The sequence below is a fragment of the Nonomuraea sp. NPDC005983 genome, assembly GCF_040614375.1.
Lineage (GTDB): Bacteria > Actinomycetota > Actinomycetes > Streptosporangiales > Streptosporangiaceae > Nonomuraea.
In genome coordinates, this window is sequence record NZ_JBEXUP010000001.1 from 112017 (window position 1) to 167325 (window position 55309).

General features: G+C 70.4%; 57 protein-coding genes (1 of these 57 running past the window's edge). 26 read left to right on the forward strand and 31 right to left on the reverse strand.

Annotated elements, in window-relative coordinates; all coding sequences use genetic code 11:
* A protein-coding gene (locus ABZ297_RS00520) for a transglycosylase domain-containing protein (protein ID WP_355337109.1) crosses the window boundary here: on the reverse strand, positions 1 to 341 show its beginning. The gene continues 1846 nt to the left of window position 1, outside the view; 341 of the gene's 2187 nt are visible here — the first part of the coding sequence; it begins with the start codon at positions 339 to 341; its stop codon lies off the left edge, out of view.
* 279 nt (positions 342 to 620) lie between these two features.
* Here ABZ297_RS00520 and ABZ297_RS00525 point away from each other — a divergent pair, with 279 nt between their 5' ends.
* Complete coding sequence (locus ABZ297_RS00525; RefSeq protein ID WP_148036282.1) at positions 621 to 917, forward strand: WhiB family transcriptional regulator; 297 nt, start codon at positions 621 to 623, stop codon at positions 915 to 917.
* A gap of 44 nt (positions 918 to 961) precedes the next feature.
* Here ABZ297_RS00525 and ABZ297_RS00530 read toward each other — a convergent pair whose 3' ends face one another.
* Positions 962 to 2095, reverse strand: a complete 1134-nt coding sequence (locus tag ABZ297_RS00530; RefSeq protein WP_355337111.1) for an ArsA family ATPase — start codon at positions 2093 to 2095, stop codon at positions 962 to 964.
* Positions 2092 to 3093, reverse strand: a complete 1002-nt coding sequence (locus ABZ297_RS00535) for an ArsA-related P-loop ATPase (RefSeq protein WP_355337113.1) — start codon at positions 3091 to 3093, stop codon at positions 2092 to 2094. The genes ABZ297_RS00530 and ABZ297_RS00535 overlap by 4 nt, the downstream gene beginning before the upstream one ends.
* Positions 3094 to 3220: 127 nt before the next feature.
* On the opposite strand from ABZ297_RS00535, the gene ABZ297_RS00540 reads away from it, so the two are divergent.
* Genes ABZ297_RS00540 through ABZ297_RS00555 form a run of 4 tightly spaced genes read left to right on the forward strand, consistent with a single transcriptional unit; the run spans position 3221 to position 5481 of the window.
* Positions 3221 to 3376 carry a hypothetical protein gene (locus ABZ297_RS00540; protein ID WP_165959776.1) on the forward strand — a complete coding sequence of 52 codons (156 nt, stop codon included), beginning with the start codon at positions 3221 to 3223 and terminating at the stop codon, positions 3374 to 3376.
* Entirely contained in the window at positions 3373 to 3831 is a 459-nt protein-coding gene (locus tag ABZ297_RS00545) for a RidA family protein (protein WP_355337115.1), read from the forward strand. Before ABZ297_RS00540 ends, ABZ297_RS00545 begins: the two co-directional genes overlap by 4 nt.
* 49 nt (positions 3832 to 3880) lie before the next feature.
* Positions 3881 to 4693 (forward strand): NUDIX hydrolase, encoded by an 813-nt coding sequence (locus ABZ297_RS00550; protein ID WP_355337117.1) that lies wholly within the window; start codon positions 3881 to 3883, stop codon positions 4691 to 4693.
* A complete protein-coding gene (locus ABZ297_RS00555; RefSeq protein ID WP_355337119.1) occupies positions 4690 to 5481 on the forward strand; it encodes an MBL fold metallo-hydrolase in 792 nt (263 codons plus the stop codon). Before ABZ297_RS00550 ends, ABZ297_RS00555 begins: the two co-directional genes overlap by 4 nt.
* Here ABZ297_RS00555 and ABZ297_RS00560 read toward each other — a convergent pair.
* Entirely contained in the window at positions 5463 to 6143 is a 681-nt protein-coding gene (locus ABZ297_RS00560; protein ID WP_350804576.1) for a Crp/Fnr family transcriptional regulator, read from the reverse strand. The two genes, ABZ297_RS00555 and ABZ297_RS00560, sit on opposite strands and share 19 nt — an antisense overlap.
* A 75-nt stretch (positions 6144 to 6218) precedes the next feature.
* On the opposite strand from ABZ297_RS00560, the gene nth reads away from it, so the two are divergent.
* Together nth and ABZ297_RS00570 are read left to right on the forward strand one after the other, a co-directional pair.
* A complete protein-coding gene (nth, locus tag ABZ297_RS00565) occupies positions 6219 to 6920 on the forward strand; it encodes an endonuclease III (RefSeq protein WP_355337122.1) in 702 nt (233 codons plus the stop codon).
* Positions 6921 to 6959: 39 nt separating this feature from the next.
* Positions 6960 to 7607, forward strand: coding sequence for a CoA pyrophosphatase (locus tag ABZ297_RS00570; protein WP_355337124.1), 648 nt, complete (start codon positions 6960 to 6962; stop codon positions 7605 to 7607).
* Here the strand turns inward: ABZ297_RS00570 and ABZ297_RS00575 are convergent.
* Complete coding sequence (locus ABZ297_RS00575) at positions 7584 to 8102, reverse strand: HEAT repeat domain-containing protein (RefSeq protein WP_355337126.1); 519 nt, start codon at positions 8100 to 8102, stop codon at positions 7584 to 7586. The two genes, ABZ297_RS00570 and ABZ297_RS00575, sit on opposite strands and share 24 nt — an antisense overlap.
* Before the next feature lie 81 nt (positions 8103 to 8183).
* Between ABZ297_RS00575 and ABZ297_RS00580 the strand changes: the two genes are divergently transcribed.
* Positions 8184 to 9374 carry a MarP family serine protease gene (locus tag ABZ297_RS00580; protein WP_355337128.1) on the forward strand — a complete coding sequence of 397 codons (1191 nt, stop codon included), beginning with the start codon at positions 8184 to 8186 and terminating at the stop codon, positions 9372 to 9374.
* Here ABZ297_RS00580 and ABZ297_RS00585 read toward each other — a convergent pair.
* The 4 genes from ABZ297_RS00585 to nhaA are packed head-to-tail and all read right to left on the reverse strand — an operon-like array spanning position 9371 to position 12416.
* On the reverse strand, positions 9371 to 9811 hold the full coding sequence (locus tag ABZ297_RS00585; protein WP_355337130.1) for a DUF309 domain-containing protein: 441 nt from the start codon (positions 9809 to 9811) through the stop codon (positions 9371 to 9373). The two genes, ABZ297_RS00580 and ABZ297_RS00585, sit on opposite strands and share 4 nt — an antisense overlap.
* Positions 9808 to 10722 (reverse strand): alpha/beta hydrolase, encoded by a 915-nt coding sequence (locus ABZ297_RS00590; protein WP_355337132.1) that lies wholly within the window; start codon positions 10720 to 10722, stop codon positions 9808 to 9810. The genes ABZ297_RS00585 and ABZ297_RS00590 overlap by 4 nt, the downstream gene beginning before the upstream one ends.
* The gene (locus ABZ297_RS00595) at positions 10712 to 11158 is read right to left on the reverse strand and encodes a phage holin family protein (protein WP_355337134.1); all 447 of its coding nucleotides are present in this window, start codon (positions 11156 to 11158) and stop codon (positions 10712 to 10714) included. The genes ABZ297_RS00590 and ABZ297_RS00595 overlap by 11 nt, the downstream gene beginning before the upstream one ends.
* A gap of 31 nt (positions 11159 to 11189) precedes the next feature.
* A complete protein-coding gene (gene nhaA, locus ABZ297_RS00600; protein WP_355337136.1) occupies positions 11190 to 12416 on the reverse strand; it encodes a Na+/H+ antiporter NhaA in 1227 nt (408 codons plus the stop codon).
* A 107-nt stretch (positions 12417 to 12523) separates the two neighbouring features.
* Between nhaA and ABZ297_RS00605 the strand changes: the two genes are divergently transcribed.
* Positions 12524 to 13396: a GNAT family N-acetyltransferase gene (locus tag ABZ297_RS00605; protein ID WP_355337138.1), complete on the forward strand. Its 873-nt coding sequence runs from the start codon at positions 12524 to 12526 to the stop codon at positions 13394 to 13396.
* Positions 13397 to 13436: 40 nt separating this feature from the next.
* Here the strand turns inward: ABZ297_RS00605 and acs are convergent, their stop codons facing one another.
* Positions 13437 to 15410 carry an acetate--CoA ligase gene (acs, locus tag ABZ297_RS00610; protein ID WP_355337140.1) on the reverse strand — a complete coding sequence of 658 codons (1974 nt, stop codon included), beginning with the start codon at positions 15408 to 15410 and terminating at the stop codon, positions 13437 to 13439.
* A gap of 1041 nt (positions 15411 to 16451) precedes the next feature.
* On the opposite strand from acs, the gene ABZ297_RS00615 reads away from it, so the two are divergent.
* Together ABZ297_RS00615 and ABZ297_RS00620 are read left to right on the forward strand one after the other, a co-directional pair.
* Positions 16452 to 17237, forward strand: coding sequence for an oxidoreductase (locus ABZ297_RS00615; RefSeq protein WP_355337142.1), 786 nt, complete (start codon positions 16452 to 16454; stop codon positions 17235 to 17237).
* A gap of 1441 nt (positions 17238 to 18678) precedes the next feature.
* Positions 18679 to 18885 carry a hypothetical protein gene (locus ABZ297_RS00620; protein WP_355337144.1) on the forward strand — a complete coding sequence of 69 codons (207 nt, stop codon included), beginning with the start codon at positions 18679 to 18681 and terminating at the stop codon, positions 18883 to 18885.
* A 580-nt stretch (positions 18886 to 19465) separates the two neighbouring features.
* Here ABZ297_RS00620 and ABZ297_RS00625 read toward each other — a convergent pair.
* The 3 genes from ABZ297_RS00625 to ABZ297_RS00635 form a co-directional block, all read right to left on the reverse strand.
* The gene (locus ABZ297_RS00625) at positions 19466 to 20755 is read right to left on the reverse strand and encodes a DUF6596 domain-containing protein (protein ID WP_355337146.1); all 1290 of its coding nucleotides are present in this window, start codon (positions 20753 to 20755) and stop codon (positions 19466 to 19468) included.
* Positions 20756 to 20819: 64 nt separating this feature from the next.
* A complete protein-coding gene (locus ABZ297_RS00630) occupies positions 20820 to 21104 on the reverse strand; it encodes a hypothetical protein (RefSeq protein WP_355337148.1) in 285 nt (94 codons plus the stop codon).
* A 49-nt stretch (positions 21105 to 21153) separates the two neighbouring features.
* Positions 21154 to 21552 (reverse strand): VOC family protein, encoded by a 399-nt coding sequence (locus ABZ297_RS00635; RefSeq protein WP_355337150.1) that lies wholly within the window; start codon positions 21550 to 21552, stop codon positions 21154 to 21156.
* 332 nt (positions 21553 to 21884) lie between these two features.
* Here ABZ297_RS00635 and ABZ297_RS00640 point away from each other — a divergent pair, with 332 nt between their 5' ends.
* Positions 21885 to 22733, forward strand: coding sequence for a class I SAM-dependent methyltransferase (locus ABZ297_RS00640; RefSeq protein WP_355337152.1), 849 nt, complete (start codon positions 21885 to 21887; stop codon positions 22731 to 22733).
* A 24-nt stretch (positions 22734 to 22757) separates the two neighbouring features.
* Here ABZ297_RS00640 and ABZ297_RS00645 read toward each other — a convergent pair whose 3' ends face one another.
* The 4 genes from ABZ297_RS00645 to ABZ297_RS00660 form a co-directional block, all read right to left on the reverse strand.
* Entirely contained in the window at positions 22758 to 23135 is a 378-nt protein-coding gene (locus tag ABZ297_RS00645) for an Rv3654c family TadE-like protein (protein ID WP_355337154.1), read from the reverse strand.
* Positions 23136 to 23498: 363 nt separating this feature from the next.
* The gene (locus ABZ297_RS00650; RefSeq protein ID WP_355337156.1) at positions 23499 to 23897 is read right to left on the reverse strand and encodes a TadE family type IV pilus minor pilin; all 399 of its coding nucleotides are present in this window, start codon (positions 23895 to 23897) and stop codon (positions 23499 to 23501) included.
* A gap of 169 nt (positions 23898 to 24066) precedes the next feature.
* Positions 24067 to 24333 carry a DUF4244 domain-containing protein gene (locus ABZ297_RS00655; protein WP_355337158.1) on the reverse strand — a complete coding sequence of 89 codons (267 nt, stop codon included), beginning with the start codon at positions 24331 to 24333 and terminating at the stop codon, positions 24067 to 24069.
* Between the two features lie 213 nt (positions 24334 to 24546).
* Entirely contained in the window at positions 24547 to 25068 is a 522-nt protein-coding gene (locus ABZ297_RS00660; RefSeq protein ID WP_355337160.1) for a type II secretion system F family protein, read from the reverse strand.
* Positions 25069 to 25099: 31 nt separating this feature from the next.
* Here ABZ297_RS00660 and ABZ297_RS00665 point away from each other — a divergent pair, with 31 nt between their 5' ends.
* Positions 25100 to 25276 carry a hypothetical protein gene (locus ABZ297_RS00665; protein WP_355337162.1) on the forward strand — a complete coding sequence of 59 codons (177 nt, stop codon included), beginning with the start codon at positions 25100 to 25102 and terminating at the stop codon, positions 25274 to 25276.
* A 279-nt stretch (positions 25277 to 25555) separates the two neighbouring features.
* On the opposite strand, the gene ABZ297_RS00670 is transcribed toward ABZ297_RS00665, so the two are convergent.
* From ABZ297_RS00670 to ssd, 3 genes are all read right to left on the reverse strand, one after another.
* Positions 25556 to 26266, reverse strand: a complete 711-nt coding sequence (locus ABZ297_RS00670) for a type II secretion system F family protein (protein WP_355337164.1) — start codon at positions 26264 to 26266, stop codon at positions 25556 to 25558.
* On the reverse strand, positions 26263 to 27423 hold the full coding sequence (locus ABZ297_RS00675; protein WP_355337166.1) for a TadA family conjugal transfer-associated ATPase: 1161 nt from the start codon (positions 27421 to 27423) through the stop codon (positions 26263 to 26265). The genes ABZ297_RS00670 and ABZ297_RS00675 overlap by 4 nt, the downstream gene beginning before the upstream one ends.
* Positions 27424 to 27631: 208 nt before the next feature.
* Positions 27632 to 28729 carry a septum site-determining protein Ssd gene (gene ssd / locus ABZ297_RS00680; protein WP_355337168.1) on the reverse strand — a complete coding sequence of 366 codons (1098 nt, stop codon included), beginning with the start codon at positions 28727 to 28729 and terminating at the stop codon, positions 27632 to 27634.
* Between the two features lie 417 nt (positions 28730 to 29146).
* On the opposite strand from ssd, the gene ABZ297_RS00685 reads away from it, so the two are divergent.
* Positions 29147 to 30613 carry a hypothetical protein gene (locus ABZ297_RS00685; RefSeq protein WP_355337170.1) on the forward strand — a complete coding sequence of 489 codons (1467 nt, stop codon included), beginning with the start codon at positions 29147 to 29149 and terminating at the stop codon, positions 30611 to 30613.
* Between the two features lie 19 nt (positions 30614 to 30632).
* Here ABZ297_RS00685 and ABZ297_RS00690 read toward each other — a convergent pair whose 3' ends face one another.
* Positions 30633 to 32879 (reverse strand): DEAD/DEAH box helicase, encoded by a 2247-nt coding sequence (locus tag ABZ297_RS00690; RefSeq protein WP_355337172.1) that lies wholly within the window; start codon positions 32877 to 32879, stop codon positions 30633 to 30635.
* Between the two features lie 292 nt (positions 32880 to 33171).
* Between ABZ297_RS00690 and ABZ297_RS00695 the strand changes: the two genes are divergently transcribed.
* The 5 genes from ABZ297_RS00695 (at position 33172) to ABZ297_RS00715 (ending at position 39409) form a co-directional block, all read left to right on the forward strand.
* Entirely contained in the window at positions 33172 to 33522 is a 351-nt protein-coding gene (locus ABZ297_RS00695; RefSeq protein ID WP_020542579.1) for an STAS domain-containing protein, read from the forward strand.
* A 2-nt stretch (positions 33523 to 33524) separates the two neighbouring features.
* Entirely contained in the window at positions 33525 to 33950 is a 426-nt protein-coding gene (locus ABZ297_RS00700; protein WP_355337174.1) for an ATP-binding protein, read from the forward strand.
* Between the two features lie 365 nt (positions 33951 to 34315).
* The gene (locus ABZ297_RS00705; RefSeq protein WP_355337176.1) at positions 34316 to 36631 is read left to right on the forward strand and encodes a sodium-translocating pyrophosphatase; all 2316 of its coding nucleotides are present in this window, start codon (positions 34316 to 34318) and stop codon (positions 36629 to 36631) included.
* 224 nt (positions 36632 to 36855) lie between these two features.
* Entirely contained in the window at positions 36856 to 37323 is a 468-nt protein-coding gene (locus ABZ297_RS00710; protein WP_355337178.1) for a histidine phosphatase family protein, read from the forward strand.
* Positions 37324 to 37339: 16 nt separating this feature from the next.
* Entirely contained in the window at positions 37340 to 39409 is a 2070-nt protein-coding gene (locus ABZ297_RS00715) for an FUSC family protein (protein WP_355337180.1), read from the forward strand.
* A gap of 44 nt (positions 39410 to 39453) precedes the next feature.
* Here ABZ297_RS00715 and serB read toward each other — a convergent pair whose 3' ends face one another.
* Genes serB through ABZ297_RS00730 form a run of 3 tightly spaced genes read right to left on the reverse strand, consistent with a single transcriptional unit; the run spans position 39454 to position 42386 of the window.
* Positions 39454 to 40671 (reverse strand): phosphoserine phosphatase SerB, encoded by a 1218-nt coding sequence (gene serB, locus ABZ297_RS00720; RefSeq protein WP_355337182.1) that lies wholly within the window; start codon positions 40669 to 40671, stop codon positions 39454 to 39456.
* Positions 40672 to 40716: 45 nt separating this feature from the next.
* Complete coding sequence (locus ABZ297_RS00725; protein WP_355337184.1) at positions 40717 to 41733, reverse strand: S-adenosylmethionine:tRNA ribosyltransferase-isomerase; 1017 nt, start codon at positions 41731 to 41733, stop codon at positions 40717 to 40719.
* Positions 41730 to 42386: an SDR family oxidoreductase gene (locus ABZ297_RS00730; RefSeq protein WP_355337186.1), complete on the reverse strand. Its 657-nt coding sequence runs from the start codon at positions 42384 to 42386 to the stop codon at positions 41730 to 41732. Before ABZ297_RS00730 ends, ABZ297_RS00725 begins: the two co-directional genes overlap by 4 nt.
* A 93-nt stretch (positions 42387 to 42479) precedes the next feature.
* Here ABZ297_RS00730 and ABZ297_RS00735 point away from each other — a divergent pair, with 93 nt between their 5' ends.
* Positions 42480 to 43595 carry a GAF domain-containing sensor histidine kinase gene (locus ABZ297_RS00735; protein ID WP_355337188.1) on the forward strand — a complete coding sequence of 372 codons (1116 nt, stop codon included), beginning with the start codon at positions 42480 to 42482 and terminating at the stop codon, positions 43593 to 43595.
* On the forward strand, positions 43592 to 44215 hold the full coding sequence (locus tag ABZ297_RS00740; protein WP_355337190.1) for a response regulator transcription factor: 624 nt from the start codon (positions 43592 to 43594) through the stop codon (positions 44213 to 44215). The genes ABZ297_RS00735 and ABZ297_RS00740 overlap by 4 nt, the downstream gene beginning before the upstream one ends.
* Before the next feature lie 69 nt (positions 44216 to 44284).
* Here the strand turns inward: ABZ297_RS00740 and ABZ297_RS00745 are convergent, their stop codons facing one another.
* Positions 44285 to 45004: a hypothetical protein gene (locus ABZ297_RS00745; RefSeq protein WP_355337192.1), complete on the reverse strand. Its 720-nt coding sequence runs from the start codon at positions 45002 to 45004 to the stop codon at positions 44285 to 44287.
* 70 nt (positions 45005 to 45074) lie between these two features.
* On the opposite strand from ABZ297_RS00745, the gene ABZ297_RS00750 reads away from it, so the two are divergent.
* The 4 genes from ABZ297_RS00750 to ABZ297_RS00765 all read left to right on the forward strand — a co-directional run bounded on the left by ABZ297_RS00750 (position 45075) and on the right by ABZ297_RS00765 (position 47977).
* Complete coding sequence (locus ABZ297_RS00750) at positions 45075 to 45863, forward strand: ABC transporter ATP-binding protein (RefSeq protein WP_355337194.1); 789 nt, start codon at positions 45075 to 45077, stop codon at positions 45861 to 45863.
* A gap of 78 nt (positions 45864 to 45941) precedes the next feature.
* A complete protein-coding gene (locus tag ABZ297_RS00755) occupies positions 45942 to 46862 on the forward strand; it encodes an SPFH domain-containing protein (protein WP_355337196.1) in 921 nt (306 codons plus the stop codon).
* A gap of 110 nt (positions 46863 to 46972) precedes the next feature.
* The gene (locus ABZ297_RS00760) at positions 46973 to 47728 is read left to right on the forward strand and encodes a sulfite exporter TauE/SafE family protein (protein WP_355337198.1); all 756 of its coding nucleotides are present in this window, start codon (positions 46973 to 46975) and stop codon (positions 47726 to 47728) included.
* A 30-nt stretch (positions 47729 to 47758) separates the two neighbouring features.
* A complete protein-coding gene (locus tag ABZ297_RS00765) occupies positions 47759 to 47977 on the forward strand; it encodes a hypothetical protein (RefSeq protein WP_350804521.1) in 219 nt (72 codons plus the stop codon).
* Positions 47978 to 48021: 44 nt separating this feature from the next.
* Here the strand turns inward: ABZ297_RS00765 and ABZ297_RS00770 are convergent, their stop codons facing one another.
* From ABZ297_RS00770 to ABZ297_RS00795, 6 genes are all read right to left on the reverse strand, one after another.
* Positions 48022 to 48861 carry an NAD(P)H-binding protein gene (locus ABZ297_RS00770; RefSeq protein WP_355337200.1) on the reverse strand — a complete coding sequence of 280 codons (840 nt, stop codon included), beginning with the start codon at positions 48859 to 48861 and terminating at the stop codon, positions 48022 to 48024.
* Positions 48862 to 49037: 176 nt separating this feature from the next.
* Complete coding sequence (locus ABZ297_RS00775; protein WP_355337202.1) at positions 49038 to 49859, reverse strand: Rieske 2Fe-2S domain-containing protein; 822 nt, start codon at positions 49857 to 49859, stop codon at positions 49038 to 49040.
* A gap of 120 nt (positions 49860 to 49979) precedes the next feature.
* Positions 49980 to 50591 carry an HD domain-containing protein gene (locus ABZ297_RS00780; protein WP_355337204.1) on the reverse strand — a complete coding sequence of 204 codons (612 nt, stop codon included), beginning with the start codon at positions 50589 to 50591 and terminating at the stop codon, positions 49980 to 49982.
* Between the two features lies 1 nt (position 50592).
* Entirely contained in the window at positions 50593 to 52779 is a 2187-nt protein-coding gene (locus ABZ297_RS00785; protein ID WP_355337206.1) for a molybdopterin-dependent oxidoreductase, read from the reverse strand.
* A 101-nt stretch (positions 52780 to 52880) separates the two neighbouring features.
* Positions 52881 to 53528: a hypothetical protein gene (locus ABZ297_RS00790; protein ID WP_355337208.1), complete on the reverse strand. Its 648-nt coding sequence runs from the start codon at positions 53526 to 53528 to the stop codon at positions 52881 to 52883.
* A gap of 1 nt (position 53529) precedes the next feature.
* Entirely contained in the window at positions 53530 to 53745 is a 216-nt protein-coding gene (locus tag ABZ297_RS00795) for a hypothetical protein (RefSeq protein WP_355337211.1), read from the reverse strand.
* A gap of 678 nt (positions 53746 to 54423) precedes the next feature.
* On the opposite strand from ABZ297_RS00795, the gene ABZ297_RS00800 reads away from it, so the two are divergent.
* Complete coding sequence (locus ABZ297_RS00800; RefSeq protein ID WP_355337213.1) at positions 54424 to 55287, forward strand: helix-turn-helix transcriptional regulator; 864 nt, start codon at positions 54424 to 54426, stop codon at positions 55285 to 55287.
* The last annotated feature ends 22 nt before the right edge of the window (positions 55288 to 55309 follow it).

Genomic DNA, 55309 nt, shown 5'->3' on the forward strand with positions numbered 1-55309 from the left:
TTGGCCATGGCGCGCACGGTGCCTTCGACGTCGATCGGGCCGTGCTGGTAGAAGCGGAAGTCCTCGATCGAGATCAGCGCCGTCTGCATGATGGGGGCGACCTTGTCGAGGGTCACCGACTGGCGGTTCTCGAAGAAGAACTGGGCGATCTGCTTGCCGTTCGCGTCCTGCAGGATGGTGCGCTCGGGTAGCGGAGGCTCGTCGAGGTCCTCCGGCTTGAGATTGATCTCTTCCATCGCGGTCTTGGCGGTGACGCCCGCGCCGCCCACGGCGGGCAACGCGATGGCCGCCGTCAGCACGCCGGCGGCGGCGCCGGCGACGACCAGCCGCACGACGCTCACGAACGGAGAGGAACGATCTTTACCCTGAGCTTGCACAGAACCAAGAGTACGTCGAAAGAGTGACCTTATCGGTAGGCAGGCACCATTTCGCCTTGACTGGCGGGGGTGACTAGTCATTCCCGGTCAAGAGTCCGCCGAGAAATTGGTCCTCTGGGGTCTGTCGGCCCGAACGGGTAGTTGCGTACGTTCTCCTCTGCGGCAACTGAATACGGAGGCTCGGCGCCCGCGCCCGTCGGCCCCAAATGACGACTGACCACCTAAGGGGAGTGGGGTCGAAAAATGTGGATCACGGATTGGACCTCCCGTGCCGCCTGTCGAGGTGCGGACCCGGACGCTCTGTTCGTCCAGGGGGCCGCGCAGAACAGGGCGAAGCTGATCTGCCGAGGATGCCCGGTCCGTACCGAATGCCTCGCCGATGCGCTGGACAACCGCATCGAGTTCGGCGTCTGGGGCGGCATGACGGAACGGGAACGCCGGGCTCTGCTACGGCGGCGGCCAGACGTGGACTCGTGGCGTGAGCTGCTCGAGTCCGCCAAGGAAGAGTACGAACGAACCAACGAGCTGATCGCGGGCTGACCAGGTCCCGACACGTACGGCCGGCCTTGTCGCCGGCCGTACTGTCATGCGCTCGCCAGGAGCTCTCCGATCCTGCGGAGCCCCGTCAGGTCGTGGACGTCCTCCGGCATGGCCCGCACCCGGGTGACCGGGACGGTGGGGTGAGCCGAGAGGAAGTGCTCCTGCTCGCGGTGCTCGCGGGCGGCGAGCTGCATCCTGCCGGTGTGCAACCGCAGCACGGCGGAGGTCAGCTCGTGCTCGCCCCGAGCCTCCAGGTCCTCGGCCGCGGCGGCGCTGCGGGCGGCTGAGAGCGCCGGCGCGGGCGACTCGTGCACCCGGTTGACCACCAGCCCGGCCAGCGGCATGCGCTCCTCGGCGAGCCGCTCGACGAAGTAGGACGCTTCGCGCATCGCGTCGCGCTCGGGCGCGGCCACCACCACGAAGGCCGTGCCCGGCGCCTGCAGCAGCTGGTAGGTCATCTCGGCGCGCTGCCTGAAGCCGCCGAACACCGCGTCGAGCGCCGACACGAACGTCTGCAGGTCCTTGATCACCTGTGCGCCCAGCAGCTTGGTCATCGCACCTGCGACGAGCCCGAACCCGGCGTTGAGCAACCGGAACGCGCTCCGCCCTCCTACCTTGGCAGGGGCGGTGAGCAGGCGGATGAACCGGCCGTCGAGGAAGCGTCCGAGGCGTTCCGGGGCGTCCAGGAAGTCGAGGGCGGAGCGCGACGGCGGGGTGTCGACGATGATCAGGTCCCACTCGTCGGAGCGGCGCAGCTGGCCCAGCTTCTCCATCGCCATGTACTCCTGCGTGCCGGCGAAGCTGGACGACAGCGACTGGTAGAAGGGGTTCGACAGGATCTGGCGGGCCCGCTCGGGGTCGGCGTGCGCCTCGATGATCTCGTCGAAGGTCCGCTTCATATCGAGCATCATCGCGAACAGCTGCCCGCCGTTCCCGTTCCCGTTGTCGCTGACCAGCCGGGGCGTGTTGTCGAGCTCGGTGAGCCCCATCGACTGGGCCAGGCGGCGGGCCGGGTCGACGGTGAGGACGACCGCGCACCTGCCGCGCTCGGCGGCGCGCAGCCCCAGCGCGGCGGCGGTGGTGGTCTTGCCAACGCCGCCGGCGCCGCAGCACACGACGATCCTGGTGCCGGGGTCGTCGAGGATCGCGTCGACGTCGAGGACGGCGGGCTTCTTCACGCTGCTCCCTGGTTGCGGATGCTCTCTGCCAGTTCGTACAGCCCTGCGAGGTCGACGCCGTCGGCCAGGAGCGGCAGCTCGTAGCGGGGCAGCGAGGCCGCCTCCAGCGACTCGCGCTCCGCGCGTTCGAGCGCGGTGCGGTGCGCGTGCTCGACGACCTCCTCTGCCAGCGACTCTGCCACCGCGGACGCGTCGTCGTTGTCGGCCAGCCCGGCGGCCTTGAGGCCGAGAGCGAGCTCCCCGACGTCGAATCGACCTTTGACAGCGGTGTCAAGTACGGCCTGGGGGAGGAGTGATTCGCGCACCATATTGATGAAAATCCCACCAGGAGGCAGCCCGGCCGAACGCAATTCGGCGACGCCGTCGAGCGTCTCCTGGACCGGCATCTCCTCCAGCATGGTCACGAAGTGCACTGCTGTTTCCGGAGATTTCACCACGCCGTGGACCAAGTCGGAGTGATTCTTGATCGGGCCGACCTTGGCCAGCCCTGCCACCTCCTGGGTGACGTTCAGGAAGCGCGTGATGCGGCCGGTCGGCGGCGCGTCGAGCACGACCGCGTCGTAGACCCGCTTGCCGTTCCTGCCGCGCCTGCGCACCGCCTCGGTGGTCTTCCCGGTGACGAGCACGTCGCGAAAGCCGGGGGCGACGGTGGTGGCGAAGTCGACGATGCCCATCTTGGTCAGCGCGCGACCCGCCCGGCGCATCCCGTAGAACATCTCCATGTACTCGAGCATGGCCTCTTCGGGGTCGATGGCCAGCGCGTACACGTCGCCGCCGTCGAGGGCCACGGCGATGCGGCGCTCCTCGTACGGCAGCGGTGGCCTGTCGAAGATCTGCGCGATGCCCTGCCGGCCTTCGACTTCGACGAGGAGTACCTTACGGCCGCCCGAGGCGAGCGCGAGAGCGAGGGCGGCGGCGACCGTCGTCTTGCCGGTGCCGCCCTTGCCGGTGACGACGTGGAGTCGCACGCCGTCCCAATCCGTGTCCCGAGAGTCCACGTTTCGAGGCTACCGAACGGTCATTTGCCGTTAGCCGACAACCACCCTTTGAGATTGCTCACACTATGGTGTGCCGCGTTCAGCGGTGCACCACAGGCTGCGGGTCTGAGCGCCTACGCTTGCCCTCATGAAGAAATGGGAGTATCTCACGGCCCCCGTGCTGATCCACAACACCAAGATGATCCTCGACAACTTCGGTGCTGACGGCTGGGAGCTGGTCCAGATCCTGCAGGGTGCCACGCCCGAGCAGCTTGTCGCCTACTTCAAGAGGGAGAAGCAGTGACCCCCGACGAGAGGCTCGCGGAGCTCGACCTGACCCTGCCCGAGGTGGTGGCGCCGCTCGCGGCCTACGTGCCGGCGGTCCGCACCGGCGACCTCGTCTACACCTCGGGCCAGGTGCCGATGGTCGAGGGCAAGCTGGCGCAGTCCGGCAAGCTCGGCGCGGGCGTGAGCCTGGAGGAGGGCGCCGCACTGGCCCGGATCTGCGCGCTGAACGCGCTGGCGGCGCTGAAGTCCGAGGTCGGCGACCTGGCCAGGGTCAAGCGCATCGTCAAGGTCGTGGTCTTCGTGGCCAGCGACCCGGCCTTCACCCAGCAGCCGCAGGTCGCCAACGGCGCCAGCGAGCTGCTCGCCGACGTGCTGGGCGACGCGGGCAGGCACGCGCGCAGCGCGGTCGGTGTGGCCGTGCTCCCGCTGGACGCTCCGGTGGAAGTGGAGCTGATCGCGGAGGTCTTCTGAGAGTCCGGATATGTCACCATGACCGAGTGATGTTCTAGAAGGAGGTCATGTGGCTGGTCTTCCGCTCCCAGAAGAATTCGCCGAACGCGCGCGGGACATCCTTTCCGGACGCGTCGAGCCGGTCCCCGCGCGGGACGCCGCCACGGTGGTGGTCCTGCGCGGGGGGCGCCGGGGCCCCGAGGTGTACCTGCTCAGGCGGAAAGCCACGATGGCCTTCGCGGCCGGCGCGTACGTCTTCCCCGGTGGCTCGGTCGATCCGCGCGACACCGACCAGGCCGTGGCCTGGGCCGGGCCGTCCCCGAAGGAGTGGGGCGAGGTCTTCGGCGCCGAGGAGAGGGGCGCGCGGGGGCTGGTCTGCGCCGCCGTGCGTGAGACGTTCGAGGAGTCGGGCGTCCTCCTGGCGGGGCCTGGGCCCGGCTCGGTGGTGGCCGACACCACCGGCGACGAGTGGGAGGCCGACCGCCTCGCGCTCATCGACAGGAGCCTGTCCTTCGCCGACTTCCTCGCCAGGCGCGGCCTGGTGCTCCGCTCCGACCTGCTCAAGCCCTGGGCCCACTGGATCACCCCGGAGATCGAGCCGCGGCGCTTCGACACCCGCTTCTTCGTCGCCGTGCTGCCCGAGGGCCAGCGCACCCGCGACGTCGGCGGCGAGGCCGACCAGGTGACCTGGAAGCGTCCGGTGGCGGCGCTCGACCTGGCACGCCGGAAGGAGATCTTCCTGATGCCGCCGACCCACCGCACGTTGACCGAGCTGTCCGCCTTCGACACCGTCGAGGACGTGCTGGCGGCTCCACGGGAGATCGTCACGATCCTTCCGAGGGCCGTGGAGATCGACGGCCAGATGCGGCTGCTGACGTCATGAGCGGCCTGCACATCCCCCTCGACACGCCCGACGGCTCCCGTACGGAGCACGCCGAGAACCTGCTTGCACCCAACCCGTCGCCCATGACCCTCGACGGCACCAACACCTGGGTCATCGGCGGCCCGGACGAGGTGGTCGTCGTCGACCCGGGGCCCGACGACGAGGCGCACCTGCGCCGGGTGCGGGAGCACCTGGGCGAGCGCAGGGTCGGCGAGATCCTGCTCACCCACGGGCACCTCGACCACAGCGGCGGCGCCAGGCGCTTCGCGGCTCTGGTCGACGCACCGGTGCGGGCCCTCGACCCGCGCCACCGGCTCGGTGACGAGGGGCTCGCCGACGGCGACGTGGTCACCGCCGGTGGCGTGGAGATCCACGTGTACGGCACGCCGGGGCACTCGTTCGACTCGCTCTGCTTCTGGCTGCCGTCGGACCGGGCGATGCTGACCGGCGACACCGTTCTCGGCAGGGGCACCACGATCATCGCCGACGACGGCGGCCTGGCCGACTACCTGCGCAGCCTCGACCGGCTCAGGGCGGCGGCGGAGAGCCTGGAGGCGCGGGCGCTGCTGCCGGGCCACGGCCCGGTGCTCCCCGACCCGATCGGGGCGCTCGACGGCTACATCGCGCACAGGCGGCAGCGGCTCGACCAGATCAGGGCGGCGCTGGCGCAAGGAGCGCGAACCCCGCGAGAGATCGTCCGCGCCGTCTACGCGGACGTGGACGAGGCGCTCTGGCCCGCCGCCGAGATGTCGGTGCGGGCGCAGCTCGACTACCTGGAGCGGTTGTAGAGCCGGTCGATGTCGAGAATGACCACGGCCTTGGCCTCGATGCGCAGCCAGCCGCGCTGGGCGAAGTCGGCCAGTGCCTTGTTCACCGTCTCGCGCGAGGCGCCGACGAGCTGGGCCAGCTCCTCCTGGGTGAGGTCGTGGTGGACGCGAAGGCCGTCCTCGGTCTTGGCGCCGAACCGCTCGGCGAGGTCGAGGAGCTGCTTGGCGACCCGTCCGGGTACGTCGGTGAACACCAGGTCGGCGAGCACGTCGTTGGTGCGGCGGAGCCGCTGCGCGAGCGCCCGCAGCAGGTGCAGCGCCACCTCGGGGCGGCCGGTCAGCCACGGGCGCAGGTCGTCGTGGCCCAGCCCGGCCAGCCGCACGTCGGTCAGCGCGGTGGCCGTGGCCGTGCGCGGCCTGGGGTCGAACAGGGACAGCTCGCCGAACATCTCGCTCGGGCCGAGCACGCTGAGCAGGTTCTCCCTGCCGTCGGGTGAGGTGCGCGAGAGCTTGATCTTGCCTTCGAGCACGACGTAGAGTCGGTCGCCAGTCTCGTTCTCGTGGAAGAGCGTCTGTCCCTTGGACAGCTGCACCTCGGTGATGCTCGTGCGCAGCGCGGCTGCGCTCTCGCGGTCGAGCGCGGCGAACAGGGGGGCCTTGCCCAGCACGTCGTCGGTGTTCACTGTGCCTCCTTGCCTGCCATTGTGACGCACCCCACTGCATAGGTCCCAAGTGGCCCTTGCGCATAGGCTATGGGGATGCCAACTGAGTCCCGGCTCGCCCTGGTGCGTCGTGCCCGCCGGATGAACCGGATCCTGGCGGAAACCTACCCTGACGCGCACTGCGAGCTCGACTTCGGTAACCCGCTCGAGCTGCTGGTCGCGACGATCCTCTCGGCGCAGTGTACGGACAAACGCGTCAACCTCGTCACTCCCACCCTATTCGCGAAATACCCTTCGATAGCCGACTATGCGGCGGCGAATCCCGCGGACATCGAGGAGATCATCCGCTCCACCGGCTTCTTCCGGGCCAAGACCAACAGCATCATCGGCATGGCCCAGGCCGTCCGCGACCGTCACAGGGGCGTGGTGCCGAAGAGGCTGAAGGACCTGGTCGAGCTGCCCGGCGTGGGCCGCAAGACGGCCAACGTGGTGCTCGGCAACGCCTTCGGCGTCCCGGGCCTGACCGTCGACACCCACTTCCAGCGGCTCGTCCGGCGCTTCGGCTGGACCGACGAGACCGACCCGGTCAAGATCGAGCACCTCGTGGGCGAGCTGATCCCCAAACGCGAGTGGACCGTCTTCTCCCACCGGGTGATCTGGCACGGCCGCCGCATCTGCAACGCGCGCAGGCCCGCCTGCGGCGCCTGCCCGCTCGCCGCGCTGTGCCCCTCGTACGGCACCGGCCCCACGGACGCCGACGAGGCCGCCAAGCTCGTCAAGTCCGGCCCGTTCTCGTAACCGGGGAAGTCTCCGGATGTCCCGCGTGTTGGAGGATGCGTGACCGAAGTCCCCCGCTGGCTAGAGAATCTGGCGGCGCAGGCCATACACACCGTTGTCCCCGCTGGTCTGCGACCGCCCGCGCAAGGCGGACGCGAGGCGGCGGTGCTGCTGCTGTTCGGAGAGGGGCCGCTCGGGCCCGACGTGCTGCTCATCCAGCGCAGCACCCGCGGGCGCAGGCACGCGGGGCAGCCCGCATTCCCCGGCGGCGGCGTCGATCCCGGCGACGGCGGGCCGGTGCAGGCGGCGCTCCGCGAGGCGCAGGAGGAGACCGGGCTCGACCCCAGCGGCGTGAGCGTGCTGTGCACCATGCCCGAGCTTTACGTCTGGCACAGCCACAACCGGGTCATCCCGGTCGTCGGCTGGTGGCGCACGCCGTCCGCGGTGCACGCCGCCTCACCCGACGAGGTCGACTCCGTGGAGCGGGTGCCGATCGCCGAGCTGGTCGACCCGGACAACCGGCTCAACCTGCGCCACCCCAGCGGCTTCGCCGGGCCCGCCTTCCAGGTGCGCGGCATGCTGGTGTGGGGGTTCACCGCGATGGTGCTGGACTCCGTGCTGCGCTCGAGCGGCCTGGAGCGGCCCTGGAACCTCGAACGGATCGAGGACCTACCACCCGACGTGCTAAACCTTTCTGGCCGTGGCTAGCGCCACGCCGAGGGAGGCCCATCCGGCCACGTCCGCGTCGCTGTCGGAGGCGAGCCTGCGCAGCGTGGCCAGCCCGGCCGGGTCGGGCGGGCTGCCCAGCACGTGCTGGAGCGCGTAGGCCGCGCCGTAGCGCACCCTGGCGTCCTCGTGCCCGGCCAGGTCGATCACGGACGGCAGCGAGCGCGGATCAGCCAGATGGCCGAAGGCGATCAGCACCGAGTAGAGCACCATCGCGTCGCTCTCGCTGGCCGCGAGGTAGCGCAGCACCGGCAGCGTGCGGTCGACGAACATCCCGAGCATGCCCAGGATGTCCACGCCCAGCAGGCGTTCGCCGACGCTCTCCGCGGCGCACAGGCGACGGGCCTCGATGAACGACTCCAGATCGCCCCGCCTCTGCAGCACGGAGATCGCGTGCCAGCGGACCGGCCCGTCAGGATCGGGATCGCCGAGAGCAGCCTCGATGAGTTCGCGGACTGTTCCCCCGATCGGCGACATGCCAGCCAAGGTAGCCACGTGGTGACGCCGTACTGGCGCAAGACGTGCACACTTGACCCTCTTGCTGGTTACCTTTGAAACGTGCGCGGTGATCTGCTTGACCTCATATTGATCGGCCTCGTGATCGCCTTCGGCGTCTCGGGTTACCGGCAGGGCTTCATCATCGGGGTCATGAGTTTCGTCGGATTCGTCGGCGGAGCCGTGCTCGGCGTCTTCATCGCGCCCCCCATCTCCAAGGCCGTCGTCGACGGCGACACCCCGCAGGCGCTGCTCGCCATCGTGATCGTCTTCCTGGCCGCCACGATCGGGCAGTTCGCGTCCTCCACGATCGGCGCCGTCGTGCGCAGCCACGTCACCTGGGAGCCCGCCAAGGTGGCCGACGCGGTCGGCGGCACGTTCGCCAGCGCGCTGTCGGTGCTCGTGATCGCCTGGCTGATCGGGTCGCTGGTCGTCTCGACGTCCTTCCCGCCGCTGGTCGAGCAGGTCAAGGGCTCCTTGTTGCTGACCACCGTCGACGAGGCGGTCCCGCAGTCGGCACGGAACTGGCAGCAGCCGTTCAAGAAGTTCATCGACCGCTCGGAGTTCCCGCCCGTCTTCGACGCCATCGGCGCCGGGGAGCTCGTGGACGTGCCGCCCGCGCCGCGCGGCATCCTGCAGGGCGCCCGGCTCAAACGGGCGCAGAAGGCCATCGTCAAGGTGCAGGGCAACGCCGAGAGCTGCAACAAGCACATCGAGGGCACCGGCTTCGTCTACGCGGAAGACCGGATCATGACCAACGCGCACGTGGTCGCGGGAGTCACCCGCGACCTGCAGGTCATCGACCTCGACAACAACCGTCACGCCGCCACCGTCGTGCGCTACAACCCCGAGCGCGACATCGCCATCCTGTACGTCCCGGGCCTCGGCCTGCCCCAGCTCACCTTCGACAACACCGCGGAGAAGGGCGACAACGCGATCATCGCCGGGTTCCCCAAGGGGCAGGGCTTCACCCCCGAGCCGGCCCGCATCCGCAGCGAGCTCAAGGCTGAGGGGCCCGACATCTACCGCAGCTCCAACGTCACCCGGCAGGTCTACGCGATCCGCGGCAAGGTGCTGCCCGGCAACTCGGGCGGCCCGCTGCTCACCGTCGACGGGCGGGTCTACGGCGTGATCTTCGCCGCCGCGGTCAGTCAGGAGGAGACCGGGTACGTGCTGACCGCCGACGAGGTCAGGCCCGACGCCGACCAGGGCCGGACCGACACCACCCCGGCCAGCACCCAGGCGTGCGACTAGCCCGGCAGCGCGTCCAGGATCAGCGTGATCGCCTGCTCGGGGTCGCTGTCGGCGGCCAGCCCCGAGGCCGCCCTGCCCACCGGGCCGTACGGGCCGTCGCCCGGCACGCGGGCCGCGCCCCGGCCGAACAGGGTCAGCGCGCCGCGTCCGTTGCCGCGTTGCAGGTGGGTGAGGCCGACACAGATCTGCGCGAGGCCCTGCCACAGCTCGCGCTCCTCGTCGGGCGCGCACTTCCAGCGGCCCTCGAACACCTCGTGCGCGTTGAACGGCAGCCCCTCGCTCAGGAACCGCCGCGCGTCGGCCAGCGCCCGCTCCGAGGTGGGCGCGTAGTCGTCGGGAACCCGCGGCACGCCCTGCGCGCCATGGGGGAGCGGCCTGCCGTACGCGTCGCGCGGCCTGGCGCTGCGCGGGCGGCCCTCGGGATCGCGGTCTCTCATCGGTCAGGCTCCGGATCCGACAGCCAGCCCAGCAACTCCGCGTCGAACTCGACGGGCGTCTCCTCGTGCGGGAAGTGCCCGGCCCCCTCGAACAGCCGCCACCGGTACGGCGCGGCGACGTACCTGCCGGACCCCTGCGCGGTGCGCGGCAGGATCCAGGGGTCGAGCGCGCCGTGCAGCTGCAGCGTGGGCACCTCGATCTCGGTGCGCATGGTCCGGGCGTAACGCAGGCCGTCGGGCCGGAACTGGGAGCGGCCGAACCAGCGGTGGTACTCCAGCGCGGAGTGGGCCACGGCCGGGATCATGAACGCCTCCCGGTACGTCCGCGCCGTCTCCTGGTCGGGCCACGCCGGGCCCGACCACTCGTCCAGCAGCCTGCCCACCATCGCGCCGCCGTCGCGGACCAGTCTGCGCTCGGGCAGGATCGGCAGCTGGAAGCCGAACCCGTGACCGCTCGCCCTGAGCTGGCCGAACGTCAGCAGCGAGCTGCGCAGCCGCAGCGGATGCGGGGCCGACACGGTGACCAGCCGTGTCACGCACTTGCTGTCGAGGACCGCCATCGTCCAGGCGAGCAGCCCGCCCCAGTCGTGGCCGACCACCACCGCCCCGGTCTCGCCCAGCGCGCGGATCAGGCCCGTCGCGTCGCCCGCCAGCGTCGGCAGGTCGTAGCCGCGCGGCGGTTTGTCGCTGCCGCCGTACCCGCGCAGGTCCACCGCGACCGCGCGGTAGCCCGCGGCGGCCAGCGACTCCAGCTGGCGCCGCCAGCACCACCAGAACTGCGGGAACCCGTGCAGCAGCAGCACCAGCGGGCCCTGGCCCACCTCGACCACGTGGAAGCGGGTGCCGCCCGCGTGCACCGCGCGGTGCCGCCAGGGGCCCTCGATCTGGACGACCGTCTCGTCAGGTGCCATCGCGGCTCACCGGCTCCCGATGCGCCCCCAGCTCGCCCGCCGTCGGCCGGTCGCCCTCAGGCGTGGCGATCTCCTTGAGGCCCTTGAGCGACCTCGCCGTACGCTTCATCCCTGCCAGCCCCTTCAGCCTGCGGACCCCGACGAACACCAGCAGCCCGGCCGCCAGCAGGTAGAAGACGGTCACGATGAGGAAGGCTGCCCAGTTCGGCAGCCACTGGGCCAGCGCGTAGGCGATCGTGAACGAGGCCAGGATCAGGCACAGGTGCGCCATGAACGCGGCGGCGGCGAACAGGCCGCCCGCCGTGCCGACCCGCTTGGCGTCGAACCTGAACTCGGCCTTGGCCAGCTCGATCTCCGAGCGGACCAGGGTCGAGATGTGGTCGCTCGCCTGGGCGACGAGCGAGCCCAGGGATTCTTCCTCGGGAGTCTGCGGCATGAACGTCTCCTATCGGGGCCTGGTGGCCCTGTCAAACATCATCCTGCGCAATGCGACGCTTGCGTACCCGTATGTGCAGGAGTACCGCTGCCAAGACCGACGCGACCAGGCTCGCCGCGAGGATCCCTACCGTGATGGCCTCGACGCGCTCCTGATCGGCGCTGTAGGCCAGGTTGCCGATCAACAGTGACACCGTGAACCCGATCCCGGCCAGCAGCGACACCGCCGCCATGTCCCGCCAGTGCAGCTCCTCCGAGAGCCTGGCCAGGCCCAGCCGCACCGACAGCCAGGCGCCGCCGAACACGCCGAGGAACTTGCCGAGCACGAGCCCCGTCACCACTCCCAGAACTACCCGATCAGAGAAGATAGCGCCGAGGCTGGACCCGTCCAGCTTCACCCCTGCGGAAAGGAACGCGAACACCGGCACCGCCAGGCCCGCCGAGACCGGCCTGAGGTGGTGGTCCGCGGCCTCCGAAGGGGAGCGCCGCTCCTCGCCCGCGGGCCGGACCCTGGTGAGCAGGCCGAGCGCCACGCCCGCCACCGTGGCGTGCACGCCGCTCAGCTCCACCAGGTACCAGGCGCCCACCGCGAGCGGCAGCAGCAGCCACAGCGCGGTGACGTGCCTGCGCTGCAGGTAGCCGTACGCCCCGATGAGGACCGCGCCGCCCAGCAGGGCCGCGACGTCGAGGTGCTCGGTGTAGAAGAGGGCGATGATCGTGATCGCGCCGAGGTCGTCCACCACCGCGCAGGTCAGCAGGAACGCGCGCAGCGCGGCGGGCATCGCGCTGGCGGTCACGGCCAGCACGGCGAGGGCGAAGGCGATGTCGGTGGCCGTCGGGATCGCCCACCCGCGCCCCGCGTCCTGCGCGCCCCACGACACCAGGACGTAGACGACCGCGGGGACGACCATGCCCGACAGGGAGGCGACGATGGGCAGCGCGGCCTTGCGCAGGTGCGCCAGCTCGCCGTGGACGAACTCCTCCTTGACCTCCAGCCCCGCCACGAAGAAGAAGATCGTCAGCAGGCCGTTCTGGGCCCATCTGAACAGCTCCATGTCCAGGTGCAGCCACTCCGGGCCGATCCTGGTCTCGCGCAGCGCGGTGTAACCGGCGAGGTCGACGTTGGCCCAGACGAGGGCGGCTCCCGTGGCGGCCAGCATGACGACGCCGCCGATCGTCTCGGTCCGCAGGGCTTCTGCCAGCGTGGCGGCGTAGCGGGCGGTAGGCCGGAAAGGCCACATTTCAGTGGCTCTGCGCAACAATGCTCCCTAGGTGGCTGACGGAGGGAAACGCCTCCCCTCCCGCCGACCCGACTTCCCGGCACACCAGCCCCAACTCTACCCAAACCGCCCTCATGGAGCTGTCCTTGTCGATCCACATCACCCCGCTGACCGACCCTGCCCGGAGCGCGTCCAGCCACCGCGTGGCCTGGCTCGCGTCCGGCCCTGACGGCGCTCCCGCTGGAGCGGCCTTCCTGCGCCTGTTCACCGCCGAGGGCCAGGTCCACCTGGCCGAGCTGACGCTGAACGTGCACCCGGCCGAGCGGCGCAGCGGCGTCGGCTCCGAGTTGCTGGCGCGGGCGGTGGAGCGGGCCAGGCAGGAGGGGCGGCGGTCCGTGCTCGCCGAGGCGGAGGTCGGCACGCCTGGCGACCGGTTCCTGGCGGCCAGCGGGTTCAGGAAGGTGCTCGGCCTGACGTTCGCCAGGCTCGACCTGGCGCAGGCCGACGTCGACGCGGTCGCCGACGAGCCGCACCCCGGCTACCGGCTGCACTCCTGGGACGGCACCGTGCCGGACGAGCTGGCCGGCACCTTCACCGCGTCCCGCCGGGCCATGGACGACATGCCGATGGACGACACCGACTACGGCGTCGTGGTCTGGGACGTCGAACGGGTCAGGGCCGCCGCCAAGGCCGTCGAGGATCGTGGCGAACTGCTCCACACGGTGGTCGCCATCGACGAGTCCGACGGCTCGATCGCCGGGTTCACCGAGCTGGTCGTCCCCGGCGACGGCAAGGGCGACGGCCAGCACTACGGCACGGGCGTGCTGCCGGAGCACCGCGGCCACGGGCTGGCCAGGTGGATGAAGGCCGCGCTCATCCGGCAGACCCGCGAGCGCCACCCGGACCTGGGCGGGCTGCTGGCAGACACCGCCGACGGCAACACCCACATGCGGGCCGTCAACGACTCGCTCGGCTACCTGCCCACCCACCGGACGGTCCAGTACCAGCTGGACCTGTAGCCGCACGCCCCCAGGGGACATGCGGCCACATCGGCCGCGGTCAGTCCTCCGACTTGGCGTTGGGGAGCTTCTCCGAGATCAGGTTCATCACCGTGCTGTCGGCCAGCGTGGTGACGTCGCCGATGCTGCGGTTCTCCGCGACGTCACGGAGGAGACGCCGCATGATCTTGCCGGAGCGGGTCTTCGGCAGCTCGGGGACCACCAGGATCTGACGCGGCTTGGCGATCGGCCCGAGCGTCTTGGCGACGTGAGTGCGCAGCTCGGAGCCGATGTCCTCGCTCTCTTCCGCGCTGCCGCGCAGGATGACGAACGACACGATGGCCTGGCCCGTCACCGGGTCGGTGGCGCCCACGACCGCGGCCTCGGCGACCTTGGGGTGGCTGACCAGCGCGCTCTCCACCTCGGTGGTGGAGATGTTGTGGCCCGAGACGAGCATGACGTCGTCGACGCGGCCGAGCAGCCACAGGTCGCCGTCCTCGTCCCTCTTGGCGCCGTCGCCGGGGAAGTACATGCCCTCGAAGCGCGACCAGTACGTGTCGATGTAACGCTGGTCGTCGCCCCAGATCGTCCGCAGCATGGACGGCCACGGCTCGCGCACGACCAGGAAGCCGCCGCCTCCGTCGGGGACGCTGTTGCCCAGGTCGTCGACCACGTCGGCGCTGATGCCCGGCAGGGGACGCATGGCCGCGCCCGGCTTGGCCGAGGTGACGCCGGGCAGCGGGCTGATCATGATGGCGCCGGTCTCGGTCTGCCACCAGGTGTCGACCACGGGGCAGCGGTTCTGGCCGATGTGCTCGCGGTACCAGACGTACGCCTCGGGGTTGATGGGCTCACCCACGGAGCCGAGGACGCGCAGGCTGGACATGTCGTACTTGGCGGGGATGTCGTCGCCCCACTTCATGAACGTCCGGATCGCCGTCGGAGCGGTGTACAGGATCGTGATCTTGTACTTCTGCACGATCTCCCAGAACCGGCCCCGGTGCGGGGTGTCGGGAGTGCCCTCGTAGATCACGCTCGTCGCGCCGTTGGCCAGCGGGCCGTACACGATGTACGAGTGCCCGGTCACCCAGCCGATGTCGGCCGTGCACCAGTAGATGTCGGACTCCGGCTTCAGGTCGAAGACCGCGTGGTGCGTCCAGGCCGTCTGGGTCAGGTAGCCGCCGGTCGTGTGCAGGATGCCCTTCGGCCTGCCGGTGGTGCCGCTGGTGTAGAGGATGTACAGCGGGTCCTCGGCGTCGTGCGGCACCGGGGTGTGCTGGTCGCTCTGACGGTCGACCAGGTCGTGCCACCAGATGTCCTTGTCACCGGCGGCCATGTCCTGGCCGGTACGACGGACGACCAGAACATGCTCCACCTGCGGGCACTCGGCGACCGCCTCGTCCACCGTCGGCTTCAGCGCCGACGGAGCCCCGCGCCGGTACCCTCCGTCGGCCGTGATGACCAGCTTGGCGTCGGCGTCGTCGATCCGGCTCTTCAACGCGCTGGCCGAGAACCCGCCGAACACCACCGAGTGAATCGCCCCGATACGAGCACAGGCGAGCATCGCGATCGGCAGCTCCGGGATCATCGGCATGTAGATCGCCACCCGGTCGCCCTTGCTCACCCCCAGCTCCTGCAGGGCGTTGGCGGCCTTGCTGACCTCCCGCTGCAGGTCGGCGTAGGTCAAGGTACGCGTGTCGCCCTCGGGCTCGCCCTCCCAGTGGTAGGCGACCTTGTCGCCACGTCCCGCCTCGACGTGCCGGTCGACACAGTTGTAGGCGACGTTGAGCTCGCCCCCCACGAACCACTTGGCGAACGGGGCGTTCCACTCCAACGTGGTGTCCCACCGCTTGGCCCAGGTCAGACGGTCGGCAGCACGCTCCCAGAATGCGAGCCGGTCAGCCGCCGCCTCGTCGTAGGCGGCGGCGGTCACGTTCGCGGCCGCTGCCAGATCGGCCGGTGGTGCGAACCGGCGGTTCTCCTGCAGCAGGTTGGACAGCGCCTGGGTTTCGGTGCCAGGGGTCTCCGGGGCCACTTCGTGCTCCTTCTATGGCCAGGTTGGATAGGTCGTGTCCCACTTCACCAGGTCACGGTGTCCGCACACAAGAGGTCTAGACAGGTCTGTACCGTGGGTGTTCGCGGGGCTCCGCTTATCAGATCGCATGACAACCGCTATTGAATTGTTGTCATCCTGAAATCTGAAAAATGTGGAACGGGCCAATTGGGGCCCTTGCGAGCCCGCCTGGCGCCGCAATATGGGCCCCCCTCACATCTGGGCCCACCCCGCGCCGTCGCTCCCTTTTCCCGCGCCTGCCGACCGTCCCGTCCCACGTGCCGCCGACCGCCAGGCGACCGCTCTCCGTGACCTACGCCGCGCGTCCCCGAGCATCTGACGCTCGTGAGTCGGTCGGACTGGCTACCCCCAGGTGACCGCTGTGGGTGACCAGAGTCACTCGCGCGCGAACGCCCGCGCGTCCCAAGTACTCACGCAAATCGCGCCACACCCCCACATCCGACCGCACGTCCCGCCCCCGTACCTCCAAACCCGCCACACGACCGCACCCTCACGAGGCCGCACCTGCGCACCCCACACGACAGAACCTCCAACCCCACGACCGCGCCTTGGCGCTCTCGCCCCTCCACGCGACCGCATGCCCACGCAACTGCACCCCCACCCCCACATCACCGCACTCATCGAGCCAAGCCACTCCCTTCTGCCTCCGCCGTTCCGAGCCTGCTCGCGAGCCGATCTACCGCCGTCCGCCGCTGTCGCTGCCGCCGTCCGCTGCCGCTGTCCGCTGTCGTGCGGTCCGGCCTCTCGTGAACTGGACATCCCACCCACCTGGACATCAGCACGCCGATCCACGTCCTGGCCCCCGGACAGGCGGGCAGACCAACGCCCGCACCGCGCGAAGACCAGGGCCGGCGCTCGGCACCATGAGAGGTGCCGCCTCACCAACCAGGGCCGGCGCTCGGCACCGTGAGAGGTACCGCCTCACCAGCAGCACCAACAGACCAACAGCCGGGAATCGCCCACCTCGAACGCGGAGACGACCTCCACCGCAGGTAGAGTCGAATGTTTGTGAGTGACCCATTGGCCGTCCTCGGGCAACTTCCCGGCGTCCCCGAGGCGGTGGAAGAGGCGCGGCAGGCCGTCGACAGGCTGTACCGCCACCGCGTCCTGCGTCGCGCCAGCCCCGCGGTTTCCACCGAGTCGTCGCTGCGTGGCGCGCGCGCCTCGGCGTCCCTTGAGGGAGTGGACGTCTCCCTCGACGCCCTGCGCCGGGACGAAGTCCACGATCCACTCGTTCAGGGAGCTTTGCGGGTATCTGCCGAGATGGGACGCCTGGGCGCAACCTGGCGCAAGGCCCCTCGCCAGGTGCTCGCCCGGCTGCACACCGTCGCCGCCGCCGGACTGGCTGATCAGGCGGACGTCGGACGTCCCCGGTCCGGCGATGCGACTGCCGACCCGCTCGACCTGGGGCCCGCTCCCGGCGCCGCCGAGGCCGCCGCCCGAATGGAGAACCTGCTCGACCTGCTGGGAAGCCCGACGAAGGCCCCGGCGATCGTGCTGGCCGCCATCGTCCATGCCGAGCTCGCCGTGCTCCGCCCGTTCGGGACGGCCGACGGGATCGTCGCCCGCTCGGCAGAACGGCTCACCCTGGTCGAGTACGGGCTGGACCCCAAGTCGCTGGCTGTCGTCGAGGTAGGACATCTGGAACTTCCGTACGCCGACGCACTCCGCGCCTATCTGACTGGAACGCCCGAAGGGGTCGCGGAGTGGATACGACACTGCGCTGCGGCGGTAAGCCTCGGCGTCCGCGAGACCACCGCGATCTGCGAAGCACTCCAACGCGGCTGACAGAAAGCCGACGGCCAGCCGCCTGCCCACACGACTCAACGCCGTACTACCAACCCCAGCACGACTCAACGCCGTACAACCAACCCCAGGACGCCCGCTGGACGGTGCTTCCAGCGCTACGTGCATCGGGTCGCCCCCAGTGCGACCAGCGCAGCTCAAGAAGAGCTACGGCACTCAAGGTGACCTGGCCGGCTATCGCCGACCTGGGCGGCTTCAGGGGACCCGTTGGGGTCACGTTCCTTCGCCAAACCCGCCGTACCGCTGATCCGCGACGTGGAAGCACCGCTCGGCATGCAACGCCTCCGCCAAGCCGACGCACCTCAACGCCGCCCGAACGCCCCGGCCCATCCCCACCGGCCACCAACCGCCGACCATCCACCCGGCTCATCTCTCTCCCCCCGGCCATCCCGCGCTCATCTGGCACGGCTGATCCGCCACGGGCTCATCCGCCCCTGGCGGATCTGCCGTGGGGGCATCCGCCACCGGCCATCGGCCCTTGTCCGTCACCGGCCGTCTCTGGCTCATCCGCCCCCGGTGCACCTGCCGTGGCGGCATCCGCCACCGGCCATCGGCCTTCATCCGTCATCAGCCGTCTCTGGCTTATGCGCCCCTGGCTCATCCGTCACAGGTTCGTCCGCCGCGGGGCTCATCGCCACGGGCTCGTCGGCCACCTGCCACCGGCTCACCTGCCACCCGCCACCTGTCACTCGCCACCGGCCGTCCACGATGCGGGCCATCCAGGACTGGGCCGTCCACCGCCAGCGTCACTCCGTCGATCTGCCTCTGGGGAGGCGTGCCGTCAACGCCTTCGCAACACACGAAGGCATCCTGGACACCAGCGACCTATGTAGCTCAAGGCCAGGTGCGCCCACGATGGCAACCCGGGCGACCCCAGGGATCTGTACAGCTCAAGGGGGCCTGCAGCTGTGACGGCGAGTGCCTGCATCTGTGAAGGCGATCTGGGCGGCGGCCAAGGAGAGCTGGCTGGTCAAGGCAGCTCGGACAGCTGCGGCGACCACGGGCTAAAGATCACTTAGAAGCCCGACATGGCCAGAGTTGACCTCGCGGTGACTTTTTGGTGGCTTCGCGAGCTCCGCTGGGCCTGAGTGGCCCATGCGCCTCAGGGGGCTTCGACGGCCTGGCCTGGGGTTTCGGACATAGCTGACGGCGTCTCGTGTGAGACGCCGTCTGCCGGTGCGTCACACCGGGTTACCAAGCGTGCACCTCTATTCGTCGGACCGGGTCAAGCCCGTCTCGACGCGCCTCCCGCGGCTGGTCGCGCGTGGGTGCCCGGCTGACGCACCCGGACAAGTCGTCCGTAACCCCTTTGTACGTCGGATCCACCCTGATGGGAACCCCTGATAGCAAGACCTTTACCCGGGTCCGGCGATCGGGCCGGGGCATATCGTCACGCCTCGGCCGTCGGCTCGGTTATCAATCCGTGACGATCACGCAGAGTGATCGGCTTTATGTGATCGTTATCGGTGCAGCGAAAAAAATTGGCGAAAATGCGAGATTGCTCCTCGACGAAACTCGAGTTGATCGGGCAGCATACGGGGGTATCACCAGAAACTGGAGTGACTGTGCATGGCATCGCTTTGCAACTCCCTTGCCAGGATCTGGTGAAGTGATGAAAGCTTTCTTCTGAAACGGGACCGGCTCTACCCCCCCGGAGCCGGACCGATCAGGCGACCCCCGCTCTCCCCCCCGGCGGGGGTCGCCGCTTTTCCGTCTCACGCCCACCACCATCCGCCAGGCGGACCCGCCGTCGAGGTCTCCGGCCGGAAAGCTGGACCCGCGCGTTGTCCGGCCCCAAGCGGGCTCCGCCCGTTGCGCCGCCCACCGCCCGCTGCTCGCGTCCGCCACCGCCCGCCGCTGCCCGCTGCCCGCTGCCCGCTGCTCGCGTCCGCCGTCGCCCGCCGCCGTCGGCTGCGCCGCACGACCGCCCGTCGGCAGTGCCGCACGGCCGTCCGTCGGCAGTGCCGCACGACCGCGCAGCCGGCCGCCCGCCGGCCGCCAGAGGCCAGCGCTCTGCGGGCGGCATGGTGACGCCCAGATCTGACGACCGCGCTCGTCGCAGGCAGCTTCCGAAGGCGAACCGCGATCACGCGGCGTGTCCTGTCGCCTGATGAGCGCCTGGTGCTGGCAGCGGTGAGCGCTGGTGCGTCCCACTGCTCATGAGCTGCGTCAGTCCGCCGACCGCTGGATCGGTTCGGGAGGTCGGAGCGTCAGCTCCAGTTCAGTCGTTCCTCCAGCAGCGCCTGCTGGGCCGGGTTGGCGGTCAGCTCCAGCGCCCGCTCATCGGCCTGCCGGGCCTCCTTGAGGCGTCCCACGTCACGCAGCAGTTCGGCACGGGTGGCGTAGAACAGCGGGTACCGCTCGAGCGCCTGGCTCAACTCCTTCAGCTCGGCCAACGCTGCCTCCGCCCCATGGACGTACCGAAGCGCGATCGCCCGGTGCAGACGGGGGACCGGGGATGGTGACAGGTGCAGCAGCATGTCGTACAAGACCACGATCTGCTGCCAGTCGGTGTCGGCGAACCGCTTCGCCTCGGCGTGACAGGCGACGATCGCGGCCTGCACCTGGTACGGACCAGGTCGCCGGTAGGTGCGCGCCGTCCGTGTCAGCAATGCGGTCGCATCATCGATGGCGGCGTGGTCCCACAACGTACGGTCCTGGTCGGCCAGCAGCACCAGATGGCCGTCGGCGTCGAAGCGGGCCGCGCCGCGCGCTCGGTGCAGCCGGATCAACGCCAGCAGGCCGGCCACCTCGGGCTCCTTGGGCATCAGGGTGGCCAGCAACGCGGCCAGCCACTCGGAGTCCTCGACCAGGTTGCGGGCCTGCGCACGCTCGGCCGTGCTGGACAGGTAGCCCTCGTTGAACAGCAGGTAGATGACCACCAGTACCTGCCCCAGCCGCTCGGGAAGGGCTTCATCGGACGGAATCCGGTACGGGATGCCGGCTTCGGCGATCTTCCGCTTGGCGCGGGTCAGCCGCTGCGCCACGGTCGATTCAGGCACCACGAACGCTGCGGCGACCTGCCCGCTGCTCAACCCGCACACCACCCGCAAGGTCAGCGCGATCTGCGCAGCGCGCGACAGTGCCGGATGGCAGCATGTGAAGATCAGCCGCAGCCGGTCATCCGGCGCCGGAGGGGCCGACCAGGTCAGCTGGGCCAGCTTGGCCCGGTAGTTCGACTCCCGCCGCAGCACGTCCAGCCCCCGCCGCCGGGCCACAGTGAACAACCAGGCATCCGGCCGGTCCGGCACGCCCTCGACCGGCCAGCGTCGCAGCGCCGTCTCGACCGCGTCCTGCACCAGGTCCTCGGCGGCGGAGAAGTCTCCCAGCAGCGTCACCAGGGACGCGGCCAGTAGGCCCGCGTGCTCGCGCACCACGCCGGCCAGCGTCTCCCGGCTTACTTGTTCGCCCTTGAGGTTGGTCGTGAGGCGGGGCGGATCTTCGTGGTCGGGTGGGCGGGCCGTGTCGGCCGGGGTCTCCCGGCTCACTTGCTCGCCCATGGGATCGGTCATGAGACGGGACGGATCTCAACGATCGGGCAGGCGGGCCACGAGCGGGCCAGCATCAGCGCCTCGTCAAGGTCTGCCACCTCGACCTCGGCGAAACCGCTGACCACCTCCTTGCCCTCCACGAACGTCCGTCGGTGATGACCGGTTCCCCGCCGCCTTGAAGCCGCACCGTGGTCGCGGTGTGGACCGGGGCCAGGTGCGCGTGATGGGTGATCTTGTCGGCGTTCGCGGCGAACCAGCGGCCCACCGCCTCATACGCCGCATCCCGCTCCAGCTCGCCCATCGCCTCCAGTTCCTTGGCGAATTCCTCCGTCTCGGCGAACATCAGCACGTACTTCATGCCTGGCCTCCTCCTTGATGGCGTGTGCGCGGTCGAAAGCCGACTGATGTCAGCTTGCCGGGAGCGCGGCGTACAGGTCGACGCCGTTGCCGGCCGGGTCCAGCACTGTGGCGTAACGCATGCCCCAGAACGCGTCGAAAGGCGCTTTGAGCCCGCGATAGCCGGCCTCGACCAGCTCCGTGTACTTGGCGCTCACCTCGTCCGGGACGGGGAACTCAAAGCACAGCAGGGTGCGCGGCCCGCCGGTCGGGGCGGTCCATCCGGGCAGGAACGGCGTGCGGAACGGCTCGGTGTCCAGCATCAGGTGCAGCCCACCGGGCAGGTCGCACCCGGCGTGCTCGGGCATGTTGGGGTCGAGCTTGAAATCCAGCCCCAGCCGGGCGTAGAAGGCGATCGTCGCGTCCATGTCGGACACCACGATGTCGATCGTGTTCATCGTCGGATTCATGACCCGCTCCATCTCTGAATCTGTTGCTACTTCCGTCGGCCGGCGTCCGCCGAGTCTGGCCCCCGGGTGATCCCTGCCCACTCGACGAGCTCCACGCGGGGACAGGCCCGCCGTTGGCCCTCACCAGTAAGACGATCCGCGGATCCGCCGATACGACACCTCCGGCAAGGATGTGTGATCCGACTCCTGGCCGGTTGGTCAGGCGGGAGTGTCAGCTGATCGACGGCCAGTTCGCTGGGAAGGGCGTTCTCACACGCGCTCGACTGCCTATCGCCGGGTCCGCCGGTACTGCCACCGTGCGGTGGGCGCTTTTGGATCTACACTTCGAGGGTGTGACTGCATCCCAGCGCGGTGGCCGCTTCTACGACGTGCCCGAGGCGCGGCAGCAGTATCTCCGTCGCCGGCACAGTGGGGTGACGAGCCCGAATCACGTGATGGAGGAGCCGGCGCTGCTGGAGGCGTTGGGTCCTTGCGTCGGTTTGAGAGTTCTTGATCTTGGTTGCGGTGATGCCGCGATCGGCAGGATCCTGCTGGACGGTGGCTGCCGTGGCTATCTGGGGCTGGATGGGTCGGTTGCCATGGTCGAAGAGGCCAGGGCGATGCTGCGGGGGACCTCTGGTCGGGTCGAACGCATGGACATGGAGGAGTTCGCCGTCGCGCGGAACTCCTTCTGCCGGGAGGCATCGCCCGCTGCGCCTGGCTCGTTGGACACAGAGGTGATCTTCAGCGCGTCCGGCTCGTTCGATCCAAAGATGATCTTTGCTGCGTCGGGTGCGTTCGACCTGGTCGTTTCTCGTCTGGCTCTGCACTATGTGGATGACGTCGAGGCGGTGCTCGCGGCCTGCCATGCCTGTCTCGCGCCGGGTGGGCGAGTGGTGTTCACGGTCGTTCACCCCGTCTTGACCTCGCACGACGCCGGGACGCAGGCCGCACGTACCAACTGGGTTGTCGATGACTACTTCGTCCAAGGGCCGCGACAGCGGAACTGGCTCGGCGGGACTGTCACCTGGTTCCACCGGACGATCGAGGACTACGTGCGTGTGCTGCGGAACACTGGTTTCAGCCTCACTTCCCTTCGTGAGTGTGCTCCCCGGGAGGACCGGTTCAACGGAGACCAGGCCGAGCTGGAACGACGTCGTCGGGTGCCGCTCTTCCTGCTGGTGGCCGGAGCGCGCACCTGACGGACCTGGTGGGACCGGATCCATCTACTCGCCGGCCCCGGATGGGCTTGACTGCGACGGGCCTGCGCGCGATCTCCCCGTGAGGGTTCGGGTGCCCACCGCTGGCAGCGTGATCGGTAGCGAGGTCTGCACGTCGGCGATTTCATTACTGATCGTGCACCGCACCAGCTTGACGCCGTTCCTTGCGGCCAGATCTGCTGCTCTGAGACAAGCGCCGTCCGGGTCGATGACAGCGAGCCTGGCTGCCGCCAAGGCGCTCAGGTCGGCGGCGTCGTTTACCCGATGGCGGGCGACACGAACTGATCCGACCGTGGTGAAGGCCATGGCGACTGCCATCAAGAGCCCCATGAGCGCCACGCCCCAGAGCGTCGCGGAACCGCGATCTCCGCGCTGAGCAGGCATGTTCCTCCGATCCCGTGGGGTGAGTGGCTGGATTCGGTTCTCGTCATGTGAGCCGGGACTTTCTCGCTTGATGGGCTGAGGCCGGGCTTTGCGTGCCGGGCCGAGGCCGGCTCTCGCGAGACTGGCCGAAGGCACCCGATCCCGTTAGAGGTCACTGTCGTGCTGCACTCGGTCACGCGGTCTGCTCAGGTTGGGGCGCTGTCGTGCTGTGCCCTGTCAGGGGCTGATGCTCGGTCACCGTCGGGGTGTTGTTGAGGAGGCCGGCGGGCCGGGCCTGATCGCAGTCTGTGGATCCAGGCTGCGATCAGACTGGACTGGAGTTGATCTGATTGGCCCTTGAAACATCACTTCGGTGAGGTCTCATCACTGAGGTGCTGAGGTGTCATTCTCCGTAGCGGCGGTGGCGGAGGCTGTAACCCGTACGGCAGGGAGAGAGGCTCCCCACGCTGGGCGGACGTCCAGAGAGATTTCGACTGTGGTGCTGTCTGGGGTTCGGCTCACGTCTACATGCGCTTCCGGGCGGGTGGCGGAGTGGACCAGGGCGCGTACCTGGTCTAGTGGCTCACCTCTGGCTGCGGCTCGTGCCGCTGTGCGGGCCGCGTCGACGCATTCGAGTTGCGCCCCGACGGCCTGGATCGCCCACAGCGCTGCGGCTAGGACGATCATGAGTGCGGGCAGCACCGCGGCGGTTTCCGCTGTTATCGAACCTCGTGATGGCGACTGCTTCGTGGTTTTGGCGGGTGTTGTCGGGCTTGGGCTCATCGGAGGGCGTCGCTGGGTGGTGACCCGGCTGGTTCGGATTCGGCAGGTCGAGGCCCGGCTCGAAGTTCGGCCGGTTCAGGGGCGGCGGGTTGGCGTTTGGCCGGCCGAGGTTCGGCAGATCGACGTTCAGAGGGTGGATGTCCGGTTATCGATGGCATGGGGTGTCGGCTCATCCGGTGGTCTTGAGGGCTTGGTCGATGAGCTTTGTGAGCATCTCCGAGACTTCTGGGCTGCTGACGACCTTGAAGAGCAGCGCTGCGAACGCGCAGGCGGCGATCGTGCCGACTGCGTACTCGGCTGTGGACATGCCGCGGTCGCGAAGTGGCCCTGCGATGAGAGCTCGTCTCGTCGACCACCAGTGGCGGGCCTGTGGAGCTGCCACTATGGCGGCTGGCGTGGTTTCCGTGGGGGTGCCTTCGGTTACGGAATCGCGCATCGTTCCTCCAGAGGGTGTGGCCGGCTATGCCCCGGCGTTGGGTCCAAGAGTTGCTCAGCCGGCCATCTGGGCATCGAGCCGAACGAGGTTCTGTGGATAAGGGGAAGCCCTCGTAGGAGCGCTGTGGATAGGCGTGTGGAAGCGACGCTGTGCAGGGTGGAGAGGGCGCTGAGTGAGGCGCGGGGGCTTGTGGTCGCTCTTGCGGATGGGCGGCTACGGCAGGGTGATGGTCGAGGCCAGGCCTGCGACTACGGGGACGATGCCGAGCAGGACGAATGCCGGAAGGAAGCACAGGCCCAGTGGTGCCACCGCTTTGACGCCGACGCTTCTGGCTGAGGCGATCGAGGCTGCTCTGGCGGACTCCCGGGCGTCGTCGGCCAGACGGGACAGCACGTCCGCGACGGGAGCGCCTGTCTGGGCCGCTCTGCTCATCGCTCGCGACAGCTGACCCGTCGCCGGATTCCTCGCGAGGAAGGCCCACGTGGGTTCGGGGTCGGCGCCGAGGCGTAGTTGGGCGCTCACCCACGACAGGCGTTCGCCGAGTGGACCGCCGATCGCTGTCGCGGCGATGTCGGTGGCCGAGCTGACGGGCCTTCCGGCGATCAGGCAGGCGGCCATGAGGTCGGCTGCGAACGGCAGGTCGGCGGCGATCTGTTCGCGGTCTCGGGAGATGGCAGGGTCCTCTCGTCTGTGCAGGACCACGCCGACGAGGACGGCGACGGTGACGCCGGCCACGAGTCCGGTGCCGCCCCCGACCAGGAGGCCGATGACGAGCCCTGTGCAGGCGGAGGTGGCGATTGTGCGGCGGTCGAGTCGTCGCCGTGGCGCGCCGGACGTGGTGAGCCAGCTCGGCGTCGTGTGGCGGTCGGGCGAGCTGGAATTGCCCGGGTGGACCAGGGGCGCGGTTCCGGGGCGGGTCGGCGGGTGCGGCGATCTGGGATGAGCGGGTGGAGCTCCAGGGTGACTTGGCGAGCCGGAGCGTGGTTGCGGGCCGATCCAGCTTCGGATGGATGGCTCTTGGGCATCCGAAGGAGGGGCGGCGCCGGTGGGCCTGAGACGTGACAGGCGTTCCGCGGGGGTGGCCGGAGATATCCACAGCCAGGTGGCTAGGGCGGTCGCGAAGGCGCACAGAAATCCGAACATCGTGGGGATCTCCCTGGCTGTGGGGACTGGGGTTTGTTTGTGGCGGTTGGGCTGGAGTGATGGGGGGGTGGCCTGATGGTCAGGAGCCCTCGGCGCGTTGGGCCATCTTGTGTGTCCACCAGAGGCCGCAGGCGTCCAGGGTGATGCCGGCCACGAGGCAGCCGAGGCCCGGGAGGGTGCCGAACAGGAAGCCCACGGGGTGCATGCCCAGGGCTCCGGCCATGAGGAGGCCGAGGGCCGGTAGGGCGGCCAGCATTCTGGCTGTGGTGCGGGGGCCCGCCAGTTGAGCTGCTACGTCCTGGCGGTGGGTCTGGGTGGTGCGGAGCGTGCCGGCCACCCGTTCCACCAGCGCGGACAGGCCGGCCCCTACCGTCACGCTGACTTCCCAGCAGGCCGCCAGGCGGCGCAGGCCTTCGCCACCTTGTGGAGGTGCCAGGGCGAGGAGGGCCGCTGACACGTCGCCGCCGTCTCGTGCCGCCGCGATGAGCGGACGGAGTGCCTCGGAGGTGGGGAAGTCCACGGCTGCCACTGCCCTGGCCACGGCCTCTCCAGGGGTGCGGCCGGCGGTCAGTTCTGCCGACAGTGCTTGGCAGAGCTCTATCGACGCCCGGCGCCATGCGTCGGCGAGGCGGGTGCGGCTCGGACGGACCAGCAGCCGTCGCATCGACCGCCAGTCGAAGGTCTTCTCGGGGGAGAGGAGCCTCATCAGGCGCGTGGTCGCGAGGTCGGGCCCTGTCCACAGCCACGCTGCCAGGGCTGTGGAAAACATGGCCAGCAGTGCTGCCGTCATGATGACGTCCTCTTCGCCAGGAGTTCGTAGCCGGGGCCGATAGCCGAGCGGCCTGCCTGGTCGAAGGTGAGAGCGGGGACGGTTTGGACGTACCCCTGCGCGGTTCTGGAGAACAGCGAGACCTCCGAGATGCGCCGACGGCCGTCGACGCGGTCGCGTGTGAGGTGGATGACCGCGTCCAGGGCGGCGGCGAGCTGGCTGTGGACGGCGTCCCTGCTCAGCCCCGCCGCGCAGCCCAGCGCCTCGAGCCTGGGCGGCACGTCGGCCGCCGTGTTCGCGTGCAAGGTGCCGCAGCCGCCCTCGTGGCCGGTGTTGAGGGCGGCCAGCAGGTCCACCACCTCGGCTCCTCGGACCTCGCCGACCACCACGCGGTCGGGACGCATCCGCAGCGCCTGCCGGACCAGGTCGCGCAGCCCCACGCCGCCCGCGCCCTCCAGGTTGGCGGGTCTCGACTCCAGGCGGACCACGTGCGGGTGGAGCGGGCGGAGCTCGGCTGAGTCCTCCACCAGGAGGAGGCGCTCCCCGGGGTCGGCGAGGGACAGCAATGCGGCGAGGACGGTCGTCTTGCCAGTGCCTGTGCCGCCGGTCACCAGGAACGCCAGCCTGGCCGTCACCATCGCCGTCAGCAGCGGGACCGCTGGAGGCAGGATCGTGCCCGCCGCCACCAGGTCGGTCAGGGTGAAGGTGCGGCGTGGCGGGAGCCGGAGCGACACGCAGGTGCCGCCTGAGGCGATCGGCGGCAGGACGGCGTGCAGGCGTACGCCTCCCGCGAGCCGGGCGTCCACGTACGGTGAGGCGTCGTCGAGACGTCTCCCGGCACTGGCCGCCAGGCGTTGGGCCAGTTTGCGTACCGCCGTTTCGTCGGGGAAGGTCACCGGCGCGCGTCGAAGCCCGCGGCCGTCGTCGATCCAGACTTCGCGGGGGCCGTTGACGAGGACGTCCGTGACGTCGGGCCGCGCCAGCAGCGGCTCCAGCGGGCCTGCTCCGATCAGGTCCGCGCAGAGGGCTCGGGCGACCGCGAGGATCTCGGCGTCGCCGTACACCGATCGTTCGGCGCGTAGCGCGACGGCCACCTGCGCGGCGCTGGGCTCCACGCCGGCCCGCGCCAGGCGCACCCGTACCGCCTCCACCAGCTCGGGGGACACTGGCGCGTTCATGGGGCCGCCTGGGGAAGCCGGATGCGTGTCGCGTCGGCGAGCCGAGGTGATGGCCCTGCGGGCGTGGGCCATGGGAAGGCGTTTGCTGTGGGCCTCGTGGGGGCGGGCGCTGGTGCGGGGTTGGTGGTGCTCATGGTGAATTCCTCTCTGGCGGGTGGTCGGCGGTGAAGCACGAAGGCTCACGGGTGCCCGTGGGACTGCCCCTCGTTCAGGGGGGAGGACAAGAGCGGAGTAGGGATGCGCAGAGGGTGCCGAGGGCGGTGCGGGGGCCGAGCTTGGGGAGTTCGCCGCGGTTGAGCGTGGCTGTGAGACGTGGTTGGTCGGGGAGGAGGCCTGCCGGGGGGATGCCGAGCGCGGAGGCGGCCACGTCCGACTGGAGGACTCCGGGGCGCAGGACGGCGCGGACGTCGGACGTGTGGTGGTTCAGCTCCGTCAGAACCTGGGAGGCGGCCAGCACGCCGCGGACGTCTGCCGTCGCCACCAGGAGGGTCGTGCTCGACCTGCTCAGGGCCTCTGCCGCGGCGGCGTCGAGGTGACGTGGCAGGTCGACCACCACCAGGTCGAAGCCGCGGTGGCCTGCCTCCAGGACCGAGCGCATCGCCTGGGCGGGTATGGGGCGCACCTCGCCGCGATGGAACGAGAGCACCGACAGTTCGCCGAAGGACGGCAGGGCGCGGTGGAGGGCCGTGGAGCTGACCCGGCCTTCGCGGGCCACGAGGTCTCGCCAGCGCGCTCCCGGGGCCTCCTCGTGGCCGAGCAGCGCGTCGATGCCGCCGCCCAGCGGGTCGGCGTCGACCAGCAGCGTGCGGAGGCCGTCGCCGGACGCGCGTAGGGCCAGGCACGCAGACAGGACGCTCGCGCCCGCCCCGCCCCGCCCGCCGACGACGCTGATGATCGCGCCGGAGCGCGGCTCCGGCTCCATCGCGTCGGCGAACTCCTCCACCAGGCGGCGCTCGCCGCCTGGCAGGTCGACCACGGCCTGCGCGCCCACGGCGACGCAGCGCCGCCAGGTGTCGGGCTCCGGGGTGCGGGTCACCAGCAGCACCCGGTCTCGCGCGGGTGGCGAGAAGGTGGCCACCTCGTCGGCCAGGTCGCCGCCGACCACCACCATGGGGGCGAGGTTCCACAACGGGCGGGCGTGGGCGGGGGTGTGGGCCACGTCGAGGTGGGCCCCGGCCGCCGCGGCGATGCGGACGAGGTCGTCGAGCAGTTCGTGGTCGTCGGTGATGACCAGCGGCCGGTTCATCCGGGTGCCTCCCTTGGCTTGGGGGAGGGCCAGCCTGATCCGTGTGGGCGTGCTTGCCACGTGCCGAATCAGATTCTGTGGATGGAGCTCCGCCCCGGCTCTCAGCCTGTGGACGGAGCACATGTGCTGATGGCCAGGCAGGGGGATGGCGGTCGAGCGGTACGCGAGACGGCTCGCAGGGTGGGACGGGGGATGAGCGCTACGCCGCTGGGGTTGACGGGGAAGGGGTTGCTTGGCCCGCAAAATGGGTCAAAATGCAAATCTCGCCAATAAGTGAACCCTGTGCCCTATGAGGCAATGTCGCGATCGAATCACGACTTCTTAGACGGAGTGTCCAAGAGTTAGATATCTCACATAAGGTCGCGCTTACCCTCGCTCCATGCCGTCCGCGACAGAGTTCTTGGGCCGCCGAGAAGGAGTCGCCAAGGCCCGGGGCGTAACGCACTTCCGGTTATCACCGCGATGGAGGGAAGCGCCGTGACGGTGATTGGCAGAGTGGTGGCCGCGACGGCGATCGTGGCGACGTCCGTCGCGCTCGCCGGGCCCGCGTGGGCGGCGGACACCTCCGGACAGATCACCTCCCCCTCCGACGGCGAGGTCGTATCCACCGGGTCCGTGCAGATCTCCGCGCGTACCGGGATCGTGCAACTCGACATGGGCCTGTACGTGGAGGGCCCCTCGACCGCGAAGCAGAAGATCGCCGGAGGCGGCGCCAACCAGACGCTGTCGGGCACGTTCGACGCCGGCAACGCCCCCAACGGGACCTTCACCGTCACCCTCAAGGGCGAGCTCACCAGCTCCACCTACGACACCAGGTCGTTCAAGCTCAGACGTCCCGCCTCGCCGCCGAGCGGCGTGTCGGCGGCGCTGCGGGGCGCGGAGAAGGTCGAGGTGACCTGGAGCAAGGGCGCCGAGCCCGACCTCCAGTCGTACGAGGTGTCCACCAGCCAGTCGGGGATCGTGGGCAGGATGCCGGTCGACAGCGCCTGCTCGGGTTCGTCCTGCAAGGCGGTGCTCGCCGTGCCCGCCAGGGCGGCCGGCCAGCGGGTGGGGTTCACGGTCAAGGCGTTCAGGGGCGACGGCGACGGCGGCTCGATCGAGTCGGGCAGCTCCGGCGCCGTGTACGTGACGGTCCCCGCCCCGCCGACGGCCACGCCGAAGAAGACCCCCGCCGACACCCCGCGGACGCCGAAGAAGGGCGTCGAGACCCTGCCGACGCTCAAGAGGCGGACCCAGCCGACGGTCACGCCCACCCACAAGCGGGAGACCATCACCAAGCTGCCCGCCATGCCCGATACCGATCCGAAGGGCAACCTGCCGATCCCGACCGCAGGCCCCACGACCGACGGCGTATCGCCCGAAGGGGCGAAGGAGCAGGTGACGTCCCAGGCGTCGGCGTCGCCGCTGGGTGACGTGGGACAGTACGGCGTCTACATCGCGGGCGGGCTCCTGTTGCTGCTGCTGGCCGCGCACGCCGGCGCGTGGGCCCGCAGGCGGTCGTTGGCGGCCGCTTCGGGAGGCCCGGCGCCTGTCTCCGCGCCCGCGGCGGCGCAGCGGGGCGACGACAGCGTCCCGCCGACCGCGACGGCGCCGCGCCGTCCCGCGGTGGTCCTGGCGGTCGCCAGGACCCGGCCGAAGGCCGAGCAACCGGAGGCCGGTCCCGAGCGTCCACGCCACCTCGGCCAGGACGCCGGACACGCCCCCAAGGAGCCTGTCCGGATCGCGCTGCCGAGTTCGGCGGTGACCGTGCTGGCCGAGCCGTCCGTCACCCCGCCGGCCGTGCGCATCGAGGACCGCTGGGACGACTATCTCCCGCCCTCCCCCAGGGCGATGGAGGACAGCGGCTTCTGGGAGCGTCCGCTGCCGGGCGAGGCGGAGTTCTGGGCCGCGGACGACGAGGAGAGCGCCGTCGCGGGCCGTCTTCATCGCGGCGGTGACAGCTAGACCTGTCCGAATTGCTGGGTCAGGCGTCGAGAAGGATGTCAAGAAGGCGGATGGCGCCGCGCTTGTCCAAGGGCTCGTTGCCGTTGCCGCACTTCGGTGACTGGATGCACGACGGGCAGCCGCGCTCGCACTCGCAGGACGCGATGGCCTCCCGGGTGGCCGTCAGCCAGTCGGACGCCCTGGCGTAGCCGCGTTCCGCGAAGCCCGCGCCGCCCTCGTGGCCGTCGTACACGAACACGGTGAGCAGGCCCGTGTCGGCGTGCAGCTCGGTGGAGACGCCACCGATGTCCCATCTGTCGCAGGTGGCGAAGAGCGGGAGCAGGCCGATCGAGGCGTGCTCGGCGGCGTGCGCGGCCCCGCCGAGGTCGAAGCCCTCCTCGGCCAGGGCGGCCACCTGGGAGGCCGGCAGGGTCCACCAGACGGCTCGGGTGCGCAGGGTGCGCGGGGGCAGGTCCAGCGGCTCGTCGCCGAGCATCTCGCCCGACTGGACGCGCCGCTTGAGGTACGAGACCACCTGCCGGGTGACCTCGACCTCGCCGAAGTGCAGCCTGCCGGGGCCCAGGTCGTGCGACCTCGACGAGGCGAGGACCGAGATGTCCGTCACGTCCCTGGCGAAGGTCGTGTAATCGGGCTCGGCGTTCGACACCAGGGCGACCCCGGCATCCAGGTCGAGCAGTTCGACCAGGAACGTCTCGCCCTGGTGCAGGTAGACCGCGCCGGTGTGGACGGTGGTGTGCGCGGACGGCTCGTCGACGCTGCCCAGGAGGCGGCCCGTGCCGGACTCGACCACCTGGATCGGCGCGCCCCCGCCGCCCCTGATGTCGGCCAGGTCGGTCGCGCGCTCGCGCCTCGTCCAGAACCAGCCCGCGGGACGTCTGCGCAGCAGCCCGTCGGCCACGAGGGCGTCGAGGACGGTCTCGGCGGTGTCGCCGAACACCGGCAGGTCGGCCTCCGTCAGGGGGATCTCGGCGGCGGCCGCGCACAGGTGGGGGCCGAGGACGTACGGGTTGCCGGGGTCCAGCACGATCGCCTCCACCGGTCGGCCGAACAGGGCCTGGGGGTGGTGGACGAGGTACGTGTCGAGAGGGTCGTCCCTCGCGATGAGGACGGCGAGCGCGTCCTGGCCCTCACGTCCGGCGCGGCCCGCCTGCTGCCAGAGGGAGGCGCGGGTGCCCGGCCAGCCGGCGATGAGGACGGCGTCGAGGCCGGAGACGTCTACACCGAGCTCAAGGGCGTTCGTGGTGGCAAGGCCCATCAGGGCGCCCGACCGCAGGGCCTTCTCCAGGTGGCGGCGGTCTTCCGCCAGATATCCGGCCCGGTAGGCGGCGATCTTCCCGGGGAGGTCGGCGAGCGCGTCGGGCCGCTCCGCGACGGGTTCGGGCGGGGTGGGCGCGGGAACGGCGTGGCGGAGGGAGTGGGCGACGTCGGCGAGCTTGGCGCGGGCGGTGAGCGCGACCGTCTCCGCGCCGCGCCTGCTGCGGACGAACGCGAGGGTGCGGACGTCCGCCAGGACGAGGTCCGCCAGCAGATCGGCCGTCTCGGCCGTGGCGGTGCGGCGGACCGGAGCCCCTCCCTCGCCCCGGAGCTCCGTCAGGGGCGGCTCCCAGAGCGCGATGGTGGTAGCACCCTTGGGGGACGCGTCGGAGGTCACCTCGTCCATCTCAAGGCCCGTCAGGCGCATCGCGAAGGCGCCGGGCTCGCTGGCCGTGGCGGACGCCAGGAGGAACACCGGCTGCGAGCCGTACTTGGCGCAGACCCGGCGCAGGCGGCGCAGGATCTGGGCGACGTGCGAGCCGAACACGCCCCGGTAGCCGTGGCACTCGTCGACCACCACGAGCCGGAGGCGGCGGAAGAAGGACGACCACTGGGAGTGCCGGGGCAGGACGCTCCGATGCAGCATGTCGGGATTTGTCAGTACGTAGTTGGCGTGCTGGCGGACCCAGGCGCGCTCCTCGAACGGCGTGTCACCGTCGAAGGCGGCCGCCCGTACCTGTGTGACGCGCAGCTCGCGCAGCCCCCGGAGCTGGTCGGCGGCCAGGGCCTTGGTCGGCGTGAGATAGAGGACCGTGCCCCCGTCGAGGCAGGACGCGACGGCGGGAGTCAGGTACGCGAGCGACTTGCCCGACGCCGTTCCCGTGGAGATGATCACGTTTCGGCCACGATGCGCCAGGTCGGCGGCTTCGTACTGGTGTGGCCACAATCCCGTGACGCCTCGGTTCGCCAAGCGCGTAACGAGCACTTCCGGCGCCCATTTCGGCCATCCCACTTGACCTGCCTGACGTGCTGGAACATGCTCCACATGAGTGACACGCTCATGACGTGCCGGAACGCCGAGCAAGTGGTCGAGGAGTGGACCTGCTCGGTGTGGGGAGGTAGCGGAAGAAGTCACTGTTTCCAGTCTGGCATCCGTGGGCAAAGTCGCCGGGAATCGTGATTTCGTATAGACACAAGCCAGACGCGTGGTTGAATGCCGCGCGTCAGGGTCGAGCGGTCTGGAGCCAGGCTCCAGACTGCCAGGCCCGCAAGGGTACTTTCGCAGGCGAGGCGCTGGAGGATCTGTGGATCTGAAGTTGGATCACCACAACGAGGACCGACTCACCATCGTCGAGGTCGAGGGTGAGATCGATGTCTACACGGCGCCGAGATTGCGTGAGCTCCTCATCGACCTGGTGAACAAGGGCAACTTCCACCTTCTCGTCAACATGGAGAAGGTCGACTTCCTCGACTCGACGGGTCTTGGCGTCCTGGTCGGGGGGCTCAAGCGAGTTCGGGCGCACGACGGCTCCCTGGAGCTCGTATGCACGCAGGAGCGCATCCTGAAGATCTTCCGGATCACCGGTCTGACCAAGGTCTTCGGGATCTACGCTTCGGTCGACGAGGCCAAGGAAGCTCACGGCAAAGACAAGTAGTCATGGCTACCGTCGAGCTGACGTTCAGCGCGCTCCCCGCGCACGTGCGGACCGCACGGCTGGTCGCCACGGCGATCGCCAGGCGCACCGGCGTGGAGGAGTCGCTCCTGGACGAAGTCCGGCTCGCCGTGGGTGAGGCGTGTTCCCGGGCGGTCGAGGCGCACCGCGTTCACTGCCCGGGCGAGCCCATCCGCATCGAGCTGCGCGACGACTCGGGGCGGTTCGAGGTCACGGTCACCGACCAGGCCCCCAGTGACGAGATCAAACAGGAACAACCGCTCGATCTTGGCATGCTGTCCGACTCGTTCATGTCGGGCTTCGGCATCGCGGTCATCGCGGGCCTGGCGGACGACGTCGAGGTCTTCCCCAGCCCCAAGGGCATGCGCATCCGGATGAGCTGGCCCGCCGCGCCCAACGGGCACGCGTAGTCCTTCCCCCTCCGGCCCGCGGTGGCCGGCCGTGGCCTCCCTGCCACATCCACGCCCGAAACTCCCCGAGTTTCGGGCGTGTCCTTTCCTGAGGTTGTCAGGGCCGTAAACCGATGGATATTTGCCATCTCACTTCCCAAATCGCCTTCCTGGCAGGGGATTACTGAACGGGCGCCTAATTAGCCGCCCTTATAGCCTTCATATCCGCTCAGGTGCTGCGTAGACTCCCGGCACCGGCCAAGGTGATCCGGCGCGACTGCGGACTCAACCGGAAGCGGCACCCACAACCCGGATGGTGCCGCACCCGCCCAGCCGTAGATCGCAGCACCACCCGGGCAGGACGACCGGTCTTGCCGAGGAGAACGATGATCAGGCACGTGCTGGCCGCCGAGCCAGCGTCCAATCTGGCCCTGAGCGGAAACAATCTCACCATCGTGATCGTGGTCGCCGCGGTCGCACTGATCGCCCTTGCCGTCGCCGGCGGCCTGGTGCGCGAAGTGCTGTCCGCCGACCAGGGCACGGAGCGCATGCAGAACATCGCCCGTGCCGTCCAAGAGGGAGCCGCCGCCTACCTGACGAGGCAGTTCCGCACGCTGGCGATCTTCGTCGTCGTGATTCCCTTCCTCTTGCTCCTGCTACCGGGCGAGACCGATGTGCGCATCGGCCGCTCGATCTTCTTCGTGGTCGGGGCGGTCTTCTCCGCGCTGACCGGCTTCATGGGCATGTGGCTGGCCGTGCGCGGAAACGTACGCGTCGCCGCCGCGGCCCGCGACTCCGGCGAGAAGCGGGCCATGCGCATCGCCTTCCGCACGGGCGGTGTGGCCGGGATGTTCACCGTCGGCCTCGGCCTGCTGGGCGCGGCGGTCGTCGTCTTCGTCTACCAGGGTGACGCGCCCGGCGTGCTCGAAGGGTTCGGCTTCGGCGCGGCGCTGCTCGCGATGTTCATGCGAGTCGGCGGCGGCATCTTCACCAAGGCCGCCGACGTCGGCGCCGACCTGGTCGGCAAGGTCGAGCAGGGCATCCCCGAGGACGACCCGCGCAACGCGGCGACCATCGCCGACAACGTGGGCGACAACGTCGGCGACTGCGCCGGCATGGCGGCCGACCTGTTCGAGTCGTACGCGGTGATGCTGGTCGCCAGCCTGATCCTGGGCAAGGTGGCGTTCGGCGAGCAGGGCTTGATCTTCCCGCTGATCGTCCCGATGATCGGCGTGCTCACCGCGATCATCGGCATCTTCGTCACCGGCATGCGCGACCGCGACCGCAGCGGCATGGCCGCCATCAACCGCAGCTTCTTCCTGTCGGCCGGGATCTCCGCGGTCCTGGTCGCGGCGGCGGCGTTCTGGTACCTGCCCAGCAGCTTCTCCGCGCTGACCGGCTCGGTCGTGCAGTCCGACGCCAACCCGCGGCTCATCGCCATCGGCGCGGTGCTCATCGGGCTGGTCCTGGCCAGCGCCATCCAGTTGCTGACCGGCTACTTCACCGAGACGAACAGGCGGCCGGTCCGCGAGATCGGCGAGAGCTCCGCCACCGGCCCGGCGACGGTCATCCTGGCGGGCATCAGCGTCGGCCTGGAGTCGGCCGTCTACTCGGCGCTGATCATCGGCGGCGCGGTCTACGGCGCGTTCCTGCTGGGCTTCGGGAACGTGACGATCGCGCTGTTCGCTGTCGCGCTGGCGGGCACCGGCCTGCTGACCACGGTCGGCGTCATCGTGTCCATGGACACCTTCGGCCCGGTCTCCGACAACGCGCAGGGCATCGCCGAGATGTCCGGTGACGTGGAGGGCGAGGGCGCCCGCGTCCTCACCAGCCTCGACGCGGTCGGCAACACCACCAAGGCGATCACCAAGGGCATCGCGATCGCCACCGCCGTGCTCGCCGCGACCGCGCTGTTCGGCGCGTTCCGCACGGCCGTGGAGACGCAGCTGGCCCAGGCCACCCAGCCGGTCAAGGAGGCGCTGGGCGCCTTCCAGCGGTTCAGCCTCAGCATCGACCAGCCCAACGTGCTGGTCGGACTGATCATCGGCGCGGCGGTCGTGTTCCTGTTCTCCGGCCTGGCGATCATGGCCGTCGGACGGGCCGCGATGCGCGTGGTCTTCGAGGTCCGCGACCAGTTCCGCTCCAAGCCCGGCATCATGGACGGCACGGAGAAGCCGGAGTACGGCCGCGTCGTCGACATCTGCACCCGCGACTCGCTCCGCGAGCTGGCCACGCCCGGCCTGCTGGCGGTCATGACGCCGATCGCGGTCGGCTTCGCACTCGGCTACGCGCCGCTGGGCGCGTTCCTGGCGGGCGCCATCGCCTGCGGCACGCTCATGGCCGTCTTCCTGGCCAACTCGGGCGGCGCCTGGGACAACGCCAAGAAGCTGGTCGAGGACGGTCACCACGGCGGCAAGGGCTCCGAGGCCCACGCGGCCACGGTCATCGGCGACACGGTCGGCGACCCGTTCAAGGACACCGCGGGCCCCGCCATCAACCCGCTCATCAAGGTGATGAACCTGGTGGCGCTGCTGGTGGCCCCCGCCGTCGTCCTCTACGCGGGCAACCCGGCGCTGCGCGTCGGCGTCACGGTCATCGCGGTGGCGGTCGTCGTCGGCGCGATCATCGTCTCCAAGCGCCGCTCCGTCACCACGGAGCCGGCCAGCAACAACAACCGGGAACACCAGCCGGTCGGCAGCTGACACGACCCGGAACGCCCGCCTCTCCCGTGCCGGGGGAGGCGGGCGTTCCGTTGCGCGGGCGAGGTCGGGATGGGGGACCTCCAGGAGGCGGTGGGAGACTGGGCGGATGGACGACAAGCAGCCCAACGGCGGGAAGGCGCTGGCCTTCATCCTGCTCGCGATGGTGGTGATCCTGGCCGTGATCGCCGGGCTGGCGATATGGGCGTCGAGGGGAGCGTGACCCGGTGCCGACGCTGATCGTGCTCAGGCACGCCAAGGCCGCCCACCTGCCGGGCCTGGCCGACCGCGACCGACCGCTGACCGGCAGGGGCGAGCGCGATGCCAGGCGGGCCGGCGACGAGATCAGGGCCATGGGGCTGACGCCCGACGCCGTGCTCTGCTCGCCGTCGGTGCGTACCCGCCGCACCGCGGAGCTCGCCTTCCCCGGGGCCGAGGTCAGCTTCGAGCGCGACATCTACCTGGCCCACCCCGAGGACCTGCTCGAGCTCGTGCAGCGGATCGAGCCGGAGCTGGAGACCGTGGTGCTGTGCGGGCACAACCCGGGCGTGCACGAACTGGCGATGAGCCTGGCCGGGGGCGAGTACGAGTTCAGGCCGGGCTCCTTCGCGGTGATCCGCACCCCGTCGGCCTGGGTAGAGCTGTGGCCAGGGGAGGGAGACCTGGTGAGGCGCTGGGATCCCAAGGAGCACTGACCAGGGGCGAGCGATCATGCGGGGGGCCGCGCGAGCACTGCGCAAGGGCTTCTCGCTGCCCGCGCGGCCGCCGTGGGGGTACGGGCTGCTGTGCGGGTCGGTCATCTCGGCCCCGCTGTTCGTCGGGACACTGGCGGGCTGGCCGAACGCCGGCGCGTTCATCGCGCTCGGCGCCTACCTGGCCGCGTTCGGCGACAACTACGGCAAGCCGTACGCCAGGCGGGCCAGGACTCTGGCCGTCAAGATCGTGCTCATCTCGGTGGGCTGCTGGCTGGGGCTGCTCATCGGGCCGTCCCCGTGGCTGGCCGTGGTGGTGGTCGGGCTACTGGCGGCCGTGGCGGGGAGGTTCCGGCTGGTCGGGACGCCGCCCGTGCTCGCCACCGTTGTGGGCGTCTACCTCGCGGTTCCCGCCGGCCTGCGCCTGCCGGGCGAGATGGCGGCCGGCGGGCTGCTGTACGCGGCGGCGGCGCTGGCCCTGTGGCCGGTACGGCGGCTGGACCCGCTGAAGGACGCGTTCAACGCGGCGACCGACACCCTGGCCGCCCTGCTCGACCGGATCGCGAAGCCCGAGGAGCAGTGGGGGGAGCGCAGGGACCGGGCTTCGAAGGCGCTCGACGCCGCGGGTACGGCCTCGGCGTCGTTCCACAGTGACGAGGACAGCGACCGTTCGGCGGACGCCTACGTCCAGCTCCTCATCCGGATATTTCATGAAACGGTGGCTCTTCGGGGGCTGCGGGCCCAGGCGACCGAGGACCAGGAGCAGATCGACGAGGTCGTGGCGGCGCTGTCGCGGGCGCTGCGCGAGAGCGCCGCAGGCAGCGCCGCGAGCGTCCCGGACGTGCTGGCGGCGACGGCCGCGTTCGCCGAGCGAAGCGCCGGGCTGCGGGCGCTCGGCAGGACCGACCCCGCGTCGCTGCGCAGGATCGCGCTGCTCGGCCAGGTGCGACGCTGTTTCGACCGCATCGCGGTGGCCGTGCGCACGGTCGGCCTGCTCGCCTCCGACGGGGTGCAGGCCCCGGCCAGGCTGCCCCGCCTCACCTGGCCCCCTTCGGCCGGTCGCGAAGAGCCCAGGCATGGCTGGACGCCCCGGACCGGCCGCCAGGAGCCGGAGCACGCGGGACGGCTCGGCCTGGCGGTGGCCGTCGCGATGGCGCTGATGCTCGGCCTGCACGAGCACTACGGCAAGTGGTTCGTCTTCACCGTGCTGCTGGGCCTGCGCTCCACCTACGGCGACACGGTGTACCGGGTGGTGCTGCGGGTGACGGGCACCGTGCTGGGGGCGGTGGTGGCCGCGGTCATCCTCGTGGCGGTGCCGGGGGCGTACATGATCGCGATCACCGTCCTGGTCTTCGCCACGCTCGGCTACGCGCTGCGGGAGGTGAGCTTCGCCTACTGGTCGATCTTCGCGACGCCGCTGGCCATGATGCTCACCGACTACTCCACCAGGCTCGACTGGCAGGCCGCCGGGGTCCGGATCCTGCTGACCATGGGAGGCGGCGTGCTCGCCCTGGTCGCGGCGCGAGTGCTCTGGCCGCACGGCCAGTCGAGCAGGCTGCGCGGGCTGACCGCGGACCTGCTGCGCGAGCACGCCCTGCTCGTGCGCGCGCTGGCCGAGCGGGACCTCGACGGCGTCCCCGACCGCACCGACGCGGCGGGCCAGGCGGCCGAGCGGCTCAGCGGCGCGCTCAACAAGCTGGCGAAGGAGCCGGGCGGCCGGGCGCCGCAGGAGCTGCGCGAGGCGGTGACGCTGGCGAGGAAGCTGCGCGACGACGCGATCCTGGTGGCGGCCGTGCTGCGCGGCTCAGCGGAGGGCTCCGACGCCACCGCGGCGGTGCTCGACGCGGTGGGCGACCGGCTGGCCGCCGTGGCGGAGGCGGTGTGCGACGACAAGCCGCCCCCGCAGCTGGACGCGTTCGAGGCCGGCCTGGCCGAGCTGGCGGGCGAGGTCAGCTCACTGATGGAGGAGGCGGCGGCGGGTGAGTCGTCGGCGGTACGTCGCGAGCTGCGCCACGCGGTCGCCGCGCACCCGGCGCTCAAGTCGCTCTGCACCGACTCCCTCGACCTGGCCAGACTCGTCACGGCCTGAGGTCCCACGCGAGGCCTCCGCGCGAACGTGAGGTCCGCGCGAGGTCACGACGTGAGGACGCCGTCCTCGGCGTCGGCGGCCTCGACCTCGTCCCGCGAGATGCCGAGCAGGTAGAGGATCGCGTCGAGGTACGGGGTGTTCACGGCGGTGTCGGCGGCCTGCCGGACGACCGGCTTGGCGTTGAACGCGATGCCGAGCCCGGCGGCGGCGATCATGTCGAGGTCGTTGGCGCCGTCGCCGATGGCCACGGTCTGGCTGATCGGCAGGCCGGCCTCCTTGGCGAAGCGCTCCAGCGCGCGCGCCTTCCCCGGACGGTCGACGATCTCGCCGACGACCTTGCCCGTCAGCCTGCCGTCGACGACCTCCAGGACGTTGGCCGCCGAGTAGTCGATGCCGAGGTCTTCCACGAGGGTGTCGGTGATCTGGGTGAAGCCGCCGCTGACGATCGCGAACCGGTAGTCGAGCCGCTTGAGCGTGCGCACCAGAGTCCGGGCGCCGGGCGTGAGCACGACCTCCTGACGGACCCGTTCGAAGACCTCCGCGGGCAGCCCTTCGAGCAGCGCGACCCTGCGGCGCAGCGACTCGGCGAAGTCCAGCTCGCCGCGCATCGCCTCCTCGGTGACCTTGGCGACCTCCTCCAGGCAGCCCGCGTGCGCCGCCAGCAGCTCGATGACCTCGCCCTGGATCAGGGTCGAGTCGACGTCCATGACGATCAGCCGCTTGGCCCGCCGCGACAGGCCGGTGCGCTGGACGGCCACGTCCACCTGCTGGAGGGCGGCCTCGGCGGCCAGCTCGATGCGGAGCGCGTCGGGGTTGGCGCCGGAGACCGACAGCTCGATGCAGGTGACCGGCCACTGGGCGAGCCGCTCGATGCGGTCGATGTTGGCCCCGGCGGCGGCGATGCGCCCGGAGATGCCGGCGATGGCGGCGGGGGCGAGCGTCGTGCCGAGCACGCTGACCGAGAGCCGGCCGCGGCGGCGCGCCTCTTTGGCCTGCGAGCCGGTGGAGAGCTCGACCTCCATGCCGAGGTCTTCCGCGACCCCCTCGACGGCGGTCCACATGGCGCCGAGCGTGCTGCCCGTGCCGGTGGAGGGGCCGCCGGCGTAGGCCACGAGCACGCCGAGCGTGAGCCTGCCACGGATGACGACCTGCTCGATGTCGGCCACGGTCACCGGGAACCCGGAGAGCACCGAGAAGAGCCTGGAGGTGACGCCGGGACGGTCAGGCCCGGTGAGAGTGATCAGGAGGGTGCGCTGGTCCACATTCAGCCACGGTACTGCTCCTGCTCCACTGCTCGTGCGGCAGGCTCACCATTCGGACATCAGTATCAGATGGGTGTCTCCGAACTCGTGCCACAGATACCTCTCCTGTAGCGCGGCCTCGTAGGCGCGCGCGAGCGGTTCCCGGCCGGCCAGCGCGGTCAGCATCATCAGGTGGCTGGAGCGCGGCTCGTGCAGCCCGGTGATCAGCCCCGTGACCGCCCTGACGCCGGTCTCCGGCGTGACGACGTGCCCGGTCCAGCCCGCGGAGGCGGTCACCAGGCCGTCGGCGCCCACGGCCGTCTCCAGCGCGCGTACCACGGTCGTGCCCGCGGCCACCACCCGGCCGCCGCCCTCCCTGACCAGGTTGACCTGCCTGGCCGTGTGCTCGGGCACCTCGTACCGTTCGGCGTAGGGCGGTTCGTCCTTCTCGGGGGACGCCACGCCGGTGTGCAGGGTGATCGGGGCGATCCCGACGCCGCGCGACACCAGCGCCGTGACCAGGTCGGCGCTGAAGGGACGTCCGGCGCTGGGCATCTCCGCGCTGCCCGGCACGGTCGCGAACACCGTCTGGTAGGACTCGATCGGCCAGTCGCGGCTGACGTAGGAGTAGCGGATCGGCACCCCGTGGGCCCGCAGGTACGCCTCCACGTCCCGGTCGAGCGCGGCCCGCCACAGGCGCGGGGTCTCGCGTCCGAGCAGCCTCAGCGTGGCCCGTCCGGGAAGGGGCAGCCACTCGCCGGGCTCGCCTCCCTGGTACGGCTCCGACGCCGTCGCCGTGCGGCGGCGCAGCTCGACCAGCCACGTGCCGTCCTCGCGCGCGGTCGAGAAGTGCACGGCGAGCCGGTCCAGCCGGACGGCCGCGGGCAGTGTCGCGGAGTTGTTGACCACGACCAGGTCGCCGGGCGCGAGCTGGTCGGGCAGCTCGGTGAAGCGGTGGTGCTCGGGCGGCAGGCCGCCGCGCGAGACCAGCATCCGGACTCCGTCGCGGTCCAGCCCCCGCGCCTCTGGAGGTTCGTGCGCGGAGAGCGCGTCCGGCAGCGCGAAGTCGAGAGCCGCGGTCATTGCAGGCTCACCCTGCCGCCGGCCGGACGGGCCTTGACCAGGTCGTGCAGCGCGGACGCGACCTTCGCCGGGTCGGTGGCCGCGGCGGCGTCCTCGGCGCCGACCGCGTCGGCCAGCATGCGGGTGTTCATCTCGCCCGGGTCGACCCACCAGACCGCCAGCTCCGGCTCCTCGGCCGACAGCACGTTGGAGAGCTGCTCCAGCGCGGCCTTGGTCGCGCCGTAGCCGCCCCAACCCTCGTACGCGCCCGTGGCGGCGTCGGAGGTGACGTTCACCACCGCCCCCCGGCGGGCGCGCAGCGCGGGCAGCGTCGCCTGGATGAGCGCCAGCGGAGCCGTCACGTTGGTCTCCAGCAGGACCCTGAACGCTTCCAGCGGGTAGCCCGCGAGTGGCGGCAGCGGGGCCACACCCAGGTCGCTGGCGTTGTTGACCAGCAGGTCCAGCTCAGGGACCGCGGCGGCCAGCCGCTGGACGTGGGCGGCCTCCGTCACGTCGCCGGGGATCGCGGTGGCGCCCAGCTCGTCGGCGACCCGCTCCAGGTCGGCCGCGCCGCGCGCGGTGAGCACGAGATTCCAGCCCGCCCCCGCCAGCGAGCTCGCGAGAGCGAGGCCGAGACCGCGGGAGGCGCCGGTGATGAGTGCGGTGTTCGTCATGCCACGACGGTAGGAACGAGCGTCCTGCCGCGGCATCGGGCTGAGGGCCCGCCCGATCCTGGGCTTTCGTCCTAGGACCCTAGAGTGGGTGCCGTGACGTCCGACCGAGACGAGATCCTGCAGGCGGTGAGCTCCGCCGTGCTCGCGGTCACCCGCCACCTGTCGGTGCGCGAGGTGCTGCAGGTCATCGTCCGCTCCGCGCAGCGGCTGCTCGACGCCCGCTACGCCGCGCTCGGCGTGCCCGACGACGACGGGTCCTTCGCCGAGTTCGTCGCCGAGGGCCTCACCGACAAGCAGTGGGACGCGATCGGGCCGCTGCCGAGACAGCATGGCATGCTCGGCGCGATGCTCCGCGACGGGGCCCCCGCCAGGCTGCCCGACCTGCGCAGCGACCCCAGGTTCGAGTGGTGGCCCAAGGCGCACCCGGTGATGAAGGACTTCCTCGGAGTCCCGATCCGCGACGGCGAGCAGGTGCTCGGCATCATCTTCCTGGCCAACAAGCGCACCGCGGGCGGCTTCACCGAGGCCGACCAGGAGCTGCTCACCCTGTTCGCCGCGCACGCCGCGATCGCGCTCACCAACGCCCGGCTGTACGAGCGGGGCCGCGAGCTGGCCATGCTGGAGGAGCGCAACCGGATGGCGCGGGAGCTGCACGACGCCGTCACCCAGAAGCTGTTCTCGCTCAGGCTCACCGCCCAGGCCGCCGCGACCATGCTGCACAGCGCTCCCGACAAGGCCGCCGTCGAGCTGGAACGGGTGCAGCGGCTGGCGGGCGAGGCGCTGGCCGAGCTGCGCGCGGTGATCGTCGAGTTGCGTCCCGCCGAGCTCGACAGGCACGGCCTGGCCGAGACGCTGCGCAAGCACGTGCGCATGCTGGACCGGCTGCACCCGTCCGACGTCACGTTCGAGTGCGACGAGCTGCCGCCGCTCGATCCGGAGGTCGAGGTGGCCCTGCTGCGGGTGGCGCAGGAGGCGCTGCACAACGCCTTCAGGCACTCGGGCGCCGCGCGGATCTCGGTGCGGCTCGCCCGCGAGGGTGGCAGGCTGGCGCTGTCAGTGCGCGATGACGGCGCCGGTTTCGTCCGCGAAGCAACGCGCGGCCTGGGGTTGGAGTCGATGCGAGACAGGGCGGAGTCGATCGGCGGCGTGCTGACGGTCGACTCGGGCGCCGGCGACGGGACCACGGTTCGGGTGGAGGTGGGCGTGTGATCCGAGTGCTGATCGCTGACGATCATCCGGTGGTGCGGCAGGGCTTGCGGACCTTTCTCGACCTGCAGGACGACATCACGATCGTCGGCGAGGCGGCCGACGGGGCGCAGGCCGTCGAGCTGGTCGGGCAGCTGGCGCCGGACGTGCTGCTGCTCGACCTGAAGATGCCGGTGCTCGACGGGCTCGGGGCGCTGGCGAAGCTCGCCGGCACGTCCACCCGGGTGGTGGTGCTGACCTCGGTGAGCGACAGGACCGACGTGGGGCCGGCGATGCGGGCGGGCGCGGCGGGGTTCCTCTACAAGGACGTCGATCCGCTGGCGCTCGCGCAGGCCGTTCGGGCCGTCCACGGAGGGCAGGTGCTGCTGGCGCCGGAGGCGGTGGAGGCGATGCTGGCAGGCGGGAGCGGCTCCCCGTCCACGTCCGCGCCGATGCCGTTGACCGAGCGGGAACGCGAGGTGCTGGCACTGATCGCGGCCGGACGGTCCAACAGGGAGATCGCCAGGAGCCTGGCCGTGGCCGAGAAGACGGTCAAGACGCACGTCTCGAACGTGCTGATGAAGCTCGGAGTCCAGGACCGCACCCAGGCCGCCCTCTACGCGGTCCGCCACGGCCTCGCCTGAACACCGCACGTCTCCGCACCTTGCCCACAAGCTGCCCACAAGCTGCCCGCGGGCCCGCAGTTGGGCGGGCTACTGGTTTCTCAGGGGTTCGAAGATGGCGTGGTGCGCCGCCACCAGCGCTCGCCGCACCGCGCGGTCGAGCTCGCGCAGGGCGGCCCCCCGGGTGGCGATCTGCCCTGAGGTGAGACCCCGCTCGTCGGCCATTCGCAGCACCGCGGCCAGCCTCGCCGCCAGGGCCGACAGCCGGTGCGCCCGCCCCGGGTAGCCGGGCGCCAGCTCGCCGCCGGCGCGTCCGAGCTGGTCGGGACGGTCCTGCGCGGGGCCGTCGACGGCCGTCAGGGCCTCGGTCGCGGACCGGATCGCCGCCGACAGCTCCTGCTCGGCCTCCGCCATGGACGGCAGGTCGTGGCGCGCGGGACGGGACTCGTGCACCGCCAGCCGCACCCCCACGTAGGACGAGCCACGCAGGTCGGGCGAGGGCACCAGGCCGAGGCACCGCTCGGGCAGCACGGCGACGACGGCCTCGCCCGCGTCGATGGCGGCCGAGTTGAACTCCGGCGGGCCGGACAGCCCGAGCGGGTCACCGGGCGCCGGCAACGCGAGCCTGAGCTCGGTGAGCCCGTCGGACCGCAGGTCGGCGAGGTAGCCGCGGAGCGACACCGCCCCCACGACTGCCGGTCCGCCAACGGTTTCCGCATGATCGACTGCCTCGTCCAGACCGACGTGACCGGCGAGCCAGGCGTTCCCCCAGGCGACCAGCGCGGGGCAGAAAGGCGATTCAGGGCGCACCGGTCCACGATAAGCGCTCGCCCTGCAATAGGTTTGTCCCCGAGCGTTACCCCCACGGAGAGGACCTGGGATGGGTGGTCAGGTGCTGCGGCTCCAGGACGTGGCTGTCAGGCGCGACGGAACGGCCCTGCTACGTGCCATCGACTGGACGGTCAACGAGGACGAGCGCTGGGTCGTCATCGGGCCGAACGGCGCAGGAAAGACCACGTTGCTACAGGTCGCCGCCACGTTGCTGTATCCGAGCGAGGGGGTCGTGGAGGTGCTCGGCGAACGGCTCGGCCAGGCCGACGTCTTCGACCTGCGCCCCCGCATCGGGCTGGCCAGCGCCGCGCTCGCCGAGCGGATCCCGCCGGAGGAGAAGGTCATCGACCTGGTGCTGACCGCGTCCTATGCGATCATGGGCCGCTGGACCGAGGAGTACGACTCCAACGACGTCACCAGGGCCGTCGAGCTGATCGACATGATGGGCGCCGCCCATCTGATCCGCCGCCGCTTCGGGACCTTGTCGGAGGGCGAGCGCAAGCGGGTGCAGATCGCCCGCGCGCTCATGCCCGACCCCGAGATGCTGCTGCTGGACGAGCCCGCGGCAGGGCTCGACCTCGGCGGCCGCGAGGACCTCGTGCGGCGGCTGTCGCTGCTGGCCGGCGACTACCGCTCACCCACGCTGGTGCTGGTGACGCACCACGTGGAGGAGGTGCCGAGCGGGTTCACCCACGGGTTGCTGCTGCGTCACGGCTCGGTCGTCGCGCAGGGGCCGCTGGAGCACGTGATGACGGCCGACAACCTGACCCGCACCTTCGGCGTGCCGCTCTCGCTGGAACGCAGCGAGCAGGGCCGCTGGTACGCCCGAGCCCACTAGATCGGTCTTATACCTAAAAAGGCCGCCAAAAGCTCATAGGATCTACGAAGTCGCACATCTCGACTTCGGAGCGTCGCCATGTCCACGGAACAGCTCATCGTCGCCCTCGTCGTGGTCGCGGCGGTGGGCTTCGGGGTGGCGCGTACCGTCCGCATCATCCCTCAGGCGACGGCCGCGATCGTGGAGCGGCTCGGCCGTTATCACCGCACGCTCAAGCCTGGTCTGAACCTCGTGGTGCCGTTCATCGACCGGATCAAGGACATGATCGACCTGCGTGAGCAGGTCGTCTCCTTCCCGCCGCAACCCGTGATCACCTCCGACAACCTGGTGGTCTCGATCGACACGGTCATCTACTTCCAGGTCACCAACCCGAAGGCGGCCACGTACGAGATCGCCAACTTCCTGGTCGGCGTCGAGCAGCTCACGGTCACCACGCTCCGCAACGTGGTCGGCGGCATGGACCTGGAACGCACGCTGACCTCGCGCGAGGACATCAACACCGAGCTGCGCGGTGTCCTGGACGACGCGACGGGCAAGTGGGGCATCCGGGTCAACAGGGTGGAGCTCAAGGCCATCGACCCGCCGGTCTCGATCCAGGACTCGATGGAGAAGCAGATGCGCGCCGACCGCGACAAGCGCGCAGCCGTCCTGACCGCGGAGGGGCAGCGGCAGGCCGCCATCCTCGCGGCGGAGGGCGAGAAGCAGGCGGCGGTCCTGCGCGCCCGCGGCGAGGCGGAGGCGGCGGTCCTGCGCGCCCAGGCCGACGCGGAGGCGCAGGCCATGCGCGCCAAAGGGCAGGCGGACGCGATCGGCATGGTCTTCAAGGCCATCCACGAGGGCAACCCGGACCAGCGCCTGCTCGCCTACCAGTACCTGCAGACGCTCCCCGAGATCGCCAAGGGGGACGCGAACAAGGTGTGGATCGTCCCCTCGGAGATGGGCAAGGCGCTGGAGAGCCTCGGCAGCCTCTTCAGCCCGCCGAAGGACCGCGAACACTGACACACCCCCGCCGCCGCGCCCTCCCGGACTCCCGCGCCCTTCCGGACACCCGAGCCCTCCGCGTGAACCCCGCTGCCGGGAAGAGGCGGGGGCGCGTCTAGGCTCGTCGGGTGACGGTCTGGGAGGTGGTCGCGGTCTGTGCGGCCGGAATGGCGGCCGGCGCGATCAACGCGATCGTCGGTTCGGGGTCACTGATCACCTTTCCCACCCTGGTGGCCGTCGGGATCGACCCCGTCGTGGCGAACGTGTCCAACAACATCGGGCTGGTCCCCGGGTCCTTCGCGGGCGCGTACGGCTACCGCGCCGAGCTCAAAGGCCAGCGCGAGCGGCTGGTACGGCTCGGTACGGCCTCGGCGCTCGGGTCGGTGATCGGGGGAGTCCTCCTGCTCTACCTCGACCCGAGCGTGTTCAAGGTCGTGGTGCCGGTGCTCATCGCCGTGGCCTGCGTCCTGGTGGTGGCGCAGCCGAAACTGAACGGGTGGCTGTCGGCGCGGCGGGAGCACGCGCACCCGCACGGGGGCGTGGAGCTCTGGCTGGGGGTGCTGGCGGCGGGCGTCTACGGCGGGTACTTCGGGGCCGCCCAGGGTGTGCTGCTGATCGGCCTGCTGGGCAGCTTCCTGGACGAGGACCTGCAGCGGGTGAACGCGGCGAAGAACGTGCTCTCCCTCATCGTGAACGGCTGCGCCGCCGTGCTGTTCATCGCCGTCGCCCGGGTGGACTGGTGGGCGGTGCTGGCCGTGGCCGTGGGGTCCATGGTGGGCGGGTTCGTAGGGGCGCGGATCGGGCGGCGGATCCCCGCGCCGGTGCTTCGGGGGATCATCGTGTGCGTCGGCGTGGTGGCAATTGTCAAACTAATGTACGGATAATTACCAGGCTTTGTGGGTATAAATCCGTGCATGAAGGGTGATCGGGTGGAGATCGTCATCGATGTGGGCGGCAGCCCGCGTACCTACGAGGTCAACGCCACCCGTGCGGGGCGCCGTGTGGAGGTGACCACGCGGCGGGGTCTGGTCGAGGTCAGCGAGGTGACCCGCAGCGGCACGGCGGTCCGCACCGCGCGGTTCATGTCCAGCCGCATTCTCGCCCTGGTCGAGCACCCCGCCGACGAAGCCTGACGCCGACAGGGCGGTCGTGCTTGGTCGATGAGGCGTCGGCGCGGTCAGCGGAAGTCGGCCGCGTGGTCCTCGGCCCACTGGCGGAACGTCAGGGGCGGCCTGCCCAGCAGCCTCTCCACCGTGTCCGTGACCTTCTCGGGGGACGTCACGAAGCTCTCCCACCCCGTGAGCGCCCCCTCCACGAACGTGGCGTCGCCCCAGGCCGCCAGCAACTGCTCGCGGGCGACGTCCCGTGGCAGATCCTCCCAGCGCACCTCGCGTCCGACCGTCTCGCCGATGATGCGCACCTGCTCCTCCTGCGTCAGCCGCCCGGGCCCGCTGAGGACGTACTTCGCCCCGTTGTGCCCCGCCGAGGTGAGGACGTGGGACGCCACCGCCGCGATGTCCCGCTCGTGGATCAGCGCCCGGGACGCCTGTCCGAACGGCCAGCGCACCACGCCCTGCCGGATCTGCTCCGCCCAGCCCAGCGTGTTGGCGGCGAAGCCTACGGGACGCAGGAACGTCCAGGCGATCCCGGACCGCCTGATCAGCCGCTCGACCTCCTGGTGGAACAGGGTAGGTTCCTCGCCGTCCGCCAGCTCTGTCACGTCGGCCGACAGGTAGACGACGCGGCGGGCGTGCTTGGCGATCGCCTCGACCACCGGGGCGGCGGTCTCGGCCGCGAAGCCCGGCCACACCAGGAAGACGCTCTCCACGTCCGCCAGCGCGGGCTCCAGAGTCTGCGGCGCCGTCAGGTCGCCGCGGACGGCCTTCACGCCCTCGGGCAGCTTCGCCCTGCTCGGGTCGCGCACCAGCGCGTGGACGTCCAGGCCCGCTTCGGCCAGCTCGGAGACGACATGTTTGCCCACATTGCCGGTCGCGCCGGTCACCAGAATCTTGCTCATGGCTCCGACCGTAAAACCTAAACCAACGTTCAGGTCAACTGCGGGCTGCGGGGGCCTGTGAGTGCTTCTGCGCGCAGACGGGCCAGGCGTGCTCGAGAGAGAGGAGATGGGCCACGAGGGCGCTGATGGGGAGATCGGGCAGGCACGCGCCGATGCGGGGCAGGCGTGCGGCGAGGTCAGGTGACGCTGGGGCGGACCTGGACGGTGCCGTCGCGCTGGATGCGGGTCTCGAAGATCGGGGCCGGCGCGGTGGCAGGCCCGTGCTTGACCGTGCCGTCCTCCAGCCGGAAGGTGCTGCCGTGCCACGGGCACACCACGCACGCTTCGCCCTTCTCCACGACCAGCCTGCCCTGGTGCAGCGGTCCGGCCAGGTGCGGGCAGCGGTCGGCGAGCACGGTGACGCCCTCGGCATTGCGCAGCACGAACAGCTGGATGTAGCCGAGCCGCCGCGCGACCGGCCTGCCTTCCGGCAGCTCCTTGAGCCGGCAGAGGTCGTGCCACCCGAGCGGCACCAGGTGGGACACCTGCGGCGCGTGGTTGGCCCCTGCGGCGAGCCGGTAGGCCAGGTGCCCGCCCAGGTACGCGCCCAGGCTCCCCACGCCGAGCCCGGCGAACGAGAGTATCCGGCCGCCGCGCTCGCGCCCGCGCAGCCGCGCCGCCAGCGAGGCGCTGAACAGCCCGAGCGCGGTCACGTTCGACAGCAGGTGGACGAAGCCGACCCGCTGCTGCTCCCGGTGCAGCGACGACCAGTCGGTCAGCCCCGCGGCGGCGGTGGGCAGCCCGCAGCCGATGCCGCTGGCCAGGAGCAGCCGTGTCGCCCTCGGGTCGGCCCTGGCGACGTCCAGGACGACGGCCGAGAGCCAGCAGCCGAGGCTCATCGTCGCGAGCGGCGGATGCAGGGGCTTGCCGATGGGCACGCCGTGCAGCACGTCCCGCAGCGTTCCAGGACGGATCAGGGTGCGGACGGCCTTGGCCAGCACCCGGATCGGCGTGTCCATGGCCTTGGACTTCTCGAGCCGGTCAGCCAGACCGACCGGCCCCACGAAACGCCGCAACTGCCGACGTCTCGCTCGAACTGACTCTTTCACGACAAGTCCCCTACCCCAGGCAGGAGGGCATCACTCGGACAGGTGTCCTCTGGCGACGGAGAGTTCGACCAGCTCCAGGGCGTACGCCCCGAGCGAGGGCGAGCCCTCCTCGATCAGCCGGACCTTCTCTTTGACCTGTGCGGCCGTCACCTTGAACAGCGGCCAGGTGCCGCCCTCGGTGTGGTGGTTGGCCAAAATCGGGGCGAACCGGTCGAGCGCCCTGGCGAAGCGGGCCTCGCGGGTCTCGCGGGCCTCGAACTCGTCCCAGAGCTCCCGCATCCGCACACCCTGCTCGCCGGGGAGCAGGGCGAAGATCCGATCGGCGGCCGCCCGCTCCGCCTCCGCCTGGGCGGCCACGGCGGCTTGGTCGTAGACGAACGTGTCGCCCGCGTCGATCTCCACCAGGTCGTGCACGAGCAGCATGGCGACCACCCGCTGGATGTCGGTGCCGGGTGGCGCGTGCTCGCCGAGCACCATGGCCAGCATGCCTACGTACCAGGAGTGCTCTGCGTCGTTCTCCCGCCGCGAGCCGTCCATGAGCAGGTTGCGGCGGACGACCCGCTTCAACTTGTCGATCTCGACGACGAAGGCGATCTGGGCGTTCAGGCGGTCCTCTTCTGGCGCGATAGTCACGCGCGACACCCTAATGTGCCGTGATCACAGCAGTTGGCAAAATCGTGACCGGAACGCCGTTGAACACCGCATTACCTGACGGAACGTCGATAGCGGACTCGTCGGTCAGCGCGTTCGCGCTCACCCCGGCGTGCTCGGCGGCGACCGACTGCGTGCTCCCCGCGTGCCCCCACCCGTGCGGCAGGCTCACCACGCCCGGCATGATCGTGTCGGTCGGTTCGAGCGGCACCGTCAGCTCGCCCTTGGCCGACCGCACCACGGCCTCACCGTCGAGCCCCAGCCGCGCCACGTCGGCTGGGTTGATCTGCAGCGTGCACGTGTTGCTGCCGCCGACCAGCGGGCCCACGTTGTGCAACCAGCTGTTGTTCGAGCGCAGGTGCCGCCGTCCGATCAGGACGAGTTCGGGCGGCTCCTCCTCCAGCCTGCCCCGAAGCCGCTGCACGTCCTCGACGAGCAGTGGCGGCGCCAGCTCGATCAGGCCCGAGGCCGTCCTCAGCACCTCGGGAAGCCGGGGCTCCAGCGGGCCGAGGTCGAGCCCGTGCGGGTGGTCGAGCAACTTGCGCAGCGACAGCTCGCCCTTGCCCGCCCACTCGCCGTACGGGCCGAGCCGCAGCATCAGGTCGAGCCTGCGTTCCGCCCCCGTCTCGCCCTCCAGGGACGCGCGCAGCTCCGCCGGGTCCCGCCCCTCGACGCCGGAACCGGGCAGGTCCACGGCCTTGCGCAGCATCTGGTCGATGACGAACGCGTCCAGGTCGCCTTCCAGGCCGGACGCGATCATCGCCAGCCTGGCCAGGATCTGCGCCTCCGACGGCCGCCCGTCCAGCGGCAGCAGCGGCGGGGAGTACCGCGCGTAGTTGCGGACCGCGAATCCGAGCAGCGTGAAGTCGAAGTGCCCCGACTGCAGGACACGCGGCGGCGGCAGGATGACGTGCGCGTGCCTGGTCGTCTCGTTCAGGTACGGGTCCACGCTGACCATGAAGTCGAGCTGCGCGAAGGCCCGGTCGAGGCGGTCACCGTGGGGCGCGGACAGCACCGGGTTGCCCGCCACCGTCAGCAGGAACCTGATCTGGCCGTCGCCGGGAGTCTCGATCTCGTCCGCGAGGGTCGCCACGGGGAGCTCGCCGTTGGCCTCCGGCAGGCCCCTGACGCGGCTCGTCCAGCGCCCCACCGCGTACGTCCTGCGTCCGGCGCCGAACTCGGTGGCCCCCTTGGGGAACATCGCGCCGCCCGGCCTGTCGAGGTTGCCGGTGAGCACGTTCAGCACGTCCACCAGCCACTGGGCCAGCGTGCCGAACTCGGTGGTGCAGGTGCCGATCCTGGCGTAGGCGGCCGCGGTCCTGGCGGCGGCCAGCTCCCTGGCCAGCCGGACGATCACCTGTGCGGGGACGCCCGTGCGGCGCGCGACCACGTCGGGCGGGAAGTGCTTGGCCGCCTCGCGGACCTCGTCCAGGCCGTTGACCTCGTGCGAGATCCTGGTCAGGTCTTCGGCGAAGAGCGTGTGAACCAGGCCGAAGAGCAGGTACGCGTCGGTGCCCGGGCGGACGAACACGTGCTCGTCGGCCAGCGACGCGGTTCTGGTGCGCCGCGGATCGACCACCACCAGCCTGCCGCCGCGCGCCCTGAGCGCCTTCAGTCTGCCGGGGAAGTCGGGCGCGGTGCACAGGGAGCCGTTGGACTCCAGCGGGTTCGCGCCCAGCATCAGCAGGTAGTCGGTCCTGTCGAGGTCCGGCACGGCGATGGTGAGCGGGTGGCCGAACATCAGGCCGCTGGCCACATGCTTGGGCATCTGGTCGGCGGTGCTGGCGGAGAAGACGTTGCGGGTGCCGAGCGCCTTGATCAGCGGCGTGGCATAGAGGGCTCCGGCCATGCTGTGGGCGCTCGGGTTGCCGAGGTAGATGCCGGCAGACTGGCGTCCGTGCCGCTCGGAGACCTGGTCGAGGCCGCGCTGGACGGCGGTGAACGCCTCGTCCCAGGTCGCCTCGCGCCACAGCTCGCCGTCTCTGATCAGCGGCTTGCGGAGCCGGTCGGGGTCCTCGTCCAGGCGGCCGAGGCTGGCGCCTTTCGGGCAGATGAAGCCCTTGCTGAACGGATCGTCCCTGTCGCCGCGGACGCTCGTGACATGGCCGCCGTCGTCGAGGGTCAGGGTCAGGCCGCAGACGGCTTCGCACAGGGGGCAGGTGCGGTGAACAGTCGACATATCACGACTCCTGAGTTCGTCAGCTGAACTCATCTTGGCCCGCGCGTCGCGCATGGGGAAGCCCCGGAGCCCCCGCGGTCTCCGGGGCTTGACTGTGGGGCTCAGCCGACCTGCGGCAGCGCCGGACGCCCGCGCATATCGGACGGCTCCTCGATGTCGGGCCTCATCGACACCCATGCGCGGCGGCCGTAGAGGCGGTCGAGACCGGGCGAGGCGGCGCCCGGGACCTCGTCGCGCCTGACGATCTCCAGCACGACCAGGTGCGCCCTGGCGCGATGCCGGTAGACGGTGGCGTTCCTGGCCCAGCAGGCCGCCGCGATCTCCTCCGCGTACGCCCCGAACTCCTCGGCGCAGATCCCGGCCCTGGTCAGGATCAGCGCCTTCTCCCCGGTGGTCGTGGGCGTGATCCAGAGCACCAGCGGGATGCGCCCCGCCCGGGTGTGCATGGTGGTCTCCAGGCAGACCCTCTGCAGCCGGTGCCTCGACACCACGCACCAGAAGTGGGCCACCGCCCAGTTGCGTCCCGCCCTGGTCGCGGCGGGCACCGAGATCGCGCTCGTCAGCGCGACGAACGGGGCCCACCCGCCCTGCTGCGTGGCCCCCAGCAGGGTCAGCGTGACCAGTCCGGCCGCCAGGACCAGCAGCAGCTCGGTCCTGAGCCGCCAGAGCCTCGTCAGCGCCCCTGAGCCGCCGGCGACGGGAAGGTCCTCGTTGGCCGGGTAGATCTGGTTGCGCGGATTCCTCGCCATCTCAGGACACCTCCTCCTGGAGGAGCGGTGCGATCCTGAGCTGGTCGAAGCGGTGGTCGCGGTAGCGTCGGGAGCCGAAGCCGGCCCTGGTCACGGTCCAGCCTCGCCGGTAGGCGAACTCGTCCGGCTCCATGCAGATCTCGCGGTCGGCCCAGGCGACGAGTTCCCGGATCCGGGACTTGATTCGGCTGAGTCCCTTGGTACCTTGTGAGTACATAGAAGACCCCTTTCGCGGCATTCTCGAGGTGGCTTCTTTTCGCCGGACCGAGAGCCGATGGCTCGCGTCGTCGCAGGGTGGCAGCCCATATGCGGCGGCGCGGCAGTCGGCGCCGGTCCGGCTTTTACGTGCTCGAATGAGCGGCGGTTGTCGCGGCGTTCGAGCAGGCGGTCGATCAGGCGGTCGGGCGATCCGTCCGGCAAGAGGCCTCCCTGGGGCGAAGTTTCTCCGGGACGGCGACGCTGCCGAGGGGGCGGCCCGCCGGGCCGCTCGCGATCAAGTGTGGAAGACCCGGTGTGCACGGCCGTTTCGTCATCTCGGCCTCCTTCGGATCCCCCTTGGAACGATCGTCCCCCTGGGTGATGGAAGCCGCAATACTTTCAGCAAGAGAAGATTTCGTTTTCTTCGCACCTTGCCGAATAATTTGTGGTGCAAGTTGCACGAGAACTGTCAGCCGGGCCGCTGGGGCACGGTAGTCAGGGAGCCCTTGTACTCCCTGCACGAGCCGCCGGGAAATGCTGTGGTTGTTCCTACGGTGCGCTCGTGAAAGCTTTCTGGCAAGGTCGGGTGGCAGTGCCGATGCAAGTTGCAGTGTAAGATTAAGTGAACGGCCCAATAAGCCGGGCTCCAAACGATCCTTTCCGGCTACGCCTTCATGCCCGACAAGGAGAGTGGACGGTGCCATCGCAGCAGGGCAGTCCTACTGTTCGCAGGCTCAGGCTGGGCCAGGAGCTGCGTCTCCTCCGCGAACGCAGGAAGCTGACAGGAGCCAAGGCGGCCGGGGAACTCGGCTGGTCGCCGAGTAAGGTCAGTCGCATCGAGTCCGCCAAGACCATGCCGAGCGCCGAGGACGTCCAGGCCATGGCCAAGCTCTACCGGATCGAGGGCGACAAGCTTGACGAACTCATCAGCTTGTTGCGTGACGCGGATCAGCGCGGCTGGTGGGAAGATTACGAAGACTCTCTGCCTGAGGAGTACACAAGATTCCTCGGGTTGGAGGCGGAGGCCGTATTCCAGCGCAACTGGGAACCCCAGGCTGTGCCAGGCCTTCTTCAGACCGAGGAGTACGCGCGGGAAGTCATCCTGGCTACCCGTGGCATCGCACGCATCACGCACAGCGGTGTCCGAAGCCGCGTCGAGGCCCGCCTCGACAGGCAGCGTCGTGTCTTGCGCAAGCCCGATCCGGCCCAGCTGAGCGTGGTGCTCGACGAGGCCGCGCTGACACGTCGCTTCGGCGAACCCTCGGTGATGCGCGAGCAGATGGAGCACCTTCTCGAGGTGTCCATGCTGCCGCACGTCAGCGTCCACGTGCTGACCCTGGATGCGCTGCACCCGGTCAACACGGGCGCCTTCATCCATCTGAAGTTCGCGGCGTTCGACGACGTGGTGTACCTCGAGCAGCTCTACACCGCGCACTTCGTCGAGGACCTCGAACGGGTGGCTGGATATGAGACGGCGTTCGACCACATCAGGTCCGAATCGCTGGATGAGGACGAGTCACGTGTCCTCATCCAACGCAAGGCCATGCAGTGGCGACGCTGAGTGACGATCAACAAGGGGCAAT

What these genes read in the sequence shown, in the direction of transcription:
- ABZ297_RS00650 (WP_355337156.1), bottom strand. Translation starts at nt 23,897, where the DNA reads ATGAGCCCAAGCCCGACAACACCCGCCAAAACCACGAAGCAGTCGCCA.
- ABZ297_RS00675 (WP_355337166.1), bottom strand. Translation starts at nt 27,423, where the DNA reads ATGAACGCGCCAGTGTCCCCCGAGCTGGTGGAGGCGGTACGGGTGCGC.
- ABZ297_RS00540 (WP_165959776.1), top strand. Translation starts at nt 3,221, where the DNA reads ATGAAGAAATGGGAGTATCTCACGGCCCCCGTGCTGATCCACAACACC.
- ABZ297_RS00670 (WP_355337164.1), bottom strand. Translation starts at nt 26,266, where the DNA reads ATGACGGCAGCACTGCTGGCCATGTTTTCCACAGCCCTGGCAGCGTGG.
- ABZ297_RS00715 (WP_355337180.1), top strand. Translation starts at nt 37,340, where the DNA reads ATGCGGGGGGCCGCGCGAGCACTGCGCAAGGGCTTCTCGCTGCCCGCG.
- ABZ297_RS00785 (WP_355337206.1), bottom strand. Translation starts at nt 52,779, where the DNA reads ATGTCGACTGTTCACCGCACCTGCCCCCTGTGCGAAGCCGTCTGCGGC.
- ABZ297_RS00700 (WP_355337174.1), top strand. Translation starts at nt 33,525, where the DNA reads ATGGCTACCGTCGAGCTGACGTTCAGCGCGCTCCCCGCGCACGTGCGG.
- nth (WP_355337122.1), top strand. Translation starts at nt 6,219, where the DNA reads ATGCCAACTGAGTCCCGGCTCGCCCTGGTGCGTCGTGCCCGCCGGATG.
- ABZ297_RS00665 (WP_355337162.1), top strand. Translation starts at nt 25,100, where the DNA reads ATGACGAGCCCTGTGCAGGCGGAGGTGGCGATTGTGCGGCGGTCGAGT.
- ABZ297_RS00795 (WP_355337211.1), bottom strand. Translation starts at nt 53,745, where the DNA reads ATGTACTCACAAGGTACCAAGGGACTCAGCCGAATCAAGTCCCGGATC.
- ABZ297_RS00655 (WP_355337158.1), bottom strand. Translation starts at nt 24,333, where the DNA reads ATGCGCGATTCCGTAACCGAAGGCACCCCCACGGAAACCACGCCAGCC.
- ABZ297_RS00635 (WP_355337150.1), bottom strand. Translation starts at nt 21,552, where the DNA reads ATGAATCCGACGATGAACACGATCGACATCGTGGTGTCCGACATGGAC.
- ABZ297_RS00770 (WP_355337200.1), bottom strand. Translation starts at nt 48,861, where the DNA reads ATGAGCAAGATTCTGGTGACCGGCGCGACCGGCAATGTGGGCAAACAT.
- ABZ297_RS00775 (WP_355337202.1), bottom strand. Translation starts at nt 49,859, where the DNA reads ATGGACACGCCGATCCGGGTGCTGGCCAAGGCCGTCCGCACCCTGATC.
- ABZ297_RS00615 (WP_355337142.1), top strand. Translation starts at nt 16,452, where the DNA reads ATGTTTGTGAGTGACCCATTGGCCGTCCTCGGGCAACTTCCCGGCGTC.
- ABZ297_RS00555 (WP_355337119.1), top strand. Translation starts at nt 4,690, where the DNA reads ATGAGCGGCCTGCACATCCCCCTCGACACGCCCGACGGCTCCCGTACG.
- ABZ297_RS00595 (WP_355337134.1), bottom strand. Translation starts at nt 11,158, where the DNA reads ATGCCGCAGACTCCCGAGGAAGAATCCCTGGGCTCGCTCGTCGCCCAG.
- ABZ297_RS00790 (WP_355337208.1), bottom strand. Translation starts at nt 53,528, where the DNA reads ATGGCGAGGAATCCGCGCAACCAGATCTACCCGGCCAACGAGGACCTT.
- ABZ297_RS00625 (WP_355337146.1), bottom strand. Translation starts at nt 20,755, where the DNA reads ATGGGCGAGCAAGTGAGCCGGGAGACCCCGGCCGACACGGCCCGCCCA.
- ABZ297_RS00730 (WP_355337186.1), bottom strand. Translation starts at nt 42,386, where the DNA reads ATGACGAACACCGCACTCATCACCGGCGCCTCCCGCGGTCTCGGCCTC.
- ABZ297_RS00705 (WP_355337176.1), top strand. Translation starts at nt 34,316, where the DNA reads ATGATCAGGCACGTGCTGGCCGCCGAGCCAGCGTCCAATCTGGCCCTG.
- ABZ297_RS00750 (WP_355337194.1), top strand. Translation starts at nt 45,075, where the DNA reads ATGGGTGGTCAGGTGCTGCGGCTCCAGGACGTGGCTGTCAGGCGCGAC.
- ABZ297_RS00590 (WP_355337132.1), bottom strand. Translation starts at nt 10,722, where the DNA reads ATGGCACCTGACGAGACGGTCGTCCAGATCGAGGGCCCCTGGCGGCAC.
- ABZ297_RS00585 (WP_355337130.1), bottom strand. Translation starts at nt 9,811, where the DNA reads ATGAGAGACCGCGATCCCGAGGGCCGCCCGCGCAGCGCCAGGCCGCGC.
- ABZ297_RS00765 (WP_350804521.1), top strand. Translation starts at nt 47,759, where the DNA reads ATGAAGGGTGATCGGGTGGAGATCGTCATCGATGTGGGCGGCAGCCCG.
- ABZ297_RS00575 (WP_355337126.1), bottom strand. Translation starts at nt 8,102, where the DNA reads ATGTCGCCGATCGGGGGAACAGTCCGCGAACTCATCGAGGCTGCTCTC.
- ABZ297_RS00755 (WP_355337196.1), top strand. Translation starts at nt 45,942, where the DNA reads ATGTCCACGGAACAGCTCATCGTCGCCCTCGTCGTGGTCGCGGCGGTG.
- ABZ297_RS00630 (WP_355337148.1), bottom strand. Translation starts at nt 21,104, where the DNA reads ATGAAGTACGTGCTGATGTTCGCCGAGACGGAGGAATTCGCCAAGGAA.
- ABZ297_RS00525 (WP_148036282.1), top strand. Translation starts at nt 621, where the DNA reads ATGTGGATCACGGATTGGACCTCCCGTGCCGCCTGTCGAGGTGCGGAC.
- ABZ297_RS00645 (WP_355337154.1), bottom strand. Translation starts at nt 23,135, where the DNA reads ATGCCTGCTCAGCGCGGAGATCGCGGTTCCGCGACGCTCTGGGGCGTG.
- ABZ297_RS00725 (WP_355337184.1), bottom strand. Translation starts at nt 41,733, where the DNA reads ATGACCGCGGCTCTCGACTTCGCGCTGCCGGACGCGCTCTCCGCGCAC.